The sequence below is a fragment of the Candidatus Omnitrophota bacterium genome (assembly GCA_028716565.1).
Lineage (GTDB): Bacteria > Omnitrophota > Gorgyraeia > Pluralincolimonadales > Pluralincolimonadaceae > Pluralincolimonas.
Genome location: JAQUPL010000010.1, coordinates 1 through 45,880 on the forward strand (window position 1 = coordinate 1; position 45,880 = coordinate 45,880).

The window sequence follows — 45,880 nt, forward strand, 5'->3', positions numbered from 1 at the left end:
GGCAAGGAGCTGGAGTACGTGATGCACCCGGCGACGTTCCTGGGGCCGGCGCTGCGGTGGAAGGACTATCTCACGACTGGCTCGAAGTACGTGCCGGCGTCGAAGGCGAGCGACGACCTCGCGTGGACCTGCGGCGGATGCGGAGCGAAGTATCGGAGCACGGCGCACGTATGCGCGAAGTGCGGATGGGAGCGGCCATGACTGACGAGCCTCTTACTGTAGGCGAGATAGCGGCGAACCTGCTGGGTGCGCAGGATACCCGGTGCCTGCTCTGCGCATGGGTGGACAAGGAAGACCGGGCGACCTGGTACAAGACCGGCAGCACGCTGTCGATAGTGGGCCTGCTTCACGCGCTGCTGAGTCGGTTCGAGGACGAGCTGATGGAAGACGAGGAGGAAGATGATGCTTGACTTCCTGTACATCGCTGCCGGTGTGCTGGCCGGCTTCGTGCTGGTGCTGTTCGCCATCGGAGCGTTCCTGCTCGCCGAGGGGAAGCGCCGGTGGCCGGGGGTGTAGCATGAAACTGTGGAAAGTAGAGATGGACTACATGGCGTGGCCGAAACGCGACTCGGTAGGGCCACAAGAAGTATGGGCATATTACGTGTTGGCCGAATCGGTAGAAGAAGCAGCGAGGAAAGTTATAGAAGACAGGAAACGACGTTCAGAGTTCATGGTAATCCCCGGTGGTGTGGGTGCGAAGGTAATGAACGTCGAAGAGTTCCGCGAGGTAATCACATGATCGACTTCCCGGTGTCCGTTGGACAAACCGGGTTGCGATATGGCGGCCTCGTGGCGGCGGGGCGAGCCACGTTCTTTATCGGGCATAGTCCTGTCACTGGGTGCGGTGATGGAACTTCCCGTGCAGTCCCGAACTGACAAGCGTTGTGGAGCAGACCCGGTGCCGCCAAACCGGGAACAAGGGGGAGGGCATGAACTGGTTGCGAGACGTGAACTGGGGTCGGCTCGTGATCATTTTCCCGATTATCACATTCGTCCTCTGCTTTACAAGTATGGTCTGGTCCTTCATCGATAGAAACGTCGTAGATGGAGCCGTCATGGCGACGATGATAGGTGTGAACCTCGGGATGGTGCTCGTCATTCTGTACTACACGCGAAGGGAGAAGTGAGATATGCAGAATCGAGATGCAAGCGATTATCCTCCGCCTATCTATTCTCAGGTGAAGATGTTGTACTTGGAAAATCAGGAGAACGAGAAAAAGATAAGGAAGCTCGAAGAGCGGTGCGAGGAACTCGAACGAGAAAAGAATGCTCTCAAGGAAGCACTCAGGATGCTGAGAGGAGAGCCAAAATGAGGAAATTACTACGGTGGCTGGCGCTGGTGATGCTCATTGCTCTTATGGGTTGTGAGGACTGGCACCGATATGAACTCGGATCGTTGTTTAACGATAGCGAGTCGAAAGGTTCATTCTTCCTTGGATGCGGGACAATAAAAGACACAGAATATTTATTTGCTTGGGTACGGGAAAATGAACACGTAGGCTGGTTTCGAATACAAGCTCCCGCCACGTGGTGTAGAATTATCATGGACGAGGACGAACAACCATATTTGATGACTGAAACTTGGAAAGGTAAATATATCTTTCATGTTCCTGAGGGAACCATCATACGAAAATATGAGTTGCGCTGATGTGGTGGTTCATCGGCTGGCTCCTGGTGGTGGTGTTCGCGCTGGCGCTGTGCCGCGCTGCGAAGGATGAGGAGGAGTGATCATGTTGAAGGTAGGTGACATATTTTGGTCGGCTCATTACGGGATGAGCGAGGTAACAAAGACGTGCCCTGTTTGCTACGGGAAACGGTGCGTCACTCTTATTCTCGGAAACGACGACAAGATTGAACTTCCGTGTGATTACTGTCGGCGCGGTTATGAAGAGCCAAGAGGAACCAAAACCGAGTATGAATTTACTTCTGGCGCAGAACAAGAGACGGTGGACGAGGTTCGGATTGAGGAAACTTCCAAGGGTAGGAAAGTAGAGTATTTGACTTTCGACCATCATGTCGTTCGGGAAGACGAAGCATACGCAACAAAGGAGGAAGCTGAGGAACGTTGTAAGCAACTCATAGCAGAGCGTATGCATGATGAGGCAACGCGTGCCGAACACATAAAAGCGAATCAGGCGAAGTCCTATTCATGGAACGCCGGTTATCATATGCGTGAGGCCAAGCGTGAGGAGGAGTCGGCTGCGCGACACCGGGCGCGGGCTAAGTTATGCAAAGAACGCACGAAAGAGGACGCCTGATGCCGCGCCTGTACACCACTGTCTATCCTGAGCATTTGGTACCTATCGGGTGGATTCTGCATCTAACGGGTCGGTGGTACCTCCAGTGGCGGCTGGGCAAGTTGAGCATCGAGAGGAAGGAGAAGGGGAAATGAGCAACGAGACACTGTTTCGCGATGGGAAGATGCCGGTTGACGAGACAAAGGAATATCCGCTGATGAAGTGCGGATGCGTTGCGCCGGCGATAACGAGAGATGGGAAGCCGGCGTGTGTTGTCCATGCAGGTAAACCAGAAGCTCTGCAATTGGACCGTATGGTGAAGGGGAACCATGGGCTCGAAGGGCGCAAGGCGAAGTGCAGTTGCAGGCACGAAGGTCCTCGCGCAGGGATACCTACCACAACAGATTCCTACTGGTGTTTACCGTTCTTTGAGTATCACCCGGACAAAGAGTTCGACCGGTTCTACTGCGGGTGTTTTGGGTGGGACTGAGTGGCGGCTGGGGCGGCTGAGCGTGGTGAAGCGATGATGCGGCGTTCGACCGCTGGCTTTGACCGGCGGAGTGACGCTGCTTGCAGGGGGAGCGTAGCCGTGCACGGCGGCGCGATGATCCTTGCTAAGGGCCGTGGTGGTGGCCTGCTTGCGCGAGCGAACCGGTGGAGTCCATGCCTTGTCGTCTCCAAGGGGTGCATGGTCAGAGACACCGGCCACCAACTTTGTGCTTATGCCGGGGCCGAGGGCATAGGGGATGAGTGACCGTAATTATATTCCTAGACGGAACTCATCACGGAGGCGATGGCCGCATATATAGGCGCGGCGTGTAGGCCCCGGCTTTCTTTACGTGAGGAGGTGAGAGGGATGAGCAAGCTATCAGAATTTAGCCACGGTATGCGCGTTCTCTATGTGCCTCATCATGCCAACGGGGATGTCACCCATCCTGATTGTCAGCGCGGCGTTGTCTCATCGGTCGGATCGAAATTCGTATTCGTAAAATATGACTGCGCTGCCGGCATGATGATGACCGGTGATGAACCGTTTACAGCGCAAGCAACAGATCCGGAAGACTTGAGGAGGTGAGTATGGACGACAGCGGACTGCGAGAACGGGTGATGGTGGCAATCAAGAAGTGGAAGGCACGCGAATATATCTGGGGCGATGTCGACAAAGACACTGCTGAACTTGCCGACGCCATCCTCGCCCTCATCGCTGCCGAGAAGGCGCGAGGCCCCGAGTACCCGGCGGGTGACCGAGAATGCGCGTACGGATGCGGGCGTTGCCGATGGGAGCCCGGCCCGTGGCATCAAATTGGGTGCCCGTCGTACCGCGATACTGTCGGCCCCGACCCCCTGCTGGTGCAGGCGAGGGAGGCGCTGGAGCGTTACCGGGACGGCTATGCGTGGTACTTGGACGAGACAGGCAATGCGAAGCTGCTCGCCGCGCTTGAGGCGAAGCTGGGAGGCAAGCCGTGACAGCGAAGGATTGGAACCTATTGCTCGACGGTTATGAGCCGAAGGTAGCTGGCGACCAGCCGTCGCCGAGATGGCTGAAAACTGCGAGACAAATTGTGGTTGAACTTGCCGAGTGTGAGGCGGCGGTTCGGTCTCACGGTTACAAGCGGGACATCGCGCTGGAGAGGGCAGAGAAGGCCGAGGCTGCAACCGAAGACTGGCGACTACGGCTTACGGAAGCGTTGAGGGAAAGCGAGGCCGAGTGCGCCCGTTTGCGGGAGGCGTTGGGCGAGGCAGTAACGCTACTTGAATGGACCGAGGATGACGACTGGTGGTGCGAGCCGGGGTTCACGGAGCGCCGCGACGCTTTTCTACAGGGGAGGAAGGGATGACGCTCCGGGACGAGATAAAGGGAATGTGGGCGACCTTCCGCGAGGACGTAGATACGGCAGACCAGGTGGCTGACCGCATCCTCTCCCTCATCGCCGAGGACCGGCGGGCGCTGGTGGAGGCGCTACGGCGATACGGCAGACACGAGCCCGGCTGCAATCTCATGTGCGCGGTGAGCGAATACGACAACGGCACCTGCACCTGTGGCCTCGACGCCGCGCTCGCTTCGGCCGGGGAGCCGCCGAAGGAGGAGGGATAGCCATGGGGTATATAGGCGGACGACCAGACGGTCTGTTGTCGGAGGAGAAGTATTACACTCTCGCCGAGGTCCGCGAGCGGGAGCGGGCGGCGGCAGTCAAAGCATACTACGCCGGGTGGATTACCGGTTGCGTCTCACCGGCGATGACGCAAGCGCAAATCATTGAAGCGGCCGAGCGCGAGTACCCCAAGGAGGCGTGAGGTGGGTGTGAAGCGATGGAACGCGAGCAACGCGATGGAAGACTGCGCTGACAGCAACCGGACCGCAACATTTATCAGTGGGTGTGAGAAATATGTACTTGCCTCCGACTACGACTCCCTGCTCTCCGTGCTGAGACGGTGCGTGACGTGGATGGATGAGCAGTTCTGCCCCGAGGATATCGACTGTAAGAATTGCCACGAGGGGCGCGAGATTGTAGCTGCCGCCCGTGCCGTGATGGAGGAGGAGAATCATGAAGCTTGAAGAGTTCGCATCGGTAATCAACAAGAAGATCGACCTGTGGTCTTATCCTAAGCCGCCATGGTATGGATGTTCCCTGCATGGTGCCGAGATGAGAGTGAATGTCGCTGGGTTACTTTCCAACTTTGGAACCGGCGTGACGCCGAATGAAGCGCGGGATGAGTATGTAAAACTGATTAGCGGCCAACTACTCATATTCGACGCGATGGATGAATGCAGACGGCAGGAGTTCAACGTGCCAGCCGATCTGATGTAAGGAGGCTCCCGGTGAGTGACGACAGCGGGCCTACCCGGCACCTCTGCATCCTCACGCTGGCGTGTAAAGGAGGAAGTGATGAATGACTTGAAGCAGGAGATTGAGATATTGAGGGATGCATTTCGCGAAGACAGATTTGAGGATATCGGCTGTGGCGAAGTGGCCGATATGCTCGACTCCATCCTTTCCAAGTGCGTGCCAAATGTCGATGATTGGCGTGGTCCTTGGAGATGCGAAAAATGCAGCAAGGTGTGGTATACGAAAGTCTCGGCGCATTATTGGAATTGGAATAGCCACCCTTCTTTGCAAGAACTATGCGATGGCACCCTTGTACCATATGAACGGAGGGGTAAATGAAAAAGCTCCCTGAAACATGCGCTACGTGCAGGTGGTCTTGGAAAGACTTATACCCTTGGTGGGAATGCTGGGCAGGTGCTGACGGGACTGGGTTTCTATCGGGTGGGAAGAAGATTCCCTGCGCTCGCGGTAAGTTGCCGTCGCTACCGAGGTGGTGCCCGCTGAGAGGAGAAAGGCATGATAGCGATAACAGAACAAACCGTCGTGCTTTGTCCCCAGTGTCTACATGAAATCATACTTATTTCATGGTGTTGGGGGGCAAAAATATGTTGCGATAAGTGTTCATATGTCTTTGAACCTCATGCCGGGCAAGGTTGGGAGATGAAGGGATGAATAACCACACACCGGGGCCGTGGAAAACGGGGCGCACGGATATCCAGAGTTACACCGGAGATGGCATCCAAGAGATGTATGTCTATCGCGATCCCAATGCGCCAATACAAATACTTGGCAATAACTGCCACGCCGATGCCCGCCTAATCGCTGCTGCGCCAGATATGTTTGCAGCGCTAACAGACTTGCGGCAATGGTGTCTGAATCGTGCTCAGGATTTCGCGTTACTCTCTGTGCGACGACGCATTTATCTTGAGTTATCGGAGAAACTCAATGTCGCGATTGTTAAAGTAACCGAGGCAACCAAGTGACCACCCGCACTTGGTGCCTCGTGACGCTGGCGTGTCTTCTGGCCTTCATCGCTGGTGCCTTCGTCGGTTCCTGCACCGACAGCGTGGCGATGTTCTGGAAGGCGGCCTATTTCATGGCGCATGCTGAGCGGTTGGAGTTGATGGAGAAGGCGAAGTGAATTACCTTGACCTCTTCAGCGGGATTGGAGGGTTCGCACTTGGAGCATACTGGGCGGGATGGCGATTTGAAAATCACTACTTTTCCGAGGTTGAACCATGGTGTGTCAAACTCTATCAACATAGATTCCCTGACGCAATCTCTCTCGGTGATATTTGCCAAATACGAGGATTACCAAAAGGCGATTATATCTTATCGGGGGGATTCCCATGTCAGGACATCTCAAGTGCGGGGAAAAAGGTAGGTATTCATGGAACCCGTTCGTCGCTCTGGAAAGAATATGTCAGACTCATTGGCGAGATACGACCGCGATTCGCAATCATGGAGAACTCGCCAATGCTCCTTAGCGGGGGGCTTGGAGTTATTCTCGGAACATTGGCCGAGATCGGGTATAGTTCTGAATGGGATTGCATACCGGCGTCGTTCGTCGGCGCACCCCATATTAGGAACCGTATCTGGATTCTTTGCTACCCCAACAACGAAAGCGAATCATCGAATGCCGAGCATGATGAAACACCCGGGTTGCCGAATGTATACGCCACAAGTGGGAACAGATCATTGGGGGGGTACCTGGCAGGAATTGGGCGGCAGCGGGAATCCCTACAGGGGAACGATGTTTGGGTCAAGGAAAATTCACCCATCGGAATGGGAATGGATGATGAAATACCCGAAAGGATGGACAGACTGCGCGGACTCGGCAATTCGATTGTCCCTCAAATCGCAGAGATGATTTTTAGGCAGTTGAGTGGATAGCGGCGATGTTCTGGAAGGCGGCGTACTTTAACCTGCGGGGGGAGGTGATAGGGCGATGAAAGCAGGAACAGTGATTGCGCGTGGCATCGTTACTGCCTTATTTATCATGCTTTATGCGACGATGTTTTGGGCTGGCCCGATATTGGTCGGATGGTATTCAGATAAATGGTGGCTTGCGGTTCTCATTTCTCACTGTGTACTGGCGATAATGATCGCGCTTACTGCTGGATTGAATACGCTATGGAAGGCAACGAAGTGGTGAAGGGGAAGAGGCGCATGAAGGGAATAATCCCTTGATACCCTCTCATTACTACGTACTAGCAGCGGAAAGTGAAGTCAAGGGCTGTTTGATGACAAAAAGGTATCATTTCTTGACATTTAGACGCAAATGCGTAAAAAGAGGAGATAAGCGATGAGTGACGTATTCTGCAAGGACTGCAAATATCTGGAAATCTGGCCGTGTAGTGATATAGGTTGCCCACCTGATCGTTGCGGATCGCCAAAGAGAAATCGGACGCCAGTTGTATATGTTGAGAAACACCCCGTTCATGGGCAGATAAAGTATGGCGGAGAGTATGAGGATATTCTCTGCCGCGACCGCAATCAGGACTTCGCTTGTGATTGGTTTGTCTCGCGGAAGGTAAAGAAATGAGATGTCCATCGTGTAATGGCGACGGAGGTGAATATGAGGCCGTATTATGGAAAGGCCTAGGTGGTGGGCCATGGGAGCGATGCGACTTTTGTAATGGAGAAGGGAAAGTAAATCCGTGGTTGTGGTTCAAGTGGTGGTGGTGGGTATGGTTGGGGCATATAAACTTAAGGATAGCAATAATGCGGAGGGAAGTGAAGAAATGAGGAATACAATTGATCCATTGATTGCGGCTCATTATGCATTCAGGATTCATATAAAGGTCGATTATCCTCTCGACAGTAAACATGAGACAGCAGAGATATATCATTATTTTGTATCCGATTATGGAACAGTTGCGGATGAATATGCCGTCATTCAATTCTTACCAGATATAGCCAAAGATTTAGCAAAACAGTTGGCGGCATTCATGAGAAAGGGTAGGAAGCAATGATTCGCCTACTTTCTGATGGCATCTTGGTTGGCTATGGCAATATCGCCTTCTGGCTCGTAGTGCCGTTCTGCGGGGCGCTGCTGGCTCACTTCGTCTGGTACACGATGATGGCGTTCATCGAGTGGCGCAAGCCAGAGATGGCGAAGCTGAAGGCGGCGAGGGCCGAGGACAGGCACGCCATCCTCACGCTGAAAGCGGAACTCTGCGACATCTACAAGGAGATGGTAGCCCTCCAGAAGTCCGAGGCGAAGCTGCGGATGGTGGCGGAGATGACGCGGAGCGCGAACAGGAACGTGAACGCGCAGGTAACGGAGGCGCTGAAGTGACGAAGGCAGAATCGCAGGAGCTCGCGATGATGTTGACTATCCTCGGCGACGCTATGGGGTGCCAAAACAAGAAGGTCTACAGCCTCGCGAGTACCAGGATGGCCGAGGCGGCGAAGCGGATACGCAAGATGCTCGGCGTGCTGGGGGAGGATGAGAAGGCTTGAATCCTTGCCTCATAACGGATTAGGTTAGCGGTGCTATGGCGAAGAAGAAAGCAAAGCGGAAAGTGGGTCATCCAGTAACACGGTGGACGCCGACCGCGAGAGAAAACCTGCTCGACGCGTTACTGAAATATATCGACGCGAATGACATTCCTATTCTCACAGAGTTTGCTTTCTTGAACCGCGTGCATCGCTCACAACTATATGAGTTAGAGGAGTTGTCCGACGCTATAAAATTGTGTATCGAGAAAAAGGAAGCCGGGCTGGAACGGCTCATGCTGTCGGGGAAGCCTAATACCACCACGGGTTGTATCTTCTCTTTGAAGCAACTTGGCTGGAAAGACACGCAATCAATTGAGCATACCGGTGCTGTCGATCCTGTGCAGGAGATGACCTACGAACAGCGGCAGGCGTACATCGACGCGCTTGTCAAGAAACGAAATGGCTCTAACGGTAGCTGAGGAACGCGGCCTCATACGGGCAGCGCTACAGCAGGAACGGGAGCGGGTGGCTCCGAAGCTGGAGGCGTTCCGCAGGCAGTCAAGGATCAAGGTGTGCTACGGTGGGCGCGGGGCTGGGGCGAAGTCCTGGTCCATCGCTTCTCTACTCTGCCAGCGGGCACAACGAGAAAAGATACGGGTACTCTGCACACGGGAGATACAGCTATCGCTTGAAGAGTCAGTGTATCGGTTGGTACAGCAGACGGTAGAGCGGCTACGATACGAGGGCTGGACGCCGACGAAGGAATACATCAAGTCGCCACGGGGCTCTATGTTCTACTTCCGTGGGTTGAAGGATATGCGGGCTTCCTTGGCGATCAAGGGGCTGGAAGATATCGACGTGTGCTGGGTAGAGGAGGCGTCGGCGGTAAGCAACGATTCGCTGGACATGCTGTTCCCCACCATCCGCAAAGCGAAGAGCGAACTATGGTTCTCATTCAACCGCGAGGAGGAAGCGGACCCGGTATACGAGCGGCTTGTGCGCCATGCTCGTGACGATTCGGTGGTGGTATGGCTGGACCCCGGGGAGAAGGACAATCCATGGTGGACGGGCGAGCTGCAGAAGGAGATGGAGGAGGACTACAAGCGCGACCCGGACCAGGCCGAGCATATCTGGGGCGGGCAGCCACGGGCGCAGGGGCAGAATGCTGTTATGTCGAGGACCTCGATACGTGGCGCTATGGATAGGGATATTGAGGCTGAGGGGGCCATCGAGATAGGAGTAGACGTGGCTCGGTTCGGGGACGACTTGACGGTGATGTACAAGCGGCACGGGTTGAAGACGATAGACAAGCGGGAGTTTTCAGGGCAGGATACTCAGCAGACAGCGATGGAGGCTTGGGACTTGGCCGGGCATGACGCATCGGTGGTAGTCAAGGTTGATGATGACGGGGTGGGCGGTGGTGTCACCGATAGGCTACGCGAGCTTGGGGCGCAGGTGCTGCCGATCAACTTCGGCGGCGCATCGCAGGATAAAGACTCGTACACCTCGGCGGGCGACGAAATGTGGTTCACCTTTCCTATCGACGAAGCGGATATACCGAACGATCCGATACTCATGCAAGAACTCGCGGGGCGGAAGTATGACTACGATGTCAAGGGCAGGCGCAAGATCGAGCCGAAGAAGGATTTCAAGAAACGCATCGGGAGATCGCCGGACAGGGCTGACGCGCTGCTCCTTACCTACTACAACCGGCATCCGATAACGGGATTGTATGATTACCTGCGTCAGCAGAATATGCTCGAGCCAAAGAAGAGGGAGACGATCTATGACAGACGTTGAGAAGCTTCGCCGCGATCTCGATGAGTATAAGGCTATGCTCTTCTCCATGCGCAACAAGGTGGACGCGCTGGAGCGGCATGTGCGGGACGTGGACTCTCACTGCATGGAGCTACAGGGGCGGTGCGCCACGCTGACGGGGCGGATAGAGAGGATGATCCGATGAAGACGGTAGTGGGCGGGCTGAAGTGCGACATGAACAGGATCGAGGCCGCGATACCTACGCTGAAGAGCATCGAGGTGGACCGGCTGGACGTGGGGCCGCAGTATCCACAAGGGGCGTACGGGTTCAGGGCTTTCTTCACTGACATGATCGGGTGCATCGACGTGCCGCATTTGATAGACGGGTTGATGATCGACAAGGCAGGGGAGGCCGGGCCGCAGGTGCTTGCGGACGAGATAATCGCGATCATCAAGCGGTGGCTTGAATCTGAGAAGGCGAAGCACCAATAATGGCGTTGTCCGCTTCAAGGATTTTCTGCGAGGAGGTGCTGGATGAGCGATGTTTGGAAGGCGAGGATTTTCTACATCCTGACGATCCTGTTCGGAGGGTTCGGCCTGGTGTGGACGTTCTTCGCGGAGCCGGCGTGGTACGTGCAGGGGGGAGCGCTCGTGTGCATGGTGGCGAGCGCGGTGCTGGGGTACACGTACACGGCGCCTAAGCCGCCGGCGTAACGCCTTCGGGGCGGCATACACGAGCAGTCGCGCCGCCCCACCTTCAAGGAGCAGGACATGACGAAAGTCGAGGCTCTCGCCTTTCTCAACTCACTTGTGGCGCAGCCGGTGAACATGATCACGCTGGACCCGGTGAGGTGGGAGGCGTTCAAGGCGCTGGTGGTGCCGATCTTGACGGACCCTACGCTGGACCCGAAGTACCGGACGGCGCTGGAAGCGGTGAACAGCGTTGTCGATTCTGCGCTTGGTTGAGGAGAGTGTTCTGTGGCGACCATAGCAGCAGCATCACTATCGGCAGCAGACATCCAGACGGCAATTAATGCAGCGAGCGCCGGTGACACGGTAACACTACCCGCCGGAAGCGTTTCGTGGGCTGATGCCGGACCTTGCGTAAGTGTTACGAAAGCCATCACGATAACTGGTGCGGGACAGGGTGTGACGAACATCGAACTGAACCTCACCGCGACATGGGCGCACTGTGGGTTCTATGTGGAGTCGTTCAGTACCGGGCTTTGCGAAATCAGCGGAATCACGTTCACGGGCCAAACCTATTATCCCGCTGCAATCTATTGCGATGATGCACGGCAAATACGCATTCATCACATTACGTTCAACGATCTGGGCGGCTACTGTATCAGCGTCAGGGAACGGACATATGGTCTGATCGATCATTGTACATGGACCGGCGACTTCAATACTGGCGTCGTGGCGAATGCCATCACACTGGAAAACAAGTGGTATCAGGCGACGCCCATAGCCACGGCAACGGGTGTTCTTTACATAGAGGATTGCGATTTCACAGGGGCAGATTTCACTGATGGGTATATGGATTCTTATCAGGGCGTTTGTTGGGTTTTCCGTCATAACACGGCCAAGGGAACGGATGATGGAAATAATGAAATGGGCTGCCATGGATGCGATTCGGTAGAAGACAAACGCTCATCCAGATGGATGGAAGTATATGATAATACATTCAGCTATGATGGAACTGGTAGTGGCAGTTCTTGGCGTGCGGTGTGTTGTCGTGGTGGCTCTGGCGTTGTGCATGATAATACGTTCGATGCGAAATGGGGACAAAGAATACAGTTGGTCGCCGCGAGGGCTTGTTATGACTATACGTGGTGCGGGTTGATAGCTGCTGACAATCCTTTAGATAATGTGGACGGTGGAAGCGATACGGAGGGCTGGCCCGGCCGCGATCAGATCGGTAGGGGGATCGACAATATAGACTGGTCTACATTCCCTACGGGTACTGCTTCGACGCAGGCATCGGAACCATTCTATCAGTGGAATAATACGGTAGATGCAGTTGCGATAGATGCGCAGATCAATGATTCATATGGAGATTGTGAGCGACAGGATTATATGATTGTTGAAGGAAGAGACTATCACGATCAAACACAGATGCCGGGATATTCGGAACTGATCTATCCGCATCCCTTGCGGGGAGAAACAGCCGCGACGCCGTGGGTGATGATATATGGGTGAGCTATGGCGATAGTCTACAAAGCGCAACTAGTTGATTCAGAATACACGGCAGCGATTACCAGCACTGATAACTGGAACGTGGCCGTCGGAGATTTGCTTGTTGTCTTTGCCTGCTCCAACGATTCAGCCGTCACGATCAATGCCATAGCAGATTCAGCAGGGAATACTTACACGCTTCTCACCGAACTCGACTCGAATAACTCGGTCATGCGGGTGGGATGGTGCATTGCCACGAATGCCGGTGCCACTACAACGATAACCGTTACGGGGAGTGCTGCCGCCACATTGTCGATATGGGCCGTATCATTCACACCAGATGCCGGTGACACGGTGACGCGAGAGTTTACCGCAACAGGTAGCGGGGCATGGGATGCAAGCCCATGGGCGACTGGCGCTGATAGTACGACGGGGGATGATGAGGCTGTAGTCGCTTGCTTCATGACAGGCAGCGGTGACCGGACATTCTCAAGTCAGGTAATAGGTGGAACGGCCGCTACAGTATTGACAGCAGCGAATGGTGGAGGGACGTATTTCTATCGCATTCTGACGGGTGCTGCGGAAGACATAATCGCTCAAACGAATGTCAGTGGCGCAGCCGCATTCGCCGCACATTTATTGGCATTCAAGTCGACCGGGGGAGAGCCAGCCGGCTCCATCGTCCCGCAGGCGATGATGCATTATATGCGCAAGAAGGCGGGTGGTTGAATCTGTTTAGGGTAGGGGTGATACTGTAGCCGGAGGGCCGAGGGTTGGACCTGAAATACGATACAGATGCGTCGCTCCTGTTCGGTCCTGTCATTTGGGGAAGCACGGGCAACACCGTCATAACGGATGCTTTCTCTCTTTGTTGTAACACTGTTGCCGTTGATTTATTCAACGACACGACGAAACTCGATATCACTGTTCAGTCGGGTGGGACAAATGACGTTGTGTTCGTCGCTGCTGGGTATGCATCCATTCAGCTCGTAGCATCTCAGCTCGACGCCGTGGGGCACTATCGTCTTTCATATCAGTATACAGACACGCTACCAGGCTGGGAATATTTCGATGTTGTCCAACCAGAGGCATGGGACGCGACGTATGGGACGCTTGCCTCGAACATCGTCAACATCAAAGCCGGCACAACTTCGATAGCGATAAACGTTTCTTCGACGCTCGCGCAGATAAGTGTGTTCTCCGCTTCGACCATCCGCGACCTTACTTCCATCGCGATCAACGTCAACTCGCTTGTCATCTCCACGGCGTCCGTACTGCGCAACACGTCATCGGTTGCGTCGCGGTTGGTTATATTCAACGCTTCCACGGCAATCGGCATAGCTTCCACGCTGGCGCAGATTAGCGTATTCTCGGCTTCGACGATGAGGGACCTGACTTCTATCGCCATCGGGGTAAACTCGGTTGCCGTGCGGACGCTGGAGTTTGGATCGAGTGCATCTCTTGCCAGCGCAATCTGGGGGCATACAACTTCCACCTCGATGCTTGTCGCAGTGCATAGCACGCTGTCGAACACCATCGCCATCAACACGGGCGTCCTGTCCGTGGCCAGCTCGGTGTGGGACGTGGTGAGGGCATCGCATGTGACGGTGGGCACGTTCGGCGAGGTGGGGTCCATCGACTCCATGGCAAGCGCGGTCTGGGGCCACAATATCGCCGCATCAACGATTGTAGCCGTAAAGAGCACGCTATCGAACACGATCTATCTAACTACGCTCGATCCTCTGGAGAACGCAGTACCAGGAGCTTACGGAGTAGGCACGGCGGGGCGGGTGATCGGGCAGATATACGTCGATACTTCTTCACTGCTCTCGAACGTGTCGCATCTGAATGTGATAGCGGCATCGACGTGGACGAACGTAGGAACCGGGATCGCCTCGGTGCTTGTCAGCACGGCATCGCTGCTTGTTAGCGTGAACTCGCTCATGGTCGATACGGAATCGATCATGGTGAAGCTCGCCTCCATGCCGAACGCGATCTGGGATGAGCCTCTATCGCAGCACTCGACGGTCGGAGTCGCGGGCGCCTACCTCTACGGAGCCGGCGCAGGGTATACGCCCGGTGATATGGCCGCAGCAGTGTGGGACGAACCGCTGTCGCAGCATTCAACCATCGGCATCGCGGGAGCCTACCTCGAAGCGGCGGGCGGCGCGGCAGACCCGCTGCTGAACGCCGTCCCCGGTGCGTACGGCGTCGGAACCGCAGGCCGCGTCCTCGGGCAGATTTACGTTGACACGACCTCGACGCTGGCAGGGGTGAAGTCGGTACTTGTGGCGACCACTTCAATAGCGATATCCACTACGTCTCTCATCGTGGCTGTGCAGTCTGTGCTGACCGCGACCACCTCGATTGCGATAAACGTTCTCGGACTGACCGGGGTGACGCTCCTTTCGGCGATAGCGAACTATGTATGGGATGAGATTCTTACAGGTGCCACGCACAATATCGCTACATCGGCAGGCAGGATTCTTCGGGCCGTTGGTGGGAACGAAATCACGTCGGGCACGGTCGTATCGGCGCTGAATAACAGCATCGAGCTTGCGGCGGGCGAGTCTTCGGTGGATAACTACTACGATCCTGGAATCGTCCTGATTGACAGCGGGGCCGGGGCTGGGCAGAGCCGAAGGATTATCGAATACAACGGGACTACCAAAGTCGCTATCGTGAACCGCGAATGGCGGACGCTGCCAGTCGCAGGGTCGACGTATATCATCTTCGCAGATGGGGGCTTCCTGTCGCTGAACGATGGTGCGGTGGTTGCGGCGGGGACAGCTACGGTTACATTGAATGACGTGGCCGAATCTGTCGATGATACCTACGTCGGGGCAACAATCGGTATCGTGGCTGGTACCGCGAAGGGCCAGATGCGGGTTATCCAGTCGTACAACGGGACGACAAAGGTCGCCACGGTTCATACTGCATGGGAGACGCAGCCTGCGGTGGGTGATGCGTACGTGATCGTTCCGAGCGGTCGGAGCATCGTGGCGGGGTTCGCTGACGGTGCGATGACCACGACGGCCATGGATTCCACCATGGACCTCACTACTGCTCAGAAGGCATCGGTGAACACTGAATTACTCGACGTGCTGAATGTGGATACGTTCGGCGAGCCGGGGCAGGGAGCGCCGGCGGCCACGACCACGCTGGAGCAGAAGCTCGCCTACATCTACAAGATGCTGCGAAACAAGATTGCTACGACCTCGGCGCTCATCAACGTGTACAACGATGCCGGGGATACGGTAGATCAAAAGGCTTCACTTACTGACGACGGGACCACGTTTACGAGGGGCGAGTTCGGGACCGGTGCCTGATGATCGACACGGTATTCAAGCGATCTGCGGCCACGCTGACATATCCTCACGCGAAAGGTGTATGGCCTGCTGGCTCTGTTGATAGGATTGTAGCCTCTTGGATCTATGCTGGATTCGGCGCGGCTGGGCCAACACCCGGGACGCCAGAGTTGCGGACGTTGACGACGCATCGGTCTGCCACCGTCTACACCATCCGCAGAAGCGGGAGCGAATATACTTCTCGACGGCGATAGATATGTGTGATATAATGCGCGTATGAAACTATCATTAGGAACAGTACAGCTCGGAGTTCATTACGGAGTAAACAACACAAAGGGGATGCTCACCGACGCGGAGGCCAACACGCTGCTTGCCACTGCGCGGCGTGCGGGCTTCACCATGCTCGATACTTCCTCGGAATACGGGCTGGCCGAGGAGCGCATCGGAAAGTATCTACAAGCGCATCCGGATGCATTCGAGGTGAACGGGAAGTACAACGCTGCGTATCCAAGGGAAAAGATTCTCGCGCTGATCGAGCAGAGCAAGCGGCGCATGAGTCGGGTCGACCATATCATGTACTACTGCATCGGGGTGGATATCGCGAAGCTGAATCCGGAGGGCGCGGATGGCGTATCGGTTTATGACGTGGCGGAAGCGGAAACGGTCCATTCGTTGCCGTACAAGAACATCCAGGTACCGGCGTCGATCCTTGACGGGCGCATGGATGCGGAGCTTAGGGTCCTTCGTTCACTTGGCAAGCGAACCTTCGTTCGCAGCTTACTACTTCAAGGGCTGCTATCCGAACCCTATGGCGGCGTCCTTCGCGGCAACGTTGGTAACGGAGCGTTTATCGAAGCAGCGAAGCCATACCTCATCGGCCTGCGAGAGATCGCCGACGAAAACGATATGAGCGTGGTAGAGATGGCCGTGCGGTGGGCGTGGCACCTCGATCCTGACGTGGCGATATTCGGGGCTGAGACGCCGCAGCAGGTCAACAACATCGGAGTCTACTGGAAGAAGGGGCCACTACACAAATATGTAGTGGATCAAGTGATGAACCTGCGATTGGGTATTCCTGATATCGTAATCTCACCTCGCCTATGGGGTCAGGTATATGATTTCACTCCGGCAAAAGCTTAACGTCTACGAGCCGCTTTCGGTACAGAACTTAGGACAGCAGATTCCTGAATGGCGCAACGCAAAGGGGGCGCACGTTGCAGGATACATCGACTTTACCTCTGGCCTCCTCACCGCGAATATCGGGCACGACAATCAAAGCGTTTCTGATGCCATCGCTAAATGTAGAGGGTGGTCAGGCTGGTACGCTCCAACGCAGCATAGACTGGCGACGTATCGGGCTTTGGACTCCATACTGCCACGCTACCTTGATCGCTATATCCTTCTTTCCACCGGTTCCGAGGGTATTGATTGTGCAATCAAGATAGCGGTTGACAACGGGTTCAGGGTCCTCACGCATGAGCGGTCGTACCATGGCTCCACGATAGGGGCTGGGTGGGCTGGGGGGCTGGCAAAGAGCGCATTCTTCGGGAAGTGCGGACATATCGAGCGGCTGTCGGAGGAAGACAAGACAGCGGTGCTACTGGAGACGTTCATCGGGCCATGGTGCGAATGGTATCCGCCGTCGTTCATCGAGACGTTGAAGAACCTCCAGCACAAGGGCGGGATCGTCATATTCGACGAGATGCAGGCCGGGTTCGGGCGCACAGGGACCTGGTTCGGGTTCGAGCACTACCATCTCGCGCCTGATATCGTGGTGGGGGGGAAGGCGGCGGCGGGAGGGATGCCGTTCGCGTTCGTGGCCGGGCGAGCAGAGCTGCTGGACAAGAACCCGGAGGCGGACTACGTGTCCACGTTCTCAGGGAATCCGTTCGGGTGCGCGGCCTGCGTAGCTACCATAGCGGAGATCAGGTCGAAGCACCTGCTCGACAAGGTGAAGAGAGACGAGGGGATCATCCGGCAAGCGGCCGAGAGGATGCAGGAGAAGGGGCTTATTGATGGGTTCATGGGGAAGGGGTTTGCGTTCTCGTTCTACATGGTCAACGCGGCGAAGGTTGTGGAGGTGGCGAGAAACAAGGGGCTGCTGCTTATCGATACCGGGCGAGGGACGGTGAAGATTGCGCCTCCGCTTGTCATATCCAGAGCTGATTTGAGGATAGGGTTGAAGGTGATTGAGGATGCTATCAAGGTTGTGCGGCGCAGAAAATAAATGTTGACAGATGCTAAATATATGATACTCTGCATGTAATGAATCTGATATATAAACTTCTTGGCATATTCTTACGCTTACAAAGGAGAAGGCTGATGGCTCGAAAAACAAGGGAAGGCATCGCTGCGCTCTCGCCGCGCGACCAGCAAAAGAAGGACGCGCTCGGCTGGGATGAGGAAACTTTCCGACGCATCATCAAACAACCGCCGGGGGACCGGTTGTTTATCGGCGAACTGCTCGCAGGGAAGTTCCCGCTGTTCCGAGCGACGAATAGCGGCATGATATTTTATCCTAACTTCCCGGAGAAGCTGCACGGGACGAAGGAAGCGAACCGGCCGGACTTCGACCTCACGCCGTTCTACGACTGGCCGCAGTGGCTACAAAACTGCGACAGCGAGGGCGGTGCGTGTGAGGTGACGAAGGACGGATACGTCATCTGGTGGGGCGGCACGATTCATGACGGCATCTGGTGCGGTGACGACAAGACGCTGTGGATGGGCGGGCTGTTCCGGGACGGCATTATTATCGACGGACAATTCTGGAACTGCACGGTGCTGAACGGGGAGAAGCGCGGCGGGGACATCCACTCCGGCATCTGGCACGGCGGGGTGCATCGCGGCGGGAAATTCGAGGGCTTATGGCTTGGCGGTACGTGGATGGGCGGGGAGTTCAACGGGTTCAAGGAGCGCACGACTGAGGCTCCGCCGCTCGTCACCACGTACAACTGGGCGAGGAGATAGAAAAGCTTGAAGGGTAAAAGACGGGCGCACCATTCAGAATATCAACAAGAAATAAAGAGAATGATAGAAAATTATTTATCGAATGATAGTGAGTCGTATATAAATACCAAGTATTATCTGAAAGATATTTCTTATGGTAATTATTCCAAATGGTTAATGGATTATGTTGCGCAACCATTTGGTTTCAATAATGATTATGATATAATTGACGCATATGTTTATGGTATGCTGGTAACATTATTATATAACGACGAATGCATTAGTTTCTCATGTCGGACTGATTCTTGCGCTGAACCAGATAAAGATAAAGAGACAAATGAGAATATCATAAATAGTGCGCATCCCGATATCAAAGCAAGCGTCAGAAACAATAAAGAGGATGGCGATGGGTCGATAGAAATCGGTGGAATATGTTTCCCACTCGAAATAGGATATACGGATAGTTGTACCACGTTCAATCATCTATGGAGAAGCAGCAAATTGGTCAGATTTCCATATAACACAAATGAAATTACCTTTATGGTATTGAAACAGGGAATACGTTTAGTCACCAATCTCAGTGAGAATAAACTCGCCGTTGGCGAGGGATAAAATACTTTAGGGGGAGGGAGAATCTTTGAAGCGGATTCTTCTTATCACGCTGGCACTCGTGCTGGCAACGGTTTCATGGTCAGCGCCGATGAAGCTGATCTGGATGGCTACCGGTCCTATGTGGCTCAACGAGGAGCATACGCCGGTAGGTGGATTCGAGAACATGGACCAGAAGCTCGTGGCTGCGTTCATGAAGGCGAATCCTGGGGTTGAGGTGCAGATTCAGTTCCGGGACGTGACGCAGGGGATGCTGACGTTCCAGACGCTGCTCGCGGCAGGGACGCCGCCGGATGTCTGGATCGAGGCATCGGGGAACGCGAACCCGTACCTTCACGACGCCTACGCCATGGACATGAAGCAGTACCTCACGAAAGCGGAACTGGCGCAGTACAAGCCGGAGTCCATCGGGCCGTACATCCGGAACGGCAACGTGTATGCTCTGCCGCAATCGCAGATTGCCGGCGGGTTCGCGGTGAACCTGGATATGCTCGCGAAGATCGGCGAGAAGATGCCGGATCAGGCGAAGTGGACTACGGACGAGTTTCTGCGCATCGCGCGGAAGCTGAAGGGTGCTGGTATTCCTGCCACGATGATCATGATCAAGAATGGTCTCAGCGGGTGGAACTACCAGTGGCTCTACGCTTTCGGTGGCTCGCTCTACAACGGGAAAAACTACGGAGTGAGCGCGATCAACTCGCCTGCCAACGTGAAGGCTTTCAAGTACATGAAGCAGTTGGTTGATGAGGGCCTCGTGCAGCCGTTCCCGGAGGAGCAGGACGAGAACTCGGGCGTGGAACTGTTCACGACTGGCAAGGTATTCTCCTGCGCCATGCAAAATGGGCATACTGACTACTGGGTCCCGGAGCAGGTCAAGCAGGGCAAGCTCGACAAAGAGTTCAACATGACGTTTGTCGAGTTCCCGCACGGGCCCGGCAAGGCGCATGTCGAGACGTTCGGCTATCAGGCCATCGTTGTGTCGCACCGCAGCGCGAACGAGACACGTAACAAGATGGTGGCGAAGCTGGCGCTTGTTGCGGCTGGCAAGGATTACGTCGGCCAGAACTGCATCATGAACGGCGGGTTCTCGACCATCATCGGGCTGGAGCCGAAGACTGGCAAGGCGGCGAAGCCGAGCTATGCTGCCATCGCGGCGCTCGCGAAGGTTGCGGGCCTGATGGATACCGATCCGTTCGGGCCTCGCAGCGGAGAGTCGCGGGCGGGCTGGAAGGACCCTGTGCAGGCGTTCTTCCGTGGGGAGATCACCGCAGAGGCGGCGTTGAAGCAGATGGAGGAGTCTGCGAACGAGGTTCTCGCTAGGTGAAGACGTGGGCCGCTCTGCTCATGCTGTTGCCGGCGATCCTGAGCTTCTGCTTGGGGTTCGTCGCTCCGATGATCATGGTGGGGCGGCTCGCTCTGTTGGAGTCCGATTACCTGCTTGAAAAGTTCGTGGGGCTGGGGAACTTCGCGGAGGCATTCAAGGACAAGATGTTCATGAAGTCGTTCGTGAACGTCCTGATATTCGTGGTGCCTTTAATGCCGATAACAATCCTTCTTACCTATGGCTCGACGTCCATGCTTACGAGGTTCAGCAATAGGACGCAATCGGTAGGAAGATTCATTTCATATCTTCCCAGCCTCACGACTGGTTTGATCGTGTCACTGTTATGGCGATGGCTGCTGAAACGTGACGGGATGATAAACCAATACCTTGTTTCGTGGGGTCTGCAATCGGTGGCGTGGTTGACGCAACCGTGGACGGCGAGGCTGTCGCTTATTCTGGTATCGCTTAGCACGGGTCCCGGTGCCTTCATCATCCTATGTTCAGCGGCGATGAAGTCGATACCGTTGGAGTTGCACGATCAGGCGATTGTGGACGGGGCAAGCGAATCACAGTACCGAAGGCTTGTAGTGCGTCCGTTGATGATGCCGACGATACTCCTCATGCTGCTTCTGATTCTGGTAGGCACCATGCAAAGTTGGGAAACGATATACGTCTTGACGGGCGAAGGCGGGCCGAAGGGTTCGACGGCCACGCCGGTGTACAACTTGTTTCAAACGGCGTTCATCTGGAACCGACCGGGGTATGCGGCGGCGAAGGGTTTGATCCTCCTTGTAGTCATCGGCACCATGGTATTCATCAAACAGAGGATTGAAAAGTGGGCGGGCGCAGAAGCGTAGGAGACGTATTCCGCGCTATACTTCTCATCCTGCTATTCTCCATGTGGCTTGTGCCGACGCTCATGATGATTGGCAACAGCCTCAGCCCGGACAAGTCTTTCGCACGCGATCCTCCTTCGTTATTCCCGCGCAAGTTCTCGCTGATAAACTATGAGAAGCTGCTTGCGCTGAAATACCTGCCGCGCTGGGTCGTAACCACGCTGTTGATAGTGGCGGTGCATGTGGTGGGTGGGGTGCTGATAAACGGGGCGGCAGGGTATGTGTTCGCGTTCAACAAGGCGAGGTGGGCGCGGTGGCTGTTCTGGGCGTTCATGACGCCGATATTCGTCAGCAGCTATATCCTGCTCGTGCCGCAGTTCGTCATATTCGGGAAGCTTGGGATGATCGGGTTGCCGGCGGTGATCCTGCCGGGCATGGGCTCAACGATGGTGTTCCTGTTCAGGAACTACTTCAAGTCGATACCGGCGAGCTTGAACGAAAGCGCGAGGATGGATGGCGCGGGGGAGTGGCGGATATTCTGGCAGATCGTACTTCCACTCGCCGGGCCGATAGTGGGGACAGCGGTGGTGCTGATAGGCATGGGGAGCATAGGGTCCTTCATCTGGCCGATGCTCAACCTGCGGGTGCCGGAAACGCAGACGTACCTGGTCGGCCTCATGGCGAGCGCGATCAACGTGTATGCGGTGAAGGACGTAGGCTACGATATGGCGATAGGGGTTGCGGCGTTCCTGCCGTACCTGGTTGTATTCCTGATAGCTAACAGGTACTTTATCGGCGGGCTTACCGGTGGATCGATTAAGGAATGATCAACGACTATCCAGTCAACTACGAGAAGACGCTCGCGCACGCGAAGAAGCAGACCGAGGTAAATAATGCCATCGAGAGCATCGACGAGATAGAGAACCGGTGGGTACATTTATCATCGTGCGAAGGCTACTCGATGTATGACTTGAAGAAGGAAATACTGCTGACTGACATCACGATATTACTTCGCTGCTGTATTGTGTTCATCAACAAGATAGCCGAGCAGGAGCAGTTGATAAAGCGGCAGAAGCCTTGCAAGCTCTTGCGGCAGGCGAAGAAGATAGCACTTCCGATGGAGGGGAGGGTATGAAGACTGACTATGGGGATTTCAACGTGCCACCGGATCACTACAAGCCGAAGATAGTGTGCATCATCCCGGCGCGGGGAGGAAGCACGCGGCTGCCGGACAAGAACATGCGGATGTTCGCGGGGCGGCCGCTCGTGGCGTGGACCATCATTCAGGCGCTCTGCTCTCACGCGTTGGACGAGGTATGGGTGTCGAGCGACAGCGAACGCATCCTGGAGGTAGCGTCGAAGCTTGGAGCGAAGACGTACAAGCGCGAGCTGCCAGAGAACGACGATTCACCGGGGTACGTTCCGATGCTGGAGTTGATCAGAAAGATAGCCGGGCCACGGGATGTATTCGTGGGGCTCATGGTCACGAGTCCGCTGCGGCAGGTATTCGATATCGACAGGGCGGTGGCGAAATGGTTCGCAAGCCCGGACCGGGAGAATAAGATATGTCAGGCGATGGCGAAGATTCACGAGGACTTCCGGTTCAAGATGATGAACGACGATTATGCGATACCGCTGCCGGCCACGGAAAACGATAACCTGAAGGTGGACGGAAGCATTCACGTATCGACGCGGGCGCTGTACGAGGAGCAGATAGAGAAAGAAGGTGACGTGTACTTCATTCCTTATCTTCTCGAATATTGGCAAACGCTGGACATCAATACGGCGGACCAGTTGCGGTTTGCAGAGATGGTTTTCTATGATCGGATATTGACGGACAATCTGAATCCGTATGCAGTCTACAAGAAAGGTGGCTTGAAGGTATGAGTGATCCACATCTGAGGGACGCTGATCCGCAGCACTATGCGAATCCGAACTATCAAGGCGTCGACTTCTTCGCGCTGGACTTCATCAAGCAGCGAGAGGCGGTGATTGACAAGTTGAAGGCGAACCAGATCAGGGCTGACAAGGAAGACCCTGAGACTACTGTCATGGTTGCCGAGAAGGACGTGCAGGCGAGGATCGGAGAATCGAACCAGCGGTATGCTCAGGGTGCGTTGAAGCGGGAGATCATCAACAGCTTCTACAACCATCCACTTATCCTTCACGACTTCGCCACGGGGCGGGGGAAGAACCTGACGCCGAATAGTGGAATGGGACCGGCGCTCATCATCGGTTCGGGGCCTACGCTCGACAAGTGCCACGACCTTATCAGGGGATGGAAGGGCGGGCTGTTTTGTTCGTCCTCGCAGGCGATCACGATGGCGGCTCTCGGGAAAGACAACTTCAATATCGCTATCGTGGACGTGAAGACGGAAAGTGATGAGCTGCTGCCGTTGGAGGAATGGGAGGGAAGGAACTGCCGGATTATCACGCATCCTGGTGTGGACCCGGAGATACTACAGGTATGGCGCGGGGCGAAGTTGTATTTCAGGATCACGGTACACAACTATCCGTTCTATACCGAGATTCAGCCGCTCGCGTATCCGATGATCCCGACGACGCTGTATGTCTACGGATGCGCGGTGTCGTGCCAGATCACCATGGCGGCGCTTATGGGGTACAATCCGCTGTTCTTGTGCGGGTGCGACTTCGGGTTCCCCGGAGAGCAGGATAGGTTCCGATCATATTCCAAGGTAGATGGGAAATGGTTGCTGAGTGAACCTACGAAGATGAAGTACGTGCGCCATGCTAAGGTGACGTACAGGAACGGGTGCCCGTCAGACACGTTCCAGAGTTATTACAAACAGACCTTCTTTAATGTGTGGCGCTTGTCGCTGGCGGACGTTTTCAGAGTAGGCGACGAAGGCGGGCTGTATGAGGTGCCGAGTGTAACGAAGGAGGAAGTGGCGCAGACCGGCGGTGATATCATCCGGGACAAGTATATAAGCAACAAGGACAAGATAGATATTTGCGAACGGTACCTGCTGCACTATGGTACCTTCACGTTTGAGTATCCTAACAATCAGGTGGAGTTCGTAGTATTCGAGGATGAGGCGCGCGATATGCCGAGATATATCCAGATGTGCAATAACGCCTTTGCTCAAAGCAAGATGCCGGGTGTGTTGAATCTGGAAGAGGAGAGGAGTAGGATTGCGTATCTGCGTGATGACGCTTTATGGGAGGAGAAAGAAAAGCGATGGCAGTGGGCGACCAAATCACAGCAATCGCTGACGGAGACTACACCAGAAGCGTCCTCGGCGAGCGGATCAGAATCTACCGAAACGACTGGGAAGACCTCCTAAGCGCGGAACTGGCGAAGCAGTTTGTATCTGAAACCTGGGATCGTATCAGGCTCATGCTTGATACGTCCCAGAATATATTCAGGCGCATCATCCGAGAGATATGCACGGTTTACAAGGAAGGGTTGAAGCGGGAGCTTGTCAATGCGACTGAGGGGCCCGGGTCAGAGCCGTTAGACGTACCACGATACACCGAGATACTTTCGCAGATGGATTTCGACTGGAAGATGGCCGAGGCGCAGCGGCTATCGAAGGCGGCGTGGGTGACGTTTCTTCGTCCGCGAGTGCTGGAAGACTCGGGTGAGATGCGGCTGGAGATCATCACGCCGGACATCGCGCATATCGAGTTGAATCAGGAAGACCCGTTGAAGATGGACGGGTTCGGATATCGGGTGAACGGGAAAGACAAGAAGGGGCAGCAGATAGAATGTTGGGTATGGTACACCGAGGATCAGATTCGATACTTGGATTCGACGGGGAAAGAGATAGAAAACCCGTTCTCGGATGATCTGGATACGACGAATCCCTATGGGGTTATCCCGGTGGTGCCGTACTTCGGGACAGCGCCGGTGCTGGGGTTCTGGGACTTGAACTGGAACTATGATGCTGTGCGGTCGAACTACATCATCGGCGTCTTGAATACCTATATGAACTATCTGGTAAAGACGCAGAGCTTCAAGCAGGTTGTGTTCTCGGGGCAGGTGGGGCCTGCGGTACTGTCGGCTATATCCGATCCGCTCTATCCGTTCGTGCTGCCGCAGGGGTCCACGGCGGCGACGCTGGACTTGAACACGCAGCTCGCGGCAATCGACCAGGTTATCAGGGGAAAGATTTCAGCCATCGCAAACAACTACGGTATCTCGAATGAGAACTTCACTATCACTGGCGACATCGCATCGGGGTATTCGTTGCGGGTGGCGAACAGGGCGCTGGAGGAGATTCGAGCGTTCGACAAGCAGGTGGCATGGAAGACGGAGAAGGAACTATTCGACCTTATTCGGTTGATGAATAACATGAGCAGCGGGGAGGCGATACCGGAGACTGTAGAGTTGAAGTGGAACCCGGGGGAGATTGAGTATCCGCCGACGATGGCCGAGGAGCAGTCGCGGTGGGAGTTCGAGTTCAAGTTCGGCATTCGCAACCAGATAGATTACTTGATGAAGGAAGACCCGGAGCTTTCGCGCGATGATGCCATGGAGCAGTTGCAGCAGGTGAAGGATGAAAACGCGCAGGTGAAGCCGGGAAGGTCTGTGCTTGAAACCATCTTCGGCGGGGAGAAAGAGGAAGCGGTGATCCCGTTCCAGAAGAAAGAGGAGGCGTGATATGCCGTGTGGCAGGAAGAAGCGCAAGGGAAAGAAGCGTGGCAAATAAGGAAGCGGCGAAGCAGTTTGCCAAGAAGCGGGATGCTAACTTTGACAAAGCGAAGGGCGAGGCCGAGACGGCGTTCTTGAGAGAGTTCAAGCCGGATGCCGTGATGGCGTCACCCGATCAATACTTGAAACTACTGTTCGTAAAGATGGGATCGAAGATAGTAAAGAGTTTGATTCCAGAGGCGAAGAAAGCAGGTAAAGAATATGCCGCTCGACTGGGACAAGCTGAGCATCAAGATACCGAAGTTTGACGACCGGCAGACCTTCCTCAAAACCTGCGGCGGGTACGTGGTGAAAGAGATTATCGCGATGATCGACCGCGAGGAGCAGCCGGACGGATCGCCGCAGAAACAGAACAGCGACTATACCAGATTAGAAAAGCAGATCATCAAAGGCTACACGACGCCGCTGAAAGGTGCGCATTTCGAGAGTCCATACCTTGCGCGGCGAAGCATGGCGGCATGGCTTCGGACCTTTCATCCTCCTGATACGGTTGTTATCGAGTTGAATGCCAAGCGGAAACAGATAGGAATAAAACTGCAACAGATGGGCTATTGGTTCATGGGAATAACGCGGAAGGCTAAGAAGCAGATAGTTCAGGCGGCTGACCGGTACGTCAAACTGAAGACACGGCAGATGAAGCAGTACGGGTACGACTGATGGCCGATATAGATAAGTTCGCCGAGCGCATCATCCTCAAACTATCGACGACGGGGGACGGATGGACCGAGCGCATCAAGCAGCTTATCAAGGACTGGGCTGCGGCTGGCATGAGTGAGGATGAGATAATCGCGAAGCTGCTAAAGGAGTTGTCGCTGGGCGGGACGCTATTCGAAGGCATCATGGGGAGCTTCGGGAACATAGCCGGCGAGATGGTGGACTATGTATCGGTAGAGCAGGTACACGAGGAATGGAAGGGAATTAATCGGTGGACTTGGGTAACCGTGAAGGATGCGGACCGGTGCGATGATTGCGCGGAACGTGACGGGCAGGTAAAGACGTGGGAGGAATGGGAAGCGCTGGGGCTTCCTGGATTGGGGGCGACGGTGTGCGGCTGGCGGTGCCGCTGCACGCTGGAGCCGGGATAATGTTTCGGTACTTGAATCTGTTTGCATAGGAGGGTGATACTTCTAATATGAGTGAAGCAAAGAAAGAGCAGGAGGAGGGGACCGCTTCTTCAGCCGCCGCAAGCCAGGGCACGGTATCCGGTCAAGCCGACGCGACGTCGACGACAGCAGCGCAAGCCAGCGCAATAGAGATGGTGCCTCGGGCACAGTTCGACAAGCTCCAGTCTGACCTCGAAAACTTCAAAAGAATCGAAGAGGAGAGGAAGGGCAAAGAAAAGAAGCGGCAAGAGGAGCTTCTTAAGGAGCAGGGGAAGTACAAGGATTTGTATGATGCCGCCGTCAGGGAAAACGAGACGATGAAGGCGCAGCTAAGCAAGCTGGATGCTGTCATGAAAGAGATGCTGGAAGCGGAGATGAAGGACTTGCCGGAAGACTTCGACAAGACTCTGATTCCGAACATCGACGATTATGACAAGATCACTTGGCTCCGCAAAGCCAAAACCGCTCTCATCAAGAAGACTGAACCGCGCAAAGGAGACGGGACGCCTCCTGCGGGCGGGGAAGGGTTGGCCTCGATGAAAAGCATCTTCAACCATCCGATGTCCCCGAAACATTAGCCTCTTGAGAGGAGCAAGGAATGGCGATATATGCAACCGGGCTGACGTTAGCGGATATTGCACGTCGGCTTGGCGGCGATCAGCCTATCCTTGTTGACGCTCTCACTCAGGGTGGCGGCAGTCCTACGTTTGCGCGCATTCCGATGCGGCAGATTACTGGATGGGTGGAGCCGTTCACTCGGATTGTCGGGCGGCCCACTGTTGCGTGGAGGAGACTCGGCGCATATGTGGCTGCATCGAAGAGTGAGCGCACACCTCATTCGGAAGGCGTATTCCTTCTGTCGGGGTGCAGCGAAGTCGACAAGATCAGGGCAGATCGCGATCCCAGGGGACCCACGGCGCTTAGGTCAGAGGAAGCTTGGAGCTATCTCGAAGCGCTGGGTCATAGTCTAAGTCAGCAGTTCTTCTACGGTGGCACGTCCGTCTGCACCACGGCAGCGTCCGATGGGTTTGACGGGATGTGCGCCAGAGTCGTGTCAGTGGTGAGCACCTATATTCAGTGCTCGACTGGTTCTACTGGCGACTCGGTGTATGCGTTCAAGTTCGGGCCGGGCAAGTTCATGGGCATCTACAACGTGGGGCCGAGCGGGAAGCTTATCGAAGCGAACGACTACGGCGCGATTGTGGACACGGACAACACGGGTTCGTCCGCGAGCCTGAACGAGCTTTACCGCACGTTCTTCAACGCTGCATTCGGTGTCGCGCAGTATCATCAGCTCGCAGTGGGACGGATCAGCGGGCCGGCAAGTTCTCTCGCAACGATTGACTTCACGAACCTGTACGCGGGCATGGAGCAGAAGCCGGACCTGTTCGTCACCACATGGAGGGGATGGGGATGCATCAGCAAGATGATCGAGGGTAAGCAGAGTTATCCGCCTGGGGTAACTGATTACACCCCGTATGCTGGGTTCTACGACGGCATTCCCATCATCGTCGATAATGCGCTCATCGCTGATGCGAAGATGTGCTGAGGAAGGAGATCAGAGATGGCGACTTTATACGACGGGACGATGCGGGCAGTCCGCGACCAGGACCTTGTGTTCTGGGATGGGTCAGGTACGAGCTGGACGAGAGGGCCTACGCTTGAAAGCACGGTCAGCTCCGAATCTGATATCGTAGACCTTGGCAAGGCGCAGGAGTTCCCGAACCGGCCGCTGGCTATCATGTTCGAAGCGACGGCCTCGGTTTCGGCTCCATCAGCGAACTCGACGCCGATTACGCTGGATAGGATTTACATCCCCGGGCTCTTTGTCCAGGATGCCGCAGACGGGAGCACCTTCTCCGACATTCTGTTCGTGAAGTTCCCGGCGGATGCGTCCTATGCTGTTACGGCGGAGGCTTTCAGCGATATGGCGATTGGTATCGTGAAGTGCCGAAGGTACCTGAGACTGTATAACAAATGCGGTATCGGGACCACAGGAACTATCAGGGCGTGGCTGCGGATGGGTCTGACCACGCAGGCATGAGGAAGCTGCGATGAAGCAGCAGCTGGTCAAGGCATCCACGACGGATCAACTTGAGCTGGAGGTATGGGACCATACTGTGCAGGTGGTCCCTACCTCCGCTAAAGTATCCATCATCGTAGATGGATCGACGGACGTGTCTCTTGCCACCGCTACGATATCGGGGACGGGAACGTGTTCGTATGTTCCTGGTGCTACCATTCTCGATGAGTTGGTTGAAAACTGTGTCGCGGTATGGAAGCTCACAATCGGTAGTGAGTACAAGTATTTCCGCGATATGTTCGACGTGGTTCTCAATCCGCTTTATCCTGCGGTGACTGACGAAGACCTGATAGCGGAATGTGCGCAGTTGCAAGACACGAAGTACATGGAGGCCGGCATAGCCGATTCGGGAACCACGGTGACGCTGGTAGCGGTTGCGCTGAAAGAGTATCAGGACAACCACTTCCAAGGTGGGACGCTGGAGATTACCGATGGTGCGTGCAAGGGGCAGAAGCAGAGGATATCTGGCAATACGCGGTCGACGGGTACCATCACGGTCGATACCACGTTCGGCTCGGCGCTGACGGCTACTTCTCGGTTCATCGCAAGGCGCACGTTCCAACGCGAGATTGACCGGGCATGGGAAGACGTGATGGCGATGGTGCAGACGAAGGGATACCGGCCTGCGCTGATCATGAACTCTGAGGACTTGCGGCCGGTGCACCTCGCGTGGACGCTGGTAAAGATTTGTAGGAACCTCTCGAAGTCTCCTGATGACTTGTGGTGGCAGCGGGCAAACATCTACGTGGAGGACTACACTAACAAGATGAACATGGTGAAGTTCAACTACGATAGCGATGAGGACCAGTGGCCGGATTCGAGTCTATCGTTCAGAGCCGCGCTGAGGAGATGATATGGGCATCAAGTCGACGTGGAACACCATCGAAACGATACTCAACAAGAAGGGGTTCCCGTTGATGGAAGTGGACACGGTGCCGCAGGGGAAGCGCTGCACGATGCGGATCGTGGAAGTACCTGGGGATCAGATGCTTCGCGGCGCTATCGGGAGCGGGCAGATCAGGCTTGTATGGGGGATCGAGATTGCGCTCATGTACGATGTAGGAACCGACAAGCGGTTGGAGCGCACTATCGGGGAAGATGCGGAGAAAGTGATTGCAGCTATCTACGGTGATGCCGACATGGGGACGAAGCATCATTTCGTAGGAGCTGCGATTGAAAGAGACACGGTTCGGGGAATGGTGACGAACACGATGCGGTTTGACGTTCAAGATCAGGCCGCACTATAGGAGGCACCGCTATGGCAGGTGACACAAATCCCGGCAGGAACATGTGGGTTGGATTGGGTATCCAAGCCTCGATGGCCGCTGCCGCGACAGTCTATACGTATTTCCAGCCAACGGAGGTCGGCGGCTTCCTGGAGGAGTTCGCCACTATTGATTCGGGGAGGAGACTTGGCACGAGGTTTAGCGGGCTTCCGTACCTCGGGACGAAGCAGGTTCCCTTCTCGTTCACGGTCGAGGTTACACCGAACATCGGGCGCATCCTCGCGGCTGGAATGGGCGACTATTCTCTTGCGTCGGTCACGTCGGTTTGCTGGGATCACTACTTCAAGCTGACGGAAGAGTTGCCGTATGCCACGATTCTCTGTCATGCAGCGGGGGTGGCAGACAATACCTCAACGCCAAAAGAGATCAAGGTCATGGGCGCGAAGATCAGCAGGCTAACGATTGCAGGCGGGATTGATAACGTGCTGACGCTCGCGGTAGAAGGGATCGGGATGACGATGAGTGCTGCCGATTCGGTGTCGGCATCATATACCAACTTCGGCCCATTCCTTCTCAACTCGGCGCAAGGGACAGCCACGTTGTCCATCGGGGCATCGGTTCTCACGGCGGCTCTGTTCGAGGAAGCGCGGGACTTTGAGATCACCATCGACAACGGCATCATGGCTGACCATCGTATCCACGGAAGCGCGACGCCGGTTGCCATGAGTGAAGGAGACTCGAACGTTACGGGCAGGATCACAGCGATCTACAACGACAATACGTGGGGAGAGATAAACAACTTCGCCGCTGGCACAAAGAGAGCCATCACGCTATCTGCGGCGCATGCCGAACCTGTTCCTACGCTGCCGACTACGCTACACGCTTTCACGATTTCGTTACGCAGTGTGCGGTACACGGGGGACACGCCGAGCTACGATCCGGACGTGATGACCATCGAGCTTCCGTTCAAGGCAGAGAACATAGTGTCGGCGATGATTACGATCAGGAACGATTTCTCGACTGCATATTCAGCGACGGCATAGGAGGAGTGTATGGTTGTTGATGGGGTCAAGAAGGCTGACACGAGGAAAGTGGTACTGGATGAGTTCTTCGACCAGCCCGCGCATGTAGTCATCAAGATACTTGGCCCGTATGCGAAAGCGCAGATTCGCGAAGTGCTGATGTCGGGGTTCAACATCGGCGACGTGGATATGAAGGGGAAGGCTACTACAGTCCAGACGAGAAGCGAGGGGTCGGCGGACCGGGAGATCAAGATTAGAGACTTGAAACTGGCGCACGGTTTCGCTTCCACGGACATCCGATCAGGAGGTGTGGTGCCTGAGTGGAACAAGGCGCTATGGGATTCTCTCGATGAAGCCGACCCCCGCATTTTGGAAAAGGTCATCGCGGCTATCGATGACTTCTCAAAGATGCTTGAAGGCGGTGATGCTGCAAACCCTACCTAACCGACCGGGATAGGAAGGAGATTGAGGCGGCGGTAGATGCGAACTTCACGGAGCAGAAGTCGCCGGTCTTCAGAAAGGGGTCGATGAAATGGGTTGGGTTGCAACGCTGGGGATGGTATCTGGAAGTTTTCTTCTCTATCTCTGTCGGCGACCAAGCGAGTTTCGCAATCAGTCCCATCGAGTATATGAGGTGCTGGGAAGAGGACCCGCATCTGATGTCCATTCTCACGCTGGTACAGCACCGTGTGCGGTACAACGTATCGAGACAACTGGATAAGGTGAAGAGCGATGGGCGAGCGCGACACGTATCAAATAGTATTACAGCTAAAAGATGAACTCTCATCGAATCTGAAGCAGGTCAACAGCACGCTCCAGCAGACTCGTGATATCGGGCAGAAGACAGCGGAAGGCGTTAGCGGATTTACAAGTAAAATCAAATCGGCCATCCAGCCGATAAGAGACTTCTCCCGAATGATGTCGAGTCTCATGGCGGCAGGTGGGCTCGTGGCCTTATTCATGCGGGTTGCTAATGCCGTCGGTGACATGGAAAAGGCATACGCCAAACTTCATCCGGAATCGCAGAAGGCGGCAGGATCATTAGCGGCATGGAACGAAGCCATGTTGAATTTGAAAGCTCAACAGGGGGAGATAGTAGCTACTCTGCTCGGGCCTATTCGCGAAGCATTTATAAGCATGTTAGACCCGGTTGGCGCTGCGACACGGGAGATGAAGAATTTCAATACAGAGCTTGGAAAGCTTGTAGACAAATATAAATCGGATGCTACAAAGAAACTTCAAGATCATGCTGCTATGATGTCTACGCTCACTATGGCGCAAGAGCGATATAGGAGGGCCGTTTCAGCTCAGGTATATATCGAGAGAGATTTGGCAGATGCTCAGGAGTCTGTCAATACAGCCATGAAAAGTCTTGGCCTCCCAGGAGCATCGGAAGCGATATTAAAAGCACAGCAGAGAGTAGAAATACTTCAAGAGCGGTTGGCGCAGAATAAAACGACACTCGAAGAATCTGCTATTCTCATGCGCGAGATTCCTCAGATACTCAGGGAGCAGGCAGATAAAGCAAAGACCACAGCCGATGTAACGGTGAAAATATCAGATGCCGAAAAGCTGATGAACGAATATCTAAAAGAGAATCTTGGGTTGCAAATCTTGCGGCTGGAAACGGCGCAAGAATATATGGACACGATAGACCGTATGTGGAAAGCGCCGACAGGAAAGGGTGCGGCAGCAGGGGCCACGACATTCGCTCCTAAAATAGGGCGAACGGCTACTGCGCCATTTCAAGCGATTGATATTGAACTCGCCGCTCAACTTGCCGTAGAGGGGGAAGAGCTGGCAAGGATAAACAATCTGCAACAGACGTATATCGGAAATACGATGGTCATGATTGAGAAGAACGAGGAACTTGCAGATTCATTCGATAACCTCGGATTGTCGCTATTGCAGGATGCGCTTGTAGGGGTAGCGGAGGCGTTCGGGCAGGCCGTGATAGGGGCGCAGAGTTTAAGCGATTCCATGGCGCAGCTCATCTCCTCAATACTTCGTACACTCGGTCCGCTCATGATCCAGAAGGGGCTCGAAGTTATCGTAGCGAATCCTGCGCTCGGGCTCGCGCTGATCGCGGCGGGCGGGCTATCGATAGTCGGCGGGGCTGCCTTCGGTGCTGGTACAAACACGCAAGGGATACCGAATCCGAATGCGCCTCGGAAGTTCGCTACTGGCGGCGTGGTGACGGAGCCGACGCTGGCGCTCCTCGGGGAACGTGGGCCGGAGGCCGTGGTGCCGCTCAATCCTTATTCGCGGCGAGGTGGGAGATCGGCGGCGGGGATAGGAGGTATCACGATTGTAGCACCGAACGCACGATATCTGGACGGCAGGACGGCGGCGCAGTTGGTGCGTCAGGGTCTTGTAGCTATGAGATCATGATATGGCTTTCAACATTTCACTTGCGTCAACCACGGTAACGGAACTCGAATCGTATGAATGGTTCACGTCGACCGGCATATCGCTAAAGAACGTCAACACGTATCTGTGGGGACCGACCGATCCGTCGGGCTGGACGTGCATCTCTGACTACGTGAAGTCTATCCGCATCAACGGGTCAGTGACGAATGTATCGGGAGAACCTGGCGCGAATGAAGCATTCATAGAGCTGGACAACCTCGATAAACGGTTCACGGATATAAATGCCACGGGGCCATACTACGGGGTTCTCAATCCTAACCAGTTGATGAAGATAACGCTGTCGGTTGGTGCCGAGAGCGTAACGATATTCAGCGGGCGGGTGTCGCAGAATGGGTTTGTCGAGGACAGGATCGGGCACGCCGGGAACGCCACGGTAAACATATTCGACGATGCTTACGCTTTCATGCGGAAGAAGTTCGACAAGGACTACTTCTACGAAAACAAGAAGCTCATAGATGCGGCTGATGCTGGCAACTCACTGCTTCATATTCTGTTGCAGGAACACGCGAGCATGCTGTCGGCTGACATAGTAACGAACGGCGCTGTTGACATGACGGTGCCGTACACTGTGTTCAGGGAAGGGGCATCGTACCAGGACATACTGCGCGAGATAGCGACGGCGACGTTGGCGCAGTATGCGGGATTCAGGCACGACGGGAAGTATGTATTCGAGTCGCGGTTGACAGCGGGGTGGTCGGAGCCGTCAGCAGAATACGTGCTGACGACGGAGAGCTACAACGTCGATTTGACGAAAGAGATCGCGGCGCTTATCGGAAACAACGTGAAGGTGCGCGGGGTGAACGACTTCAGCCGCGATGGTCTGATACTGTGGGACCTGTCGAAGATAAAGCAGATCGGCGTAAACGCGAGCTATCCGAATGACTTATGGGAGATAGTAGGATCGGGTGAGTTTTATCTTGGGACACCGGTGGAACCGCGCACGGTTGAATACACTACGATGCTTGGGGAATTGCTGAAAGCCAGTTCGCTTGCGCTGAATGTAAAAACGCGGACTGCGCTTTCTTCTCCACATTGGAACTCTTCATCACTGACAACCGTTGGAACTGTTCTTGAAGAGAATGCTACAAGCGGGAGTCTCGTATTCCAGAACTCGTTGATTATCAACGTGTACGTCATGGGGATGAAGATCACGGGAAGGGGAATCATCAGGCGAAATCTTGGGAATAACCCAATAGTTAATAACATGCAGGTTGGCGGTACTGGTAGCAACTATCATCTCGCATTACCGACCGGTACTGGGGGGTCATGGGAAGGCGATGATCTGAACTGGGGGAGGATCGGAGTTGCATCGAATGCGTCGAGCATTTCGATGTATGGGCAGACGGATTTAGTTATCTCCTCGGAGATGATCTGCGGGAACACGCAGCTCGATAACATCTTGCAGTGGCACCTGCTGAACGGGAAAGACCCGAAGCACGTTTTCTCCATGGGTAACCTGCCGTTCCTTGCCTTCATGCAACCGGGGGCGCCGGTGTGGGTGAACTTGACCGACCTCGGTTTCAGCGGCATGGTGACGGTGCAGTCCTTCGAGCATAACATCACGCCTGATACTGCGGACACCACGCTGTACATGCTGGAGAACCCCGGGGACTGGACGGTATCGACGGGTGCCACGGTGCGCGAAGTCTACGCTGCGGGCAGCGGCGGGACGGGGCCGGGAGAGCTTGGAGCGCCTAACTGGGGCGGGAATAATAGATTTGTTATTGCGACAGCCGGATGTAGTCTTCCGGCAGATATATTCTGCGATGGGACCAGCGATCAATCGGAATGGAACGATGCAATCCAGTTTGTCAGCGGGAGAGGTGGCGGAACGATAGTAGGCGTCGGGTCGATATTCAATACGACGGCGACAGTGAGCCTCGAATCGAACATCGCGATTGAACTCGATAGCGGATCGTCAATAAAGAAAAACGGGAACTTCAATGCGATAGAGGCATTAGGTACAGCGACGACGGCGATGTCCGCAATCGCGATCGTCGGCGGCGGGAAGATCACCCGGGACGCCGGCGACACGAACGCTACTGACCTGGTGCATTTTGAAAACGTTGAGGACTTTCTGATTGCCAACGTAGGTATCATCGGAGGATACGACGATGGAATCTATATTCAGGGCGGGACGAACGGGGAGGTAGGTGGAGGTGTGAATATCGACGGGTGCGCCGGAACTGGTCTAAAGGTCATCGCGGGGGCAACAATCATCGCATCTTCGCTGGCAATCATGAGTTGTGCAATCGGGTGCGAGATGTGGCCGTCGCTGACGACGAATAAAATAAGTAATGGGGATTGTGAGACTACCGATGAACCAATGCTCAACAATGAGTCAGTCCCATATAGTGGCTCTTGTGCATGGGCCAGAACATCATCTGCGGCATATTCAGGAACGTATGCATATAAATTTACGGCTCAGGACTTGTTCCCATATGTTTGGTTCCAAGACAATGTAGATTTGGATGACATGCATGGTCTATCTCCCGGAAAATCATATCTATTGGACATGATGGTTTGGTGGCCGAGCGGGCAAGACATGGATGTTGATGTGCTGCAAATATATTTTTCATACTATGCTTCGGCGATGTCCTATGTAATAGCTACAACTTATGCAAAACCAATTTATAATCAATGGCAAAGAATAAGAACGATGATTAATGTTGGCGACGATGCCACTGGTATTTATTTAGGTCTCGTCCCTACCGGTTCTTATTGCGGATCAGGAGAATACATTTATGTAGATGATATAAGTCTTTACGAATTCGACGCCACCGACTCCGGTTGCCAACTCGTCAACTCCTCGATAGAAGAGTGTGCTGACGGGGTAATCGTGGCCAACAGCCACGCGCTCATCCAGAACAACCAAGTGACCGGCTGCAAGTCGACCGGCATAACGATCGCGGCTGGATACCGGAACATCGTCAGCGGGAATCGTGCCTATAACAATGGCGACGATACCGGTTTGTCAAATGAGAACCAGCATAATTTCTACGATGCTGGTATCGACACACAGATAGGATAATGAGATGAATAGTTGGCAAGCACCGGTAGCGGGAGAGCCGAGCCTCGGAACCATGCATGAACACTATGCTGATCTCGCTATCGAATCTACGCCGAGTGCAACGGCATATTATACGATAGATGTTAGTGGGGAAGTGCCGGTCGGAACGATGTGCATTTATATCAGGATATTGCATTCTAGCGCTGCGGTAAGTAGGGCGTTAGTTGCTTTCACAGATGATACTCCTACGCCAGCGGTAGGGCCGGTTGTAGCTCGGCAACAAGTTGTTGGTATCACATGCGATGGTACCGGATGGGTTAGATTAACTTCATCGAGAACATTCGTTCTTTATACAACTGCGATTCTTGCATCTGCGAGTGGTTACATGTTTTTCTATACATCATAGGGATAGGAGGTAAAATGGGTAGTCTGCCGGTCGGTACAGTCATCACGATGCTCATCAGTATCGGTATTGCGGCGGGTGGTATAATCTTGGGCCAGATAGCGAGGGCGAATGCAGCGAAAGCGAGGGAGAGTTACGTGGCATTAGAATGGCGGGTCAGGGCTGCCGAAGTTGCCTGCGAGGATGGCAAGCAGTTCTGCGATGAGAGTCGGCGGGATAGAGCTGAACTACGCAAGGAGTTCGGGGATATTCGCGGTGATCTTCGCGTGCTGTTGGAACGGCAGGAATCGATGGCCGAAAAACTCGACGCCGTACACAAGAAGATATTCAACGGCGGCGTATGAGTCGACGCGGAGTGGAGCAGTGGTCAGCTCGCCGGATTCATGGTCCGGAGTGTCGCAGGTTCGAATCCTGCCTCCGCTAGATGAGTAGACTGATCGAGGACCTGAACGATGAAACCGAGCGCCTTGCCCGCCACTTCCTGCTTGAAGCGCATGATGCCGGGCTGAACGTGGCCGTTACTTCCACGTTGCGCACGCGCGAGATACAGGTAGCCTACTTCGCGCAGGGACGGGCCACGCTGGAAGTGGTGAACCTGCTACGGAAGATAGCGGGGCTGAAGCCGATAGCGCAGGACGCGAACCTGGTTATCACGAAGTGCGACGGGGTTAACTCGAAGTCGAAGCACCAGGAAGGCGACGCCTTTGATGTGGTGCTGCTGAATAAGTATGGCGACCCTATCTGGCACGTCGCTACTTGTTTCGTTGACTACAAGTCGCTCGGTAAAATAGGAATGGCGAATGGCCTTGAATGGGGAGGGTCGTGGGCACCGCTCGATCCTTCAACGGGCATCGGATGGGATGCCTTTCACTACGAGAGGAGGGTGTGATATGGCGATAGTTGAAACTGGTCTTCGGAAATGGTGGATGGGAGTTGCCGCACTCGGAAGCGTGCTGGTAGCAGGGGTTCTCATGCTGGGCTTCGGGAAGATGAACGACACGGTGTTCGGGTTATGGGTAGGGGCGATGACTGCTAACGTATTCGGATATGGGACGGCGAATCTTGTTGCTAAGAAGTTCGACGGCTCCGTCAAGAAAGGTAAAAAGTGAAGTGGTGGTCTGTGCTCATCATCCTCGCCATCGGCGCGATGATTGCGCTTGGTGGCGTGTGGTTGTGGCGAAGAAAGAAGGCGATGAATGGTGCGGGTGATAATCCTCCTGTTGATCCTGCTCACGACCCCGGTGTTCTCGCAGCAATCGAGCGGGGAAGAAAACGGATGGCCGATCTGCTTCGACGAATCAAGCTGGGCCGATCTGGAAAGACAGGTACAGGAGGAACTAGCGGCGACGGCACTTGAAGCTGCTGAGGAAGCGGTGAAGCCGCACCTCGCCTACGAGGCGGAGTTGCAGGCGAAACTCGACGCCGATTCGCGCACGATTCTGTTCTGGCAGATTACCACGGGGGTAAGCGCCGGGCTGGCGCTGTTTTTCGCCGTCCTGCTCGCCGTGGGGAGTATGATCCCGCCGATGCCGTAAAGGGGAGGTTGCGAGCTGAGCCGGAGGCCTAGAAAGCCGCCTGCCGCGTCTGGCTGGCCTGTGGCGGGCTTTCGGCCGTTTTCCTAATGCATGCTTGTCCGTTTAGCCTTGCCAATCGTCGTGCGGCAAGCGGCTTTTGTCTACTTAATCATACACTTCTGTCGGTAGGCCGGTTTGTGGCATCCTAACGCCCGTTACCCAATCTCGACACTGTACCACAACAATTTTAGCAAAAGATAAAAAATCTTCTTGCTATCGGTCCTCCGCTATGGTAGTCTGCAAGCAGGAGGAATGAGAAAATGACAACAAACGAATGGTTCAGGCAGACTTACAAAACACTTCTTGGAATGATCCGCGATGACTGGAACGGGAAGCGGAGTGCCGAATGTGAAAGTGCCATGGCAGAATATTCCCGACTATGGGGTGCGGCGGGTGCGCCCATCCTCTATGCTTGGCCGAAAAATCCGGAATAAGAAAATGAGTGACCGCGAATATGACGACTACCGCACCGCGAGCCAGCGGATGCACGCCTCTCCTCACTCGCCGCCACCGGAGGAGATGAGGTGCGCGTACTGCGGCGCGGTGTTGGAGCACGGCATCATGGGCGTGCTGAAGACGGACGACGGCTATCCTGTCTACCTGAACTTCTGCAACGAGGCGCACTTCAAGCAGTATCGCATCGAAACGGATAACGAGTAGGAGGAGGCATGAAGTGAGTGTTTACATCATGGGCCGGAAGCGTGAAGGGTGGCAGGTTGTGATACGCGGGTACGGATGGTACACCCGCTCGCACCTGCTCACGTTGCAACAGGCGATAAGGCTGCAAGATTATTGCCGCCGCGTCGAGAGGAAGGAGAGGGCGAATGCCTAATGGTGATGGATATATTCCGGGGGGAGCTACCAGAGAACATCACGCTACATGGTGTAAACTAGTCGGGGAGAAGGAGCTTCCAGTAGCAAAATATTATAAGGAAAAATCAACAGGGAAGATTTATCGTGCTGATGAATATTATGATACCGCACTCAGTCCACATGAGATGATTCCTGTGGATATCAAAAAACCCAAGAAAGGAAAGAAGAATGGCTAAGCAGCGGGGCCGGCCGAGGAAGACGACGTTGCCGGCCGTGGTGAAGGAAGCGCCTATCGCGCTGGCCGAGGAGCCGAAGGTGCCGACCGTCGTCGACGCGCAGGCGCTCATCGCCCGGGCCATCGACAAGAACCTGCCCATCGAGAGCATGGAGCGACTGCTCGCGATGCGGAGGGAGCTGCGGGCCGAGTGGGCGCGGGATCAGTTTTTCTCTGCTCTCGCCGGCTTCCAGCACGAGTGCCCTACGGTTGAAAAGAAAAGCAAGGTGCAGAACAAGGATAAGACCCTTCGGTATTCCTATGCACCTCTCGAGGATGTCGTCGAGACTGCGAAACCGTTTCTTGAAAGGTGGGGATTCTCTTGGACGATTAAGCCCACGCAGGTCAACGGAAACGTAAAGGCATCCTGCTATCTTCACCACAGAGACGGACATGAGGAACTGACCGAGTTCGAGGTTCCTCTCGATCCTGATTCGTACATGAGCAATCCGCAGAAGGCAGCGGCAGCTCTCACGTTTGCCCGCAGGTATGCCTTCATCAATGCGACCGGAATCGTGACAAGGGGAGAGGACAACGATGCTCAGAAGGAAGGGGATGAACCGAGAGATCGGAAACCGATTCTTGCCCCTCGGGCTGCTACCTCAACTCCTACTCCGGCTCCTGTCTTGGCCCCGAAGAACGATTATGAAAAGTGCGTCCACTATCTCGAAGCTACCGAGTTCGACAAGGTGACGGGAAAGCACATCCAGCTTTTCAATCCCAACGAGATCACCGACTACACCAATCAGGCCAACATCGCAAGGAAGAATCCGGTGGAGTTGAAGATCGTCATGGACGACATCATCGAGACCGGCAAGAAGCGCCGCGCGGCAATCAAAGGAGCATGAAGTGACCACCGAACTATCTGTCATGGAGAAGAAGGCCGAGCAAGAGATGTCGGCCATCATGGTGAAGGCGTCGGCGTTCGTCGTGAACAACGAGGAGACGTACACCGCTGCCGACCAGATCATTGCCGAGGTCAGGGGCAAGGTGAAGACGCTGGAGGTTGAGCTCGGCCCCCCAAAAGAGGCGGCCACGAAAGCATGGAAGGCGATGGTCGCTCTCTACAAGAAGTACATCGACGATCCTCTCGAAGCCTGCAAGACCCTCGACCGCAAGCGGTATGCGTGGAAGAAGGCCGAAGACAATCGGCGCGCAGAGGAAGCGGAAGCCGTCCGGCGGGCGGAACAGAAACGGATCGCCGATGAGAAGCTGGCGCTGGCTGCGAGGATGGAAGAGGCGGGGATGAAGGAGCAGGCTGCGGCCGTCCTCGATGCTCCCATCGCTTCCGTTGCCGTTGCGGAGCCGGTGAAGGTCGAGAAGCCCGAGGGCCAGGTCATTATCGAGAACTGGCAGGCACGGGTGGTCGATGCAGATGCAGTCCCCAGGTCGTTCTGTTCCCCGGACCCGGTGAAGCTGGGCCGGTACGCGAAGTTGATGAAGGGTAAGGCCAGCGTCGCGGGAGTTGTTTTCGAGGACGTGGGGACAGTCCGCCGGCGCACGGCATGATTACCTATAAACTGCCCGAGGGTTTGATAGCGCAGAGATTCCCGGAGGGCGGCCTATGGTACACGTATCAAGGCCGCTACATCCGGTCCGTGTCGAAGATCCTGAACCGGATCTATCCCATGCCTCCCGATCTCGACCCTTGGTACCTCGAAAGAGGACAAAAGGTCCATGCCGCTACGGTGCTCATAGATAACGGGACGCTCGACTGGAACGAGTTGGACGAAAGACTGAAACCGTTCTGCGATGCTTATCGGGTTTTCATTGAAGCCGCCAAGCCCAGCATCGAAGCGAGCGAACTCGTCGTCGTGCATCCCTCGTATAGTTATGGTGCTCGGCTGGACCGGGTATTCAGTCTGCCCGGGCAGGAACGACTTCTAGTCGTCGACATCAAGTGCGGGGCGGGGAAGGAAGACCGGTACTGGCTCCAGGTCGCCGGATGCGCGGTGGCTCTCGATGATGCGAACGTTGGCAACTACGACCTGGCACTGCTCAATCTGAACAACAAGGGCAAGCCGAAGCTTACCTTGGCTGACGATCCCGCCTCATGGGTGAACCGATGGAGAAGAGTGCTTGAGGAGGACTTGGCATGATCCGGTGTCCTCTGGGCGGGTACTGCTACAAGTCTCGCACGGAAGCCCGCTCAGAGGACAGCTTCGAACTCTTCCACGTCTATCGGGACGCCTTCGCGAAGTGGCGTGGGTGGTCGAACGTGTACGCGAAGAACTGGTTGTGCGTTCACCACGGGGTGGCGCTGGAGTACGAGCCGGGGAAGTTCGTGCCGCCGAAGTGGCCGGGCATCTTCGTCGAGGTGGACGACTGGATTCACTTCCGTAAGTCGACCTTGGCATACACGAAGGAGGAGATGGCGCGGCTGATAGACGCCACGGCGTTAGCAATCATCGAGGCAGGAGGAGAGGTACCTACGTGAACGACAGGAAGACGCTTGCGATATCCGAGATGAAGGTGGCCAAGTGGTACGAGCAGGATGGCCGCTGCTTGGCCTGCGGGGAACCGCTCGCGGTACAGGAGGCAGAGCTAGCGCACAGGATTCCTCAGAGAAAGTGGCTGCTGAAAATGTACGGGCCCGGTGTCATCCACCACAGCATGAACGTCTGCCTTACTCACCACGGGGACTGCAACGACAAGATGAGCCTCGGGAACCACCCGATAGAGATGGAGAAGCTTGCGGCGATAATCAGAAAGGAGCGGGAGAAGTGAAATGCTCGCAGACCTTGAAGGTGCTGATGATGCTGCGCGAGAACAGGCTGGAAGGCATCACGGCGATGGACGCGCTGCGGGAGCTTGGGGTGGCGCGGCTGGCGGCTCGCATTAGCGAACTGCGGTTGATGGGGCACTGGATCGACAGCGTGCTGGTGAAGGTGCAGACGAGAAACGGGGCGGCGATGGTGGCGAACTATCGGCTGATAAACGACAGAGAGGAGGCGTGATGAGGCAGGCGACGACGAAGACGTATAAGATGACCCCGACGAAGAGCGGCGGCGGGCACGTGCAGATACCTGCGCTGGTGCTCCAGTGGGCCGGCATGAAGGCGCCGGGCCGCGTGGCGTTCCGCGTGCGCGGCGGCAAGATTACGATGTACGACCCGGAGAAGGAGCCGGCATGAAGTATGCGCTCGTGGCTCTAGTGGTGCTGCTCGCCGGCTGCGCGTGGTGCGTGGACGACACCTACGACCCGGCGTTCGATATCCCGGCGACGGGGGCGACGACGCCGCAGGAAGTATGCCGCTGGGTTGACACGCGCGTGCGGTACGTCAGCGACGATATCCACGACATGCTTGAGTATTGGCAAAGTCCAGATCAAACATGGGCATGGGCCGCTGGCGACTGCGAGGACTACGCGCTGCTTGTCATGTACCTTCTCCGCCGCGACTTGGGCGGGTGGCCGGCGCTGGTGCTCGGGCACTACGACGACGGGACGACGCGCGGCGGCCATGCGTGGGTAGCGTACAACGGCAGATGGTACGAGGCGATGACCGGCGAGGATGTCACCGGCAGCCCGTGGTACACGCTGCATGAGTCGGTGAGCTACGGCGTGGCCATGTGGCGTTCGATGAACACGCACAAGTCGATGCTTGAGGAGGAATGAAATGAGAAAGGTTATTGTGCTTCTGGTGGTTCTTCTCGCGGTGGCTGGCTGCGATTTATTCGCGCCTGATCCGTTTCTCGGCGTATGGGTTTATGGTGATATTCTCTCGCTGTTCTTCGACCAGAATGGCGTGGTGATGAACGACAAGATAAACCACGTATCCTACGACGGCGAGTATTACTACGATGATGACACACTCACCATCGAATGGATCGGCTATCCGGTAGAGAGAATACCATACGAGTTTATCGGCGACGACATCCTGCGGCTGTACGGCTTCATGGACTTCGTGAAACAGTAGTTGACAGGTAGCAGCAGGTGTGATATGCTTGCGTCTGTTGCGGGTTGGAAGCCGCAGCGAGTCTTCTGTGTGGGACGGGTCGGGTCTATCGTGTAAGGGGGGTCCACACAGCCCTCGGCGCTTTCCACGCCACGCACGGTAGACCCGACCCTTTTTTGGGAGAGAATGTGACTGATAATCTACCGGATAAAATAGTCGACCTTCCGGGCGTCGCGGAGGGCTTGCGCCGAATCGCGCGGATATTCGAGTCGGTCAAGAGCTTCGAGGACGTGGAGCGCGTGTTCCTGAAAGGCGCGGGCCTCGCGGCCACGACCTATCGAAGCTACCTCGCGGCGGTGCGCGATTTCTACGCGCACACTGGCGGGCTCAACCCGCTACAGGTGACGCCGGCGATGATTGAGGACTGGTACGACACCTTATCGAAGCGCGTGGGCCGGGGCACGGCGTACTGCCGTGTTCAAGGGCTGAAACGATTCTTCCGTGGTGTCGGCGCCGTGGTGCCGTTTTATATATCACCATTTGATATCATGAATGAAAAACTAATACAAAAGTTGAGTCGGACAAAGAAGGGAAACCGCACTAAGCCGGCGTTATCATGGTCAGAGCTTACAGCGGTGATGGCGTGGCTCGGCAGTCTGCCGACGCTGCGGGCGCGGCAGGACCGGGCGCTGCTACTGTTCCTCGCGACCAGCGGGCTGAGGGCGGCGGAGTTTTGTCAACTTCGCTGGGGCGACGTACAGGAGCGCGAGGGCATGCTGTCCGTGACATTCACGGGCAAGGGCGCCACCGACGCGGAGCAGGAAGTCTACAAGCCGGCGCTTGACGCGCTGCGCGAGGTGTTCCGCGAGCAGCACCGCCGCGACCCCCAGCCTATCGACGCGATCGCGTGGACCCTGCCGTGGGAACGGACGCGGGCAGCGGCGCCGATGAACTACGCCGTTTTGTACTCTCGGATTCGCGACCTGGGCGTGGCGGCGCGGAAGGCCGGAATTATATCTCGTCCATTCGTGTGGTCACCTCATGCTTTGCGAAGAACATATTGTACCATTCTAAGTAAATCCGGAATGGATCTAGCAAGTATTTCTAAAAAGATGAGACATGCAAGAATAAGTGGCCTAACAGAATATATCGATACAAACGAAACAGCCGGACCATATTTAGAAAAGATGATAAAATGAGCAAACGATTCTTTGATACTGGTATCTGGAAACGTCCGTGGTTTAGAGAACTTACTCCAGAAAACAAAACTGCGTGGTTTTATATCCTTTCAGAATGTGACAATGTTGGAGTGTGGATTGCGGATAAAAAAGCAGCTGAATTCTTTGTCGGTTGCGAAGTTGATTGGGAAGATTTAATTTCTCATTGCCATGACAATATCGAGGTATTAGAAAATGGTAAGTGGTGGGTAAAAGATTATTGCAAATTCCAGCATGGTGATTTGATGAGCAGGAAGGATTCTGCGGTGGTACGTAGTTACCTTTCGTTACTCGATGAACATGGTTTGAAAGATAGAGTATACAAACAGTTTACAAACAGTTGCCAAACTGTACAAGGAAAAGGAATAGGAAAGGGTAGGGGAAAGGGAACAGGAAAAGGAGGAATGGATGATGAAGAATTCTCGGCGTTCTGGACTGCATATCCTCGGAAGATAGCTAAGGCTGATGCTCTTAAAGCGTGGAAGGCGAGAGAGAAGGACAAGACGCTCGATACCTCTGAGCTCATGGCTGCTGTGGCGACGTACACGAAACAGATGGCTGGCAAGGAGCTGGAGTACGTGATGCACCCGGCGACGTTCCTGGGGCCGGCGCTGCGGTGGAAGGACTATCTCACGACTGGCTCGAAGTACGTGCCGGCGTCGAAGGCGAGCGACGACCTCGCGTGGA

General features: G+C 55.2%; 73 protein-coding genes and 1 tRNA gene. All 74 read left to right on the forward strand.

The window, feature by feature from the left end; all coding sequences use genetic code 11:
- Window positions 1–201 (forward strand): hypothetical protein (locus tag PHO67_08145; GenBank protein ID MDD5547105.1); only part of this gene is annotated, 201 nt, incomplete at its 5' end.
- Entirely contained in the window at window positions 198–410 is a 213-nt protein-coding gene (locus PHO67_08150) for a hypothetical protein (protein MDD5547106.1), read from the forward strand. The genes PHO67_08145 and PHO67_08150, both read left to right, overlap by 4 nt.
- Before the next feature lie 107 nt (window positions 411–517).
- Window positions 518–739, forward strand: a complete 222-nt coding sequence (locus tag PHO67_08155; protein MDD5547107.1) for a hypothetical protein — start codon at window positions 518–520, stop codon at window positions 737–739.
- A 190-nt stretch (window positions 740–929) separates the two neighbouring features.
- Window positions 930–1,127, forward strand: a complete 198-nt coding sequence (locus PHO67_08160) for a hypothetical protein (GenBank protein ID MDD5547108.1) — start codon at window positions 930–932, stop codon at window positions 1,125–1,127.
- Window positions 1,128–1,130: 3 nt separating this feature from the next.
- Window positions 1,131–1,313, forward strand: a complete 183-nt coding sequence (locus tag PHO67_08165) for a hypothetical protein (protein MDD5547109.1) — start codon at window positions 1,131–1,133, stop codon at window positions 1,311–1,313.
- Window positions 1,310–1,648: a hypothetical protein gene (locus tag PHO67_08170; protein MDD5547110.1), complete on the forward strand. Its 339-nt coding sequence runs from the start codon at window positions 1,310–1,312 to the stop codon at window positions 1,646–1,648. The genes PHO67_08165 and PHO67_08170 overlap by 4 nt, the downstream gene beginning before the upstream one ends.
- An 82-nt stretch (window positions 1,649–1,730) precedes the next feature.
- On the forward strand, window positions 1,731–2,258 hold the full coding sequence (locus PHO67_08175; protein MDD5547111.1) for a hypothetical protein: 528 nt from the start codon (window positions 1,731–1,733) through the stop codon (window positions 2,256–2,258).
- Window positions 2,259–2,388: 130 nt separating this feature from the next.
- Window positions 2,389–2,727 (forward strand): hypothetical protein, encoded by a 339-nt coding sequence (locus PHO67_08180; protein ID MDD5547112.1) that lies wholly within the window; start codon window positions 2,389–2,391, stop codon window positions 2,725–2,727.
- 366 nt (window positions 2,728–3,093) lie between these two features.
- Window positions 3,094–3,312 (forward strand): hypothetical protein, encoded by a 219-nt coding sequence (locus tag PHO67_08185; protein ID MDD5547113.1) that lies wholly within the window; start codon window positions 3,094–3,096, stop codon window positions 3,310–3,312.
- A gap of 2 nt (window positions 3,313–3,314) precedes the next feature.
- Window positions 3,315–3,704, forward strand: a complete 390-nt coding sequence (locus tag PHO67_08190) for a hypothetical protein (protein ID MDD5547114.1) — start codon at window positions 3,315–3,317, stop codon at window positions 3,702–3,704.
- Complete coding sequence (locus PHO67_08195) at window positions 3,701–4,075, forward strand: hypothetical protein (GenBank protein MDD5547115.1); 375 nt, start codon at window positions 3,701–3,703, stop codon at window positions 4,073–4,075. Before PHO67_08190 ends, PHO67_08195 begins: the two co-directional genes overlap by 4 nt.
- Window positions 4,072–4,332, forward strand: a complete 261-nt coding sequence (locus tag PHO67_08200) for a hypothetical protein (GenBank protein ID MDD5547116.1) — start codon at window positions 4,072–4,074, stop codon at window positions 4,330–4,332. Before PHO67_08195 ends, PHO67_08200 begins: the two co-directional genes overlap by 4 nt.
- 2 nt (window positions 4,333–4,334) lie before the next feature.
- Window positions 4,335–4,532: a hypothetical protein gene (locus PHO67_08205; GenBank protein ID MDD5547117.1), complete on the forward strand. Its 198-nt coding sequence runs from the start codon at window positions 4,335–4,337 to the stop codon at window positions 4,530–4,532.
- A gap of 1 nt (window position 4,533) precedes the next feature.
- Entirely contained in the window at window positions 4,534–4,794 is a 261-nt protein-coding gene (locus PHO67_08210) for a hypothetical protein (GenBank protein ID MDD5547118.1), read from the forward strand.
- Complete coding sequence (locus tag PHO67_08215) at window positions 4,784–5,047, forward strand: hypothetical protein (protein ID MDD5547119.1); 264 nt, start codon at window positions 4,784–4,786, stop codon at window positions 5,045–5,047. The genes PHO67_08210 and PHO67_08215 overlap by 11 nt, the downstream gene beginning before the upstream one ends.
- Window positions 5,048–5,125: 78 nt before the next feature.
- Window positions 5,126–5,404 carry a hypothetical protein gene (locus PHO67_08220; protein MDD5547120.1) on the forward strand — a complete coding sequence of 93 codons (279 nt, stop codon included), beginning with the start codon at window positions 5,126–5,128 and terminating at the stop codon, window positions 5,402–5,404.
- 329 nt (window positions 5,405–5,733) lie between these two features.
- A complete protein-coding gene (locus PHO67_08225; GenBank protein MDD5547121.1) occupies window positions 5,734–6,048 on the forward strand; it encodes a hypothetical protein in 315 nt (104 codons plus the stop codon).
- Window positions 6,045–6,206, forward strand: coding sequence for a hypothetical protein (locus PHO67_08230; GenBank protein ID MDD5547122.1), 162 nt, complete (start codon window positions 6,045–6,047; stop codon window positions 6,204–6,206). The genes PHO67_08225 and PHO67_08230 overlap by 4 nt, the downstream gene beginning before the upstream one ends.
- Before the next feature lie 807 nt (window positions 6,207–7,013).
- The gene (locus tag PHO67_08235; protein ID MDD5547123.1) at window positions 7,014–7,220 is read left to right on the forward strand and encodes a hypothetical protein; all 207 of its coding nucleotides are present in this window, start codon (window positions 7,014–7,016) and stop codon (window positions 7,218–7,220) included.
- 505 nt (window positions 7,221–7,725) lie between these two features.
- Complete coding sequence (locus PHO67_08240; protein MDD5547124.1) at window positions 7,726–8,040, forward strand: hypothetical protein; 315 nt, start codon at window positions 7,726–7,728, stop codon at window positions 8,038–8,040.
- Window positions 8,037–8,366 (forward strand): hypothetical protein, encoded by a 330-nt coding sequence (locus PHO67_08245; GenBank protein MDD5547125.1) that lies wholly within the window; start codon window positions 8,037–8,039, stop codon window positions 8,364–8,366. Before PHO67_08240 ends, PHO67_08245 begins: the two co-directional genes overlap by 4 nt.
- Complete coding sequence (locus PHO67_08250; GenBank protein MDD5547126.1) at window positions 8,363–8,530, forward strand: hypothetical protein; 168 nt, start codon at window positions 8,363–8,365, stop codon at window positions 8,528–8,530. Before PHO67_08245 ends, PHO67_08250 begins: the two co-directional genes overlap by 4 nt.
- A gap of 35 nt (window positions 8,531–8,565) precedes the next feature.
- Entirely contained in the window at window positions 8,566–8,988 is a 423-nt protein-coding gene (locus tag PHO67_08255) for a hypothetical protein (protein ID MDD5547127.1), read from the forward strand.
- Window positions 8,969–10,309 (forward strand): PBSX family phage terminase large subunit, encoded by a 1,341-nt coding sequence (locus PHO67_08260; GenBank protein ID MDD5547128.1) that lies wholly within the window; start codon window positions 8,969–8,971, stop codon window positions 10,307–10,309. Before PHO67_08255 ends, PHO67_08260 begins: the two co-directional genes overlap by 20 nt.
- A complete protein-coding gene (locus PHO67_08265; GenBank protein MDD5547129.1) occupies window positions 10,296–10,472 on the forward strand; it encodes a hypothetical protein in 177 nt (58 codons plus the stop codon). Before PHO67_08260 ends, PHO67_08265 begins: the two co-directional genes overlap by 14 nt.
- On the forward strand, window positions 10,469–10,759 hold the full coding sequence (locus PHO67_08270) for a hypothetical protein (protein ID MDD5547130.1): 291 nt from the start codon (window positions 10,469–10,471) through the stop codon (window positions 10,757–10,759). Before PHO67_08265 ends, PHO67_08270 begins: the two co-directional genes overlap by 4 nt.
- Window positions 10,760–10,801: 42 nt before the next feature.
- Entirely contained in the window at window positions 10,802–10,981 is a 180-nt protein-coding gene (locus PHO67_08275; protein MDD5547131.1) for a hypothetical protein, read from the forward strand.
- A 57-nt stretch (window positions 10,982–11,038) separates the two neighbouring features.
- Window positions 11,039–11,233, forward strand: a complete 195-nt coding sequence (locus PHO67_08280) for a hypothetical protein (GenBank protein ID MDD5547132.1) — start codon at window positions 11,039–11,041, stop codon at window positions 11,231–11,233.
- Window positions 11,234–11,245: 12 nt separating this feature from the next.
- Window positions 11,246–12,469: a hypothetical protein gene (locus PHO67_08285; protein MDD5547133.1), complete on the forward strand. Its 1,224-nt coding sequence runs from the start codon at window positions 11,246–11,248 to the stop codon at window positions 12,467–12,469.
- A gap of 3 nt (window positions 12,470–12,472) precedes the next feature.
- Window positions 12,473–13,174: a hypothetical protein gene (locus tag PHO67_08290; GenBank protein ID MDD5547134.1), complete on the forward strand. Its 702-nt coding sequence runs from the start codon at window positions 12,473–12,475 to the stop codon at window positions 13,172–13,174.
- Window positions 13,175–13,218: 44 nt separating this feature from the next.
- On the forward strand, window positions 13,219–15,774 hold the full coding sequence (locus PHO67_08295; GenBank protein ID MDD5547135.1) for a hypothetical protein: 2,556 nt from the start codon (window positions 13,219–13,221) through the stop codon (window positions 15,772–15,774).
- A gap of 255 nt (window positions 15,775–16,029) precedes the next feature.
- Complete coding sequence (locus PHO67_08300; protein ID MDD5547136.1) at window positions 16,030–16,893, forward strand: aldo/keto reductase; 864 nt, start codon at window positions 16,030–16,032, stop codon at window positions 16,891–16,893.
- The gene (locus PHO67_08305; protein MDD5547137.1) at window positions 16,868–17,980 is read left to right on the forward strand and encodes an aminotransferase class III-fold pyridoxal phosphate-dependent enzyme; all 1,113 of its coding nucleotides are present in this window, start codon (window positions 16,868–16,870) and stop codon (window positions 17,978–17,980) included. Before PHO67_08300 ends, PHO67_08305 begins: the two co-directional genes overlap by 26 nt.
- Before the next feature lie 95 nt (window positions 17,981–18,075).
- On the forward strand, window positions 18,076–18,720 hold the full coding sequence (locus PHO67_08310) for a hypothetical protein (GenBank protein ID MDD5547138.1): 645 nt from the start codon (window positions 18,076–18,078) through the stop codon (window positions 18,718–18,720).
- A 6-nt stretch (window positions 18,721–18,726) separates the two neighbouring features.
- Window positions 18,727–19,311 carry a hypothetical protein gene (locus tag PHO67_08315; protein MDD5547139.1) on the forward strand — a complete coding sequence of 195 codons (585 nt, stop codon included), beginning with the start codon at window positions 18,727–18,729 and terminating at the stop codon, window positions 19,309–19,311.
- A 25-nt stretch (window positions 19,312–19,336) separates the two neighbouring features.
- Window positions 19,337–20,632 (forward strand): extracellular solute-binding protein, encoded by a 1,296-nt coding sequence (locus PHO67_08320; protein MDD5547140.1) that lies wholly within the window; start codon window positions 19,337–19,339, stop codon window positions 20,630–20,632.
- Window positions 20,633–20,682: 50 nt separating this feature from the next.
- Entirely contained in the window at window positions 20,683–21,489 is an 807-nt protein-coding gene (locus PHO67_08325; protein ID MDD5547141.1) for a sugar ABC transporter permease, read from the forward strand.
- On the forward strand, window positions 21,468–22,295 hold the full coding sequence (locus PHO67_08330) for a carbohydrate ABC transporter permease (GenBank protein ID MDD5547142.1): 828 nt from the start codon (window positions 21,468–21,470) through the stop codon (window positions 22,293–22,295). Before PHO67_08325 ends, PHO67_08330 begins: the two co-directional genes overlap by 22 nt.
- Window positions 22,292–22,603 (forward strand): hypothetical protein, encoded by a 312-nt coding sequence (locus tag PHO67_08335; GenBank protein MDD5547143.1) that lies wholly within the window; start codon window positions 22,292–22,294, stop codon window positions 22,601–22,603. Before PHO67_08330 ends, PHO67_08335 begins: the two co-directional genes overlap by 4 nt.
- On the forward strand, window positions 22,600–23,355 hold the full coding sequence (locus tag PHO67_08340) for a hypothetical protein (GenBank protein MDD5547144.1): 756 nt from the start codon (window positions 22,600–22,602) through the stop codon (window positions 23,353–23,355). The genes PHO67_08335 and PHO67_08340 overlap by 4 nt, the downstream gene beginning before the upstream one ends.
- Complete coding sequence (locus tag PHO67_08345; protein MDD5547145.1) at window positions 23,352–24,773, forward strand: DUF115 domain-containing protein; 1,422 nt, start codon at window positions 23,352–23,354, stop codon at window positions 24,771–24,773. Before PHO67_08340 ends, PHO67_08345 begins: the two co-directional genes overlap by 4 nt.
- A complete protein-coding gene (locus tag PHO67_08350; GenBank protein MDD5547146.1) occupies window positions 24,668–26,092 on the forward strand; it encodes a hypothetical protein in 1,425 nt (474 codons plus the stop codon). Before PHO67_08345 ends, PHO67_08350 begins: the two co-directional genes overlap by 106 nt.
- Window positions 26,093–26,100: 8 nt before the next feature.
- Window positions 26,101–26,391, forward strand: coding sequence for a hypothetical protein (locus PHO67_08355; protein MDD5547147.1), 291 nt, complete (start codon window positions 26,101–26,103; stop codon window positions 26,389–26,391).
- Entirely contained in the window at window positions 26,345–26,800 is a 456-nt protein-coding gene (locus tag PHO67_08360; protein MDD5547148.1) for a hypothetical protein, read from the forward strand. Before PHO67_08355 ends, PHO67_08360 begins: the two co-directional genes overlap by 47 nt.
- A gap of 110 nt (window positions 26,801–26,910) precedes the next feature.
- Complete coding sequence (locus tag PHO67_08365) at window positions 26,911–27,228, forward strand: phage minor head protein (protein MDD5547149.1); 318 nt, start codon at window positions 26,911–26,913, stop codon at window positions 27,226–27,228.
- A gap of 47 nt (window positions 27,229–27,275) precedes the next feature.
- Window positions 27,276–27,824, forward strand: a complete 549-nt coding sequence (locus PHO67_08370; GenBank protein MDD5547150.1) for a hypothetical protein — start codon at window positions 27,276–27,278, stop codon at window positions 27,822–27,824.
- Between the two features lie 20 nt (window positions 27,825–27,844).
- Complete coding sequence (locus tag PHO67_08375) at window positions 27,845–28,795, forward strand: hypothetical protein (protein MDD5547151.1); 951 nt, start codon at window positions 27,845–27,847, stop codon at window positions 28,793–28,795.
- Between the two features lie 15 nt (window positions 28,796–28,810).
- Window positions 28,811–29,290 carry a hypothetical protein gene (locus tag PHO67_08380; protein MDD5547152.1) on the forward strand — a complete coding sequence of 160 codons (480 nt, stop codon included), beginning with the start codon at window positions 28,811–28,813 and terminating at the stop codon, window positions 29,288–29,290.
- A gap of 10 nt (window positions 29,291–29,300) precedes the next feature.
- Window positions 29,301–30,182 (forward strand): hypothetical protein, encoded by an 882-nt coding sequence (locus tag PHO67_08385; protein ID MDD5547153.1) that lies wholly within the window; start codon window positions 29,301–29,303, stop codon window positions 30,180–30,182.
- Between the two features lies 1 nt (window position 30,183).
- On the forward strand, window positions 30,184–30,576 hold the full coding sequence (locus tag PHO67_08390) for a hypothetical protein (protein ID MDD5547154.1): 393 nt from the start codon (window positions 30,184–30,186) through the stop codon (window positions 30,574–30,576).
- An 11-nt stretch (window positions 30,577–30,587) separates the two neighbouring features.
- Window positions 30,588–31,598 carry a phage tail tube protein gene (locus PHO67_08395; protein MDD5547155.1) on the forward strand — a complete coding sequence of 337 codons (1,011 nt, stop codon included), beginning with the start codon at window positions 30,588–30,590 and terminating at the stop codon, window positions 31,596–31,598.
- 9 nt (window positions 31,599–31,607) lie between these two features.
- Window positions 31,608–32,021, forward strand: a complete 414-nt coding sequence (locus tag PHO67_08400) for a hypothetical protein (GenBank protein ID MDD5547156.1) — start codon at window positions 31,608–31,610, stop codon at window positions 32,019–32,021.
- A gap of 288 nt (window positions 32,022–32,309) precedes the next feature.
- Window positions 32,310–33,968 (forward strand): hypothetical protein, encoded by a 1,659-nt coding sequence (locus PHO67_08405; GenBank protein MDD5547157.1) that lies wholly within the window; start codon window positions 32,310–32,312, stop codon window positions 33,966–33,968.
- Between the two features lies 1 nt (window position 33,969).
- Window positions 33,970–37,038 carry a right-handed parallel beta-helix repeat-containing protein gene (locus tag PHO67_08410; GenBank protein ID MDD5547158.1) on the forward strand — a complete coding sequence of 1,023 codons (3,069 nt, stop codon included), beginning with the start codon at window positions 33,970–33,972 and terminating at the stop codon, window positions 37,036–37,038.
- 399 nt (window positions 37,039–37,437) lie between these two features.
- Complete coding sequence (locus tag PHO67_08415) at window positions 37,438–37,764, forward strand: hypothetical protein (GenBank protein MDD5547159.1); 327 nt, start codon at window positions 37,438–37,440, stop codon at window positions 37,762–37,764.
- Between the two features lie 5 nt (window positions 37,765–37,769).
- A tRNA-Met gene (locus tag PHO67_08420) sits at window positions 37,770–37,843 on the forward strand.
- A gap of 1 nt (window position 37,844) precedes the next feature.
- A complete protein-coding gene (locus PHO67_08425) occupies window positions 37,845–38,309 on the forward strand; it encodes a M15 family metallopeptidase (protein MDD5547160.1) in 465 nt (154 codons plus the stop codon).
- Between the two features lies 1 nt (window position 38,310).
- Complete coding sequence (locus PHO67_08430; protein MDD5547161.1) at window positions 38,311–38,529, forward strand: hypothetical protein; 219 nt, start codon at window positions 38,311–38,313, stop codon at window positions 38,527–38,529.
- A gap of 87 nt (window positions 38,530–38,616) precedes the next feature.
- Window positions 38,617–38,955 carry a hypothetical protein gene (locus PHO67_08435; GenBank protein ID MDD5547162.1) on the forward strand — a complete coding sequence of 113 codons (339 nt, stop codon included), beginning with the start codon at window positions 38,617–38,619 and terminating at the stop codon, window positions 38,953–38,955.
- Window positions 38,956–39,254: 299 nt separating this feature from the next.
- The gene (locus PHO67_08440; GenBank protein MDD5547163.1) at window positions 39,255–39,428 is read left to right on the forward strand and encodes a hypothetical protein; all 174 of its coding nucleotides are present in this window, start codon (window positions 39,255–39,257) and stop codon (window positions 39,426–39,428) included.
- A gap of 85 nt (window positions 39,429–39,513) precedes the next feature.
- On the forward strand, window positions 39,514–39,654 hold the full coding sequence (locus PHO67_08445; protein ID MDD5547164.1) for a hypothetical protein: 141 nt from the start codon (window positions 39,514–39,516) through the stop codon (window positions 39,652–39,654).
- 13 nt (window positions 39,655–39,667) lie between these two features.
- Entirely contained in the window at window positions 39,668–39,826 is a 159-nt protein-coding gene (locus tag PHO67_08450; protein ID MDD5547165.1) for a hypothetical protein, read from the forward strand.
- Window positions 39,819–40,043 (forward strand): hypothetical protein, encoded by a 225-nt coding sequence (locus PHO67_08455; protein ID MDD5547166.1) that lies wholly within the window; start codon window positions 39,819–39,821, stop codon window positions 40,041–40,043. The genes PHO67_08450 and PHO67_08455 overlap by 8 nt, the downstream gene beginning before the upstream one ends.
- Window positions 40,036–40,929 carry an ERF family protein gene (locus PHO67_08460; GenBank protein MDD5547167.1) on the forward strand — a complete coding sequence of 298 codons (894 nt, stop codon included), beginning with the start codon at window positions 40,036–40,038 and terminating at the stop codon, window positions 40,927–40,929. The genes PHO67_08455 and PHO67_08460 overlap by 8 nt, the downstream gene beginning before the upstream one ends.
- Window position 40,930: 1 nt before the next feature.
- Window positions 40,931–41,590, forward strand: a complete 660-nt coding sequence (locus PHO67_08465) for a hypothetical protein (protein ID MDD5547168.1) — start codon at window positions 40,931–40,933, stop codon at window positions 41,588–41,590.
- Window positions 41,587–42,180, forward strand: coding sequence for a hypothetical protein (locus PHO67_08470; protein MDD5547169.1), 594 nt, complete (start codon window positions 41,587–41,589; stop codon window positions 42,178–42,180). Before PHO67_08465 ends, PHO67_08470 begins: the two co-directional genes overlap by 4 nt.
- Window positions 42,177–42,518 (forward strand): hypothetical protein, encoded by a 342-nt coding sequence (locus PHO67_08475; GenBank protein ID MDD5547170.1) that lies wholly within the window; start codon window positions 42,177–42,179, stop codon window positions 42,516–42,518. Before PHO67_08470 ends, PHO67_08475 begins: the two co-directional genes overlap by 4 nt.
- Window positions 42,515–42,808: a hypothetical protein gene (locus tag PHO67_08480; GenBank protein MDD5547171.1), complete on the forward strand. Its 294-nt coding sequence runs from the start codon at window positions 42,515–42,517 to the stop codon at window positions 42,806–42,808. Before PHO67_08475 ends, PHO67_08480 begins: the two co-directional genes overlap by 4 nt.
- Complete coding sequence (locus tag PHO67_08485; protein ID MDD5547172.1) at window positions 42,805–43,038, forward strand: helix-turn-helix domain-containing protein; 234 nt, start codon at window positions 42,805–42,807, stop codon at window positions 43,036–43,038. Before PHO67_08480 ends, PHO67_08485 begins: the two co-directional genes overlap by 4 nt.
- Window positions 43,038–43,214, forward strand: a complete 177-nt coding sequence (locus tag PHO67_08490) for a hypothetical protein (GenBank protein MDD5547173.1) — start codon at window positions 43,038–43,040, stop codon at window positions 43,212–43,214. The genes PHO67_08485 and PHO67_08490 overlap by 1 nt, the downstream gene beginning before the upstream one ends.
- A complete protein-coding gene (locus PHO67_08495) occupies window positions 43,211–43,696 on the forward strand; it encodes a transglutaminase-like cysteine peptidase (GenBank protein ID MDD5547174.1) in 486 nt (161 codons plus the stop codon). The genes PHO67_08490 and PHO67_08495 overlap by 4 nt, the downstream gene beginning before the upstream one ends.
- A 1-nt stretch (window position 43,697) precedes the next feature.
- The gene (locus PHO67_08500) at window positions 43,698–43,997 is read left to right on the forward strand and encodes a hypothetical protein (GenBank protein MDD5547175.1); all 300 of its coding nucleotides are present in this window, start codon (window positions 43,698–43,700) and stop codon (window positions 43,995–43,997) included.
- 167 nt (window positions 43,998–44,164) lie between these two features.
- The gene (locus PHO67_08505) at window positions 44,165–45,175 is read left to right on the forward strand and encodes a site-specific integrase (GenBank protein MDD5547176.1); all 1,011 of its coding nucleotides are present in this window, start codon (window positions 44,165–44,167) and stop codon (window positions 45,173–45,175) included.
- Window positions 45,172–45,880: hypothetical protein (locus PHO67_08510; GenBank protein ID MDD5547177.1), on the forward strand; the 709-nt coding region annotated here is incomplete at its 3' end. The genes PHO67_08505 and PHO67_08510, both read left to right, overlap by 4 nt.

What these genes read in the sequence shown, in the direction of transcription:
- PHO67_08430 (MDD5547161.1), top strand. Translation starts at nt 38,311, where the DNA reads ATGGCGATAGTTGAAACTGGTCTTCGGAAATGGTGGATGGGAGTTGCC.
- PHO67_08495 (MDD5547174.1), top strand. Translation starts at nt 43,211, where the DNA reads ATGAAGTATGCGCTCGTGGCTCTAGTGGTGCTGCTCGCCGGCTGCGCG.
- PHO67_08400 (MDD5547156.1), top strand. Translation starts at nt 31,608, where the DNA reads ATGGTTGTTGATGGGGTCAAGAAGGCTGACACGAGGAAAGTGGTACTG.
- PHO67_08280 (MDD5547132.1), top strand. Translation starts at nt 11,039, where the DNA reads ATGACGAAAGTCGAGGCTCTCGCCTTTCTCAACTCACTTGTGGCGCAG.
- PHO67_08225 (MDD5547121.1), top strand. Translation starts at nt 5,734, where the DNA reads ATGAATAACCACACACCGGGGCCGTGGAAAACGGGGCGCACGGATATC.
- PHO67_08170 (MDD5547110.1), top strand. Translation starts at nt 1,310, where the DNA reads ATGAGGAAATTACTACGGTGGCTGGCGCTGGTGATGCTCATTGCTCTT.
- PHO67_08345 (MDD5547145.1), top strand. Translation starts at nt 23,352, where the DNA reads ATGAGTGATCCACATCTGAGGGACGCTGATCCGCAGCACTATGCGAAT.
- PHO67_08470 (MDD5547169.1), top strand. Translation starts at nt 41,587, where the DNA reads ATGATTACCTATAAACTGCCCGAGGGTTTGATAGCGCAGAGATTCCCG.
- PHO67_08155 (MDD5547107.1), top strand. Translation starts at nt 518, where the DNA reads ATGAAACTGTGGAAAGTAGAGATGGACTACATGGCGTGGCCGAAACGC.
- PHO67_08185 (MDD5547113.1), top strand. Translation starts at nt 3,094, where the DNA reads ATGAGCAAGCTATCAGAATTTAGCCACGGTATGCGCGTTCTCTATGTG.
- PHO67_08190 (MDD5547114.1), top strand. Translation starts at nt 3,315, where the DNA reads ATGGACGACAGCGGACTGCGAGAACGGGTGATGGTGGCAATCAAGAAG.
- PHO67_08235 (MDD5547123.1), top strand. Translation starts at nt 7,014, where the DNA reads ATGAAAGCAGGAACAGTGATTGCGCGTGGCATCGTTACTGCCTTATTT.
- PHO67_08460 (MDD5547167.1), top strand. Translation starts at nt 40,036, where the DNA reads ATGGCTAAGCAGCGGGGCCGGCCGAGGAAGACGACGTTGCCGGCCGTG.
- PHO67_08390 (MDD5547154.1), top strand. Translation starts at nt 30,184, where the DNA reads ATGGGCATCAAGTCGACGTGGAACACCATCGAAACGATACTCAACAAG.
- PHO67_08385 (MDD5547153.1), top strand. Translation starts at nt 29,301, where the DNA reads ATGAAGCAGCAGCTGGTCAAGGCATCCACGACGGATCAACTTGAGCTG.
- PHO67_08340 (MDD5547144.1), top strand. Translation starts at nt 22,600, where the DNA reads ATGAAGACTGACTATGGGGATTTCAACGTGCCACCGGATCACTACAAG.
- PHO67_08270 (MDD5547130.1), top strand. Translation starts at nt 10,469, where the DNA reads ATGAAGACGGTAGTGGGCGGGCTGAAGTGCGACATGAACAGGATCGAG.
- PHO67_08265 (MDD5547129.1), top strand. Translation starts at nt 10,296, where the DNA reads ATGACAGACGTTGAGAAGCTTCGCCGCGATCTCGATGAGTATAAGGCT.
- PHO67_08200 (MDD5547116.1), top strand. Translation starts at nt 4,072, where the DNA reads ATGACGCTCCGGGACGAGATAAAGGGAATGTGGGCGACCTTCCGCGAG.
- PHO67_08395 (MDD5547155.1), top strand. Translation starts at nt 30,588, where the DNA reads ATGGCAGGTGACACAAATCCCGGCAGGAACATGTGGGTTGGATTGGGT.
- PHO67_08310 (MDD5547138.1), top strand. Translation starts at nt 18,076, where the DNA reads ATGGCTCGAAAAACAAGGGAAGGCATCGCTGCGCTCTCGCCGCGCGAC.
- PHO67_08275 (MDD5547131.1), top strand. Translation starts at nt 10,802, where the DNA reads ATGAGCGATGTTTGGAAGGCGAGGATTTTCTACATCCTGACGATCCTG.
- PHO67_08205 (MDD5547117.1), top strand. Translation starts at nt 4,335, where the DNA reads ATGGGGTATATAGGCGGACGACCAGACGGTCTGTTGTCGGAGGAGAAG.
- PHO67_08180 (MDD5547112.1), top strand. Translation starts at nt 2,389, where the DNA reads ATGAGCAACGAGACACTGTTTCGCGATGGGAAGATGCCGGTTGACGAG.
- PHO67_08215 (MDD5547119.1), top strand. Translation starts at nt 4,784, where the DNA reads ATGAAGCTTGAAGAGTTCGCATCGGTAATCAACAAGAAGATCGACCTG.
- PHO67_08445 (MDD5547164.1), top strand. Translation starts at nt 39,514, where the DNA reads ATGAGGTGCGCGTACTGCGGCGCGGTGTTGGAGCACGGCATCATGGGC.
- PHO67_08150 (MDD5547106.1), top strand. Translation starts at nt 198, where the DNA reads ATGACTGACGAGCCTCTTACTGTAGGCGAGATAGCGGCGAACCTGCTG.
- PHO67_08160 (MDD5547108.1), top strand. Translation starts at nt 930, where the DNA reads ATGAACTGGTTGCGAGACGTGAACTGGGGTCGGCTCGTGATCATTTTC.
- PHO67_08440 (MDD5547163.1), top strand. Translation starts at nt 39,255, where the DNA reads ATGACAACAAACGAATGGTTCAGGCAGACTTACAAAACACTTCTTGGA.
- PHO67_08380 (MDD5547152.1), top strand. Translation starts at nt 28,811, where the DNA reads ATGGCGACTTTATACGACGGGACGATGCGGGCAGTCCGCGACCAGGAC.
- PHO67_08290 (MDD5547134.1), top strand. Translation starts at nt 12,473, where the DNA reads ATGGCGATAGTCTACAAAGCGCAACTAGTTGATTCAGAATACACGGCA.
- PHO67_08435 (MDD5547162.1), top strand. Translation starts at nt 38,617, where the DNA reads ATGGTGCGGGTGATAATCCTCCTGTTGATCCTGCTCACGACCCCGGTG.
- PHO67_08220 (MDD5547120.1), top strand. Translation starts at nt 5,126, where the DNA reads ATGAATGACTTGAAGCAGGAGATTGAGATATTGAGGGATGCATTTCGC.
- PHO67_08365 (MDD5547149.1), top strand. Translation starts at nt 26,911, where the DNA reads ATGAGTGAGGATGAGATAATCGCGAAGCTGCTAAAGGAGTTGTCGCTG.
- PHO67_08490 (MDD5547173.1), top strand. Translation starts at nt 43,038, where the DNA reads ATGAGGCAGGCGACGACGAAGACGTATAAGATGACCCCGACGAAGAGC.
- PHO67_08165 (MDD5547109.1), top strand. Translation starts at nt 1,131, where the DNA reads ATGCAGAATCGAGATGCAAGCGATTATCCTCCGCCTATCTATTCTCAG.
- PHO67_08405 (MDD5547157.1), top strand. Translation starts at nt 32,310, where the DNA reads ATGGGCGAGCGCGACACGTATCAAATAGTATTACAGCTAAAAGATGAA.
- PHO67_08370 (MDD5547150.1), top strand. Translation starts at nt 27,276, where the DNA reads ATGAGTGAAGCAAAGAAAGAGCAGGAGGAGGGGACCGCTTCTTCAGCC.
- PHO67_08475 (MDD5547170.1), top strand. Translation starts at nt 42,177, where the DNA reads ATGATCCGGTGTCCTCTGGGCGGGTACTGCTACAAGTCTCGCACGGAA.
- PHO67_08415 (MDD5547159.1), top strand. Translation starts at nt 37,438, where the DNA reads ATGGGTAGTCTGCCGGTCGGTACAGTCATCACGATGCTCATCAGTATC.
- PHO67_08375 (MDD5547151.1), top strand. Translation starts at nt 27,845, where the DNA reads ATGGCGATATATGCAACCGGGCTGACGTTAGCGGATATTGCACGTCGG.
- PHO67_08360 (MDD5547148.1), top strand. Translation starts at nt 26,345, where the DNA reads ATGCCGCTCGACTGGGACAAGCTGAGCATCAAGATACCGAAGTTTGAC.
- PHO67_08255 (MDD5547127.1), top strand. Translation starts at nt 8,566, where the DNA reads ATGGCGAAGAAGAAAGCAAAGCGGAAAGTGGGTCATCCAGTAACACGG.
- PHO67_08300 (MDD5547136.1), top strand. Translation starts at nt 16,030, where the DNA reads ATGAAACTATCATTAGGAACAGTACAGCTCGGAGTTCATTACGGAGTA.
- PHO67_08455 (MDD5547166.1), top strand. Translation starts at nt 39,819, where the DNA reads ATGCCTAATGGTGATGGATATATTCCGGGGGGAGCTACCAGAGAACAT.
- PHO67_08410 (MDD5547158.1), top strand. Translation starts at nt 33,970, where the DNA reads ATGGCTTTCAACATTTCACTTGCGTCAACCACGGTAACGGAACTCGAA.
- PHO67_08425 (MDD5547160.1), top strand. Translation starts at nt 37,845, where the DNA reads ATGAGTAGACTGATCGAGGACCTGAACGATGAAACCGAGCGCCTTGCC.
- PHO67_08175 (MDD5547111.1), top strand. Translation starts at nt 1,731, where the DNA reads ATGTTGAAGGTAGGTGACATATTTTGGTCGGCTCATTACGGGATGAGC.
- PHO67_08350 (MDD5547146.1), top strand. Translation starts at nt 24,668, where the DNA reads ATGGCAGTGGGCGACCAAATCACAGCAATCGCTGACGGAGACTACACC.
- PHO67_08245 (MDD5547125.1), top strand. Translation starts at nt 8,037, where the DNA reads ATGATTCGCCTACTTTCTGATGGCATCTTGGTTGGCTATGGCAATATC.
- PHO67_08335 (MDD5547143.1), top strand. Translation starts at nt 22,292, where the DNA reads ATGATCAACGACTATCCAGTCAACTACGAGAAGACGCTCGCGCACGCG.
- PHO67_08305 (MDD5547137.1), top strand. Translation starts at nt 16,868, where the DNA reads ATGATTTCACTCCGGCAAAAGCTTAACGTCTACGAGCCGCTTTCGGTA.
- PHO67_08260 (MDD5547128.1), top strand. Translation starts at nt 8,969, where the DNA reads ATGGCTCTAACGGTAGCTGAGGAACGCGGCCTCATACGGGCAGCGCTA.
- PHO67_08500 (MDD5547175.1), top strand. Translation starts at nt 43,698, where the DNA reads ATGAGAAAGGTTATTGTGCTTCTGGTGGTTCTTCTCGCGGTGGCTGGC.